General features: G+C 54.6%; 50 protein-coding genes and 2 pseudogenes (2 of these 52 cut by a window edge). 21 read left to right on the forward strand and 31 right to left on the reverse strand.

Going from position 1 to position 57,671, the window contains the following annotated elements; translation table 11 throughout:
• The 8 genes in view from ACIP66_RS02555 to arnB are tightly spaced (each overlapping or abutting the next) and all read right to left on the reverse strand, a layout consistent with a single transcriptional unit that may run on beyond the window.
• On the reverse strand, positions 1–417 hold the 5' end (the start) of the coding sequence (locus tag ACIP66_RS02555) for a UDP-glucose dehydrogenase family protein (RefSeq protein ID WP_400645024.1). The gene continues 963 nt to the left of window position 1, outside the view; the window shows 417 of its 1,380 coding nt (coding positions 1–417); its start codon is at positions 415–417; its stop codon lies off the left edge, out of view.
• Entirely contained in the window at positions 414–818 is a 405-nt protein-coding gene (gene arnF, locus ACIP66_RS02560) for a 4-amino-4-deoxy-L-arabinose-phosphoundecaprenol flippase subunit ArnF (protein WP_400645026.1), read from the reverse strand. Before arnF ends, ACIP66_RS02555 begins: the two co-directional genes overlap by 4 nt.
• Positions 815–1,156 (reverse strand): 4-amino-4-deoxy-L-arabinose-phosphoundecaprenol flippase subunit ArnE, encoded by a 342-nt coding sequence (arnE, locus tag ACIP66_RS02565; RefSeq protein WP_400645029.1) that lies wholly within the window; start codon positions 1,154–1,156, stop codon positions 815–817. Before arnE ends, arnF begins: the two co-directional genes overlap by 4 nt.
• Positions 1,153–2,808, reverse strand: coding sequence for a lipid IV(A) 4-amino-4-deoxy-L-arabinosyltransferase (gene arnT / locus ACIP66_RS02570; protein ID WP_400645032.1), 1,656 nt, complete (start codon positions 2,806–2,808; stop codon positions 1,153–1,155). Before arnT ends, arnE begins: the two co-directional genes overlap by 4 nt.
• Positions 2,805–3,689 carry a 4-deoxy-4-formamido-L-arabinose-phosphoundecaprenol deformylase gene (gene arnD, locus ACIP66_RS02575; RefSeq protein ID WP_400645034.1) on the reverse strand — a complete coding sequence of 295 codons (885 nt, stop codon included), beginning with the start codon at positions 3,687–3,689 and terminating at the stop codon, positions 2,805–2,807. Before arnD ends, arnT begins: the two co-directional genes overlap by 4 nt.
• Positions 3,689–5,680 (reverse strand): bifunctional UDP-4-amino-4-deoxy-L-arabinose formyltransferase/UDP-glucuronic acid oxidase ArnA, encoded by a 1,992-nt coding sequence (arnA, locus tag ACIP66_RS02580; RefSeq protein ID WP_400645037.1) that lies wholly within the window; start codon positions 5,678–5,680, stop codon positions 3,689–3,691. Before arnA ends, arnD begins: the two co-directional genes overlap by 1 nt.
• Complete coding sequence (gene arnC, locus ACIP66_RS02585; protein ID WP_400645039.1) at positions 5,677–6,699, reverse strand: undecaprenyl-phosphate 4-deoxy-4-formamido-L-arabinose transferase; 1,023 nt, start codon at positions 6,697–6,699, stop codon at positions 5,677–5,679. Before arnC ends, arnA begins: the two co-directional genes overlap by 4 nt.
• On the reverse strand, positions 6,696–7,844 hold the full coding sequence (gene arnB / locus ACIP66_RS02590; protein WP_400645042.1) for a UDP-4-amino-4-deoxy-L-arabinose aminotransferase: 1,149 nt from the start codon (positions 7,842–7,844) through the stop codon (positions 6,696–6,698). Before arnB ends, arnC begins: the two co-directional genes overlap by 4 nt.
• Positions 7,845–8,290: 446 nt before the next feature.
• On the opposite strand from arnB, the gene xerC reads away from it, so the two are divergent.
• Positions 8,291–9,136 (forward strand): tyrosine recombinase XerC, encoded by an 846-nt coding sequence (gene xerC, locus ACIP66_RS02595; RefSeq protein WP_400645162.1) that lies wholly within the window; start codon positions 8,291–8,293, stop codon positions 9,134–9,136.
• 16 nt (positions 9,137–9,152) lie between these two features.
• On the opposite strand, the gene ACIP66_RS02600 is transcribed toward xerC, so the two are convergent.
• From ACIP66_RS02600 to ACIP66_RS02620, 5 genes are all read right to left on the reverse strand, one after another.
• Positions 9,153–9,704 carry a membrane integrity-associated transporter subunit PqiC gene (locus ACIP66_RS02600; protein ID WP_400645045.1) on the reverse strand — a complete coding sequence of 184 codons (552 nt, stop codon included), beginning with the start codon at positions 9,702–9,704 and terminating at the stop codon, positions 9,153–9,155.
• 17 nt (positions 9,705–9,721) lie between these two features.
• On the reverse strand, positions 9,722–11,377 hold the full coding sequence (locus ACIP66_RS02605; RefSeq protein WP_159812246.1) for an intermembrane transport protein PqiB: 1,656 nt from the start codon (positions 11,375–11,377) through the stop codon (positions 9,722–9,724).
• Positions 11,378–11,579: 202 nt separating this feature from the next.
• Positions 11,580–12,881, reverse strand: coding sequence for an NAD(P)/FAD-dependent oxidoreductase (locus ACIP66_RS02610; RefSeq protein ID WP_400645047.1), 1,302 nt, complete (start codon positions 12,879–12,881; stop codon positions 11,580–11,582).
• Positions 12,878–13,966, reverse strand: coding sequence for a polyamine ABC transporter substrate-binding protein (locus ACIP66_RS02615; protein ID WP_282357739.1), 1,089 nt, complete (start codon positions 13,964–13,966; stop codon positions 12,878–12,880). Before ACIP66_RS02615 ends, ACIP66_RS02610 begins: the two co-directional genes overlap by 4 nt.
• Before the next feature lie 152 nt (positions 13,967–14,118).
• The gene (locus tag ACIP66_RS02620; protein ID WP_053120225.1) at positions 14,119–15,477 is read right to left on the reverse strand and encodes a glutamine synthetase family protein; all 1,359 of its coding nucleotides are present in this window, start codon (positions 15,475–15,477) and stop codon (positions 14,119–14,121) included.
• 162 nt (positions 15,478–15,639) lie between these two features.
• On the opposite strand from ACIP66_RS02620, the gene ACIP66_RS02625 reads away from it, so the two are divergent.
• The 4 genes from ACIP66_RS02625 (at position 15,640) to ACIP66_RS02640 (ending at position 20,559) form a co-directional block, all read left to right on the forward strand.
• Positions 15,640–16,536 (forward strand): helix-turn-helix domain-containing protein, encoded by an 897-nt coding sequence (locus ACIP66_RS02625; protein ID WP_400645051.1) that lies wholly within the window; start codon positions 15,640–15,642, stop codon positions 16,534–16,536.
• 96 nt (positions 16,537–16,632) lie between these two features.
• Positions 16,633–17,142: a sigma-70 family RNA polymerase sigma factor gene (locus ACIP66_RS02630; RefSeq protein ID WP_400645054.1), complete on the forward strand. Its 510-nt coding sequence runs from the start codon at positions 16,633–16,635 to the stop codon at positions 17,140–17,142.
• The gene (locus tag ACIP66_RS02635) at positions 17,142–18,089 is read left to right on the forward strand and encodes a FecR domain-containing protein (RefSeq protein ID WP_400645057.1); all 948 of its coding nucleotides are present in this window, start codon (positions 17,142–17,144) and stop codon (positions 18,087–18,089) included. The genes ACIP66_RS02630 and ACIP66_RS02635 overlap by 1 nt, the downstream gene beginning before the upstream one ends.
• A 67-nt stretch (positions 18,090–18,156) precedes the next feature.
• Positions 18,157–20,559, forward strand: a complete 2,403-nt coding sequence (locus ACIP66_RS02640) for a TonB-dependent siderophore receptor (RefSeq protein WP_400645060.1) — start codon at positions 18,157–18,159, stop codon at positions 20,557–20,559.
• A gap of 52 nt (positions 20,560–20,611) precedes the next feature.
• On the opposite strand, the gene ACIP66_RS02645 is transcribed toward ACIP66_RS02640, so the two are convergent.
• Positions 20,612–21,142, reverse strand: coding sequence for a YkgB family protein (locus ACIP66_RS02645; protein ID WP_400645062.1), 531 nt, complete (start codon positions 21,140–21,142; stop codon positions 20,612–20,614).
• Between the two features lie 329 nt (positions 21,143–21,471).
• Between ACIP66_RS02645 and ACIP66_RS02650 the strand changes: the two are divergent.
• The 4 genes and pseudogenes from ACIP66_RS02650 to ACIP66_RS02665 all read left to right on the forward strand — a co-directional run.
• Positions 21,472–21,741: pseudogene (locus ACIP66_RS02650) on the forward strand (cupin domain-containing protein); the annotation flags it as partial.
• Between the two features lie 1,111 nt (positions 21,742–22,852).
• Positions 22,853–24,682 carry a Mu transposase C-terminal domain-containing protein gene (locus ACIP66_RS02655; protein WP_400645065.1) on the forward strand — a complete coding sequence of 610 codons (1,830 nt, stop codon included), beginning with the start codon at positions 22,853–22,855 and terminating at the stop codon, positions 24,680–24,682.
• 2 nt (positions 24,683–24,684) lie between these two features.
• Positions 24,685–25,557 (forward strand): TniB family NTP-binding protein, encoded by an 873-nt coding sequence (locus ACIP66_RS02660; protein WP_400645067.1) that lies wholly within the window; start codon positions 24,685–24,687, stop codon positions 25,555–25,557.
• A complete protein-coding gene (locus ACIP66_RS02665; protein WP_400645070.1) occupies positions 25,554–26,285 on the forward strand; it encodes a hypothetical protein in 732 nt (243 codons plus the stop codon). Before ACIP66_RS02660 ends, ACIP66_RS02665 begins: the two co-directional genes overlap by 4 nt.
• Positions 26,286–27,364: 1,079 nt before the next feature.
• Here the strand turns inward: ACIP66_RS02665 and ACIP66_RS02670 are convergent.
• Positions 27,365–28,333, reverse strand: coding sequence for a site-specific integrase (locus tag ACIP66_RS02670; RefSeq protein WP_400645073.1), 969 nt, complete (start codon positions 28,331–28,333; stop codon positions 27,365–27,367).
• Positions 28,334–28,513: 180 nt separating this feature from the next.
• Here ACIP66_RS02670 and ACIP66_RS02675 point away from each other — a divergent pair, with 180 nt between their 5' ends.
• The gene (locus ACIP66_RS02675) at positions 28,514–29,548 is read left to right on the forward strand and encodes a DNA-binding protein (protein WP_400645076.1); all 1,035 of its coding nucleotides are present in this window, start codon (positions 28,514–28,516) and stop codon (positions 29,546–29,548) included.
• Between the two features lie 464 nt (positions 29,549–30,012).
• Here the strand turns inward: ACIP66_RS02675 and ACIP66_RS02680 are convergent, their stop codons facing one another.
• Positions 30,013–32,634: an AAA family ATPase gene (locus tag ACIP66_RS02680; protein ID WP_400645079.1), complete on the reverse strand. Its 2,622-nt coding sequence runs from the start codon at positions 32,632–32,634 to the stop codon at positions 30,013–30,015.
• A gap of 510 nt (positions 32,635–33,144) precedes the next feature.
• Positions 33,145–33,630, reverse strand: coding sequence for a helix-turn-helix domain-containing protein (locus ACIP66_RS02685; protein WP_400645082.1), 486 nt, complete (start codon positions 33,628–33,630; stop codon positions 33,145–33,147).
• A 199-nt stretch (positions 33,631–33,829) separates the two neighbouring features.
• On the opposite strand from ACIP66_RS02685, the gene ACIP66_RS02690 reads away from it, so the two are divergent.
• From ACIP66_RS02690 to ACIP66_RS02700, 3 genes are all read left to right on the forward strand, one after another.
• A complete protein-coding gene (locus ACIP66_RS02690; RefSeq protein ID WP_400645164.1) occupies positions 33,830–34,561 on the forward strand; it encodes a metallophosphoesterase in 732 nt (243 codons plus the stop codon).
• A 128-nt stretch (positions 34,562–34,689) separates the two neighbouring features.
• Positions 34,690–34,998 (forward strand): hypothetical protein, encoded by a 309-nt coding sequence (locus ACIP66_RS02695; protein WP_400645085.1) that lies wholly within the window; start codon positions 34,690–34,692, stop codon positions 34,996–34,998.
• A gap of 119 nt (positions 34,999–35,117) precedes the next feature.
• On the forward strand, positions 35,118–35,558 hold the full coding sequence (locus ACIP66_RS02700; RefSeq protein WP_400645088.1) for a DUF6957 family protein: 441 nt from the start codon (positions 35,118–35,120) through the stop codon (positions 35,556–35,558).
• Positions 35,559–36,090: 532 nt separating this feature from the next.
• Here ACIP66_RS02700 and ACIP66_RS02705 read toward each other — a convergent pair.
• Together ACIP66_RS02705 and ACIP66_RS02710 are read right to left on the reverse strand one after the other, a co-directional pair.
• The gene (locus ACIP66_RS02705; RefSeq protein ID WP_400645091.1) at positions 36,091–36,459 is read right to left on the reverse strand and encodes a helix-turn-helix domain-containing protein; all 369 of its coding nucleotides are present in this window, start codon (positions 36,457–36,459) and stop codon (positions 36,091–36,093) included.
• Between the two features lie 343 nt (positions 36,460–36,802).
• Complete coding sequence (locus ACIP66_RS02710; RefSeq protein WP_400645093.1) at positions 36,803–37,207, reverse strand: hypothetical protein; 405 nt, start codon at positions 37,205–37,207, stop codon at positions 36,803–36,805.
• Between the two features lie 555 nt (positions 37,208–37,762).
• Between ACIP66_RS02710 and ACIP66_RS02715 the strand changes: the two genes are divergently transcribed.
• The gene (locus ACIP66_RS02715; RefSeq protein ID WP_400645096.1) at positions 37,763–38,110 is read left to right on the forward strand and encodes a hypothetical protein; all 348 of its coding nucleotides are present in this window, start codon (positions 37,763–37,765) and stop codon (positions 38,108–38,110) included.
• Between the two features lie 410 nt (positions 38,111–38,520).
• Here ACIP66_RS02715 and ACIP66_RS02720 read toward each other — a convergent pair whose 3' ends face one another.
• The 5 genes and pseudogenes from ACIP66_RS02720 to ACIP66_RS02740 all read right to left on the reverse strand — a co-directional run bounded on the left by ACIP66_RS02720 (position 38,521) and on the right by ACIP66_RS02740 (position 43,089).
• The gene (locus ACIP66_RS02720) at positions 38,521–39,561 is read right to left on the reverse strand and encodes a DUF1214 domain-containing protein (protein WP_400645099.1); all 1,041 of its coding nucleotides are present in this window, start codon (positions 39,559–39,561) and stop codon (positions 38,521–38,523) included.
• Between the two features lie 132 nt (positions 39,562–39,693).
• Positions 39,694–40,020 (reverse strand): annotated as a pseudogene (locus tag ACIP66_RS02725) (transporter); the annotation flags it as partial.
• A 50-nt stretch (positions 40,021–40,070) separates the two neighbouring features.
• Entirely contained in the window at positions 40,071–41,477 is a 1,407-nt protein-coding gene (locus ACIP66_RS02730) for a DUF1254 domain-containing protein (protein ID WP_400645101.1), read from the reverse strand.
• Between the two features lie 97 nt (positions 41,478–41,574).
• Positions 41,575–42,366, reverse strand: coding sequence for a hypothetical protein (locus ACIP66_RS02735; RefSeq protein ID WP_400645104.1), 792 nt, complete (start codon positions 42,364–42,366; stop codon positions 41,575–41,577).
• 504 nt (positions 42,367–42,870) lie between these two features.
• The gene (locus ACIP66_RS02740) at positions 42,871–43,089 is read right to left on the reverse strand and encodes a hypothetical protein (protein ID WP_400645106.1); all 219 of its coding nucleotides are present in this window, start codon (positions 43,087–43,089) and stop codon (positions 42,871–42,873) included.
• Between the two features lie 1,751 nt (positions 43,090–44,840).
• On the opposite strand from ACIP66_RS02740, the gene ACIP66_RS02745 reads away from it, so the two are divergent.
• From ACIP66_RS02745 to ACIP66_RS02760, 4 genes are all read left to right on the forward strand, one after another.
• On the forward strand, positions 44,841–45,245 hold the full coding sequence (locus ACIP66_RS02745) for a DUF3597 domain-containing protein (protein WP_400645109.1): 405 nt from the start codon (positions 44,841–44,843) through the stop codon (positions 45,243–45,245).
• A 358-nt stretch (positions 45,246–45,603) separates the two neighbouring features.
• Entirely contained in the window at positions 45,604–45,903 is a 300-nt protein-coding gene (locus tag ACIP66_RS02750; protein WP_400645111.1) for a hypothetical protein, read from the forward strand.
• A 249-nt stretch (positions 45,904–46,152) separates the two neighbouring features.
• Complete coding sequence (locus ACIP66_RS02755; RefSeq protein ID WP_400645114.1) at positions 46,153–46,518, forward strand: histone-like nucleoid-structuring protein, MvaT/MvaU family; 366 nt, start codon at positions 46,153–46,155, stop codon at positions 46,516–46,518.
• Positions 46,519–46,795: 277 nt separating this feature from the next.
• The gene (locus ACIP66_RS02760) at positions 46,796–48,061 is read left to right on the forward strand and encodes an APC family permease (RefSeq protein WP_400645166.1); all 1,266 of its coding nucleotides are present in this window, start codon (positions 46,796–46,798) and stop codon (positions 48,059–48,061) included.
• 218 nt (positions 48,062–48,279) lie between these two features.
• Here the strand turns inward: ACIP66_RS02760 and ACIP66_RS02765 are convergent, their stop codons facing one another.
• Positions 48,280–48,954, reverse strand: coding sequence for an HAD family hydrolase (locus ACIP66_RS02765; RefSeq protein WP_400645117.1), 675 nt, complete (start codon positions 48,952–48,954; stop codon positions 48,280–48,282).
• 86 nt (positions 48,955–49,040) lie between these two features.
• Positions 49,041–49,223, reverse strand: a complete 183-nt coding sequence (locus ACIP66_RS02770; RefSeq protein ID WP_400645120.1) for a hypothetical protein — start codon at positions 49,221–49,223, stop codon at positions 49,041–49,043.
• A 976-nt stretch (positions 49,224–50,199) separates the two neighbouring features.
• Here ACIP66_RS02770 and ACIP66_RS02775 point away from each other — a divergent pair.
• The 3 genes from ACIP66_RS02775 to ACIP66_RS02785 all read left to right on the forward strand — a co-directional run bounded on the left by ACIP66_RS02775 (position 50,200) and on the right by ACIP66_RS02785 (position 54,009).
• Positions 50,200–50,577 carry a termination factor Rho gene (locus tag ACIP66_RS02775; RefSeq protein ID WP_400645122.1) on the forward strand — a complete coding sequence of 126 codons (378 nt, stop codon included), beginning with the start codon at positions 50,200–50,202 and terminating at the stop codon, positions 50,575–50,577.
• 87 nt (positions 50,578–50,664) lie between these two features.
• Complete coding sequence (locus ACIP66_RS02780) at positions 50,665–53,067, forward strand: membrane-bound PQQ-dependent dehydrogenase, glucose/quinate/shikimate family (RefSeq protein WP_400645125.1); 2,403 nt, start codon at positions 50,665–50,667, stop codon at positions 53,065–53,067.
• Positions 53,068–53,370: 303 nt separating this feature from the next.
• Positions 53,371–54,009, forward strand: coding sequence for a cyclodeaminase/cyclohydrolase family protein (locus ACIP66_RS02785; protein WP_400645127.1), 639 nt, complete (start codon positions 53,371–53,373; stop codon positions 54,007–54,009).
• A gap of 20 nt (positions 54,010–54,029) precedes the next feature.
• Here the strand turns inward: ACIP66_RS02785 and ACIP66_RS02790 are convergent, their stop codons facing one another.
• The 5 genes from ACIP66_RS02790 to ACIP66_RS02810 form a co-directional block, all read right to left on the reverse strand.
• On the reverse strand, positions 54,030–54,464 hold the full coding sequence (locus ACIP66_RS02790) for an NUDIX domain-containing protein (RefSeq protein WP_306109857.1): 435 nt from the start codon (positions 54,462–54,464) through the stop codon (positions 54,030–54,032).
• Between the two features lie 235 nt (positions 54,465–54,699).
• Positions 54,700–54,882, reverse strand: a complete 183-nt coding sequence (locus ACIP66_RS02795) for a hypothetical protein (protein ID WP_400645130.1) — start codon at positions 54,880–54,882, stop codon at positions 54,700–54,702.
• 840 nt (positions 54,883–55,722) lie between these two features.
• Positions 55,723–55,941 (reverse strand): hypothetical protein, encoded by a 219-nt coding sequence (locus ACIP66_RS02800; RefSeq protein WP_159811728.1) that lies wholly within the window; start codon positions 55,939–55,941, stop codon positions 55,723–55,725.
• 185 nt (positions 55,942–56,126) lie between these two features.
• Positions 56,127–56,867, reverse strand: coding sequence for an NAD-dependent epimerase/dehydratase family protein (locus tag ACIP66_RS02805; RefSeq protein WP_400645132.1), 741 nt, complete (start codon positions 56,865–56,867; stop codon positions 56,127–56,129).
• Positions 56,868–57,181: 314 nt separating this feature from the next.
• Positions 57,182–57,671, reverse strand: partial view of a zinc-dependent alcohol dehydrogenase gene (locus tag ACIP66_RS02810; RefSeq protein WP_400645135.1) — the final stretch only. Its footprint extends 734 nt past the window's final position; only the last 490 of its 1,224 coding nucleotides appear in the window; the start codon falls outside the window, past its right edge — the gene reads right to left on this strand; the stop codon is at positions 57,182–57,184.

Consider the following 57,671-nt stretch of genomic DNA (forward strand, 5'->3'; position numbering starts at 1 on the left):
GATCAGCGCTTTCTCGATGTGCGCGCGCAAGGTATCGCCGGTGCCCACCGGTACTGTGGATTTCTCCACCAGAATCAGCGGCTGCTCACGATGCCGGGCAATCGCATCGCCCACCGAGAGCACGTAACGCAGATCCGCCGAACCGTCCTCGCGTGACGGCGTTCCCACGGCAATAAACGCCACCCGACCGTGCTGCACCGCGAGTTTCTCATCGGTGGTGAACAGCAGGCGTTTGGAATCGAGGCCTTCGCGCACCAGGCTGGCCAGCCCCGGTTCAAAGATGCTCACGTGGCCCTGACGCAACAGGTCGACCTTCTTCTGGTCGACGTCCATGCACACGACATCATGGCCAACCTCGGCCAATACCGCCGCTTGCACCAGACCGACGTAACCGCTGCCAAATACTGTGATTTTCATGGAGCACTCCTGAGTGCAGGCGCACGAGCCGGACGCGTGTTGATGGTGATGACCCCGAGCATGACCAACGCCACGCCCAGCGATTTAGTGAAACTGAAGGATTCGTTGAACAGCGGCAGACTGGCCGCCAGCAGGTACACCAGCGCGTAGCTGATGCTCAGCAGCGAATAGGCGCGGCCCAGCGGCAAGTCGCGCAAGGCGAGCAGCCAGCACAACATTGATAAGGCGTAGGCAAAAATCGCTGCGACAACTACGGCCAAGGCACGCAGGTCGAGGCTGTCGAATGCCAGCCATTGTTCCGGTGTGGGCAGGCGCGTCATGCTCCAGCGCATTGCCAGTTGCGCGGCGCTGACCAGCAAAACGCTGCCGAGGGCGAAAGTGATGCCACGACGTTGATTCATGACTGTTGCCCCAGCAGAGCCACGCCGCCGATGACCAGCGCGACACCAAGCCAATGCTGGCGGTCGATCGGTTCACGGAAAACGAAGCGCGCAATCAAAGTGATCAGCACGAAGTTGAGGCTGAGCATCGGATAAGCGATGCCGACTTCAATGCGCTGCAACACCAGCAGCCAGACCAACAGGCCCGAGCCGAGGGCGAGCAGGGCCAGCCATAACCACGGCGAGCGCAGTTTGGCGGTCAACGAAGAATCGCCGCGCCAACTCTCCACGGCGTACTTTTGCGCGACCTGTCCCAGACAGGTCAGCAGGCAAGCGGCCAACAGCAGCAACAGGCTCATGACGCCTCCTTGGGCAGAATCATGATCACCAGGTTGCCCTGCTCGTAGCGGACGCCGTCCTTTGGCAATCTGTCGATTTCGTCCAGTTCGTCCTGCCCCTTGACGCGCATCACCACGCCGACCGAACCGCTGCGGCGCGCCTCGCGCATCCACTGTTGCACTTGATCGGGATCGACCCGCTGTTGAATGCCGTCAGGATAGGCAAGGCCATATTTCAATTCGCCTATCGTGTTGTACAACGCGACTTGCGGGGTTTTCAGACGCCAGGCCAGTGCAGCGGCGGCACCCAGATCATTGCTCAGCAGATGATCGGTCTGAGCCAGTTCAGCGACGTGATGTTTGATGAATTGATCGGGCATCTTGTTGGCGACCACCGATTTCGGCAGCGCCGCCGGCAGTACCGCGATCAGCAACAGGCTGCCGAACGCCGGTGCGGCCCAACATTGCAGCGGCAGAAAGGCTTGCAGCAGGTTGGCGATGATCCAGCCGATCAGCCCGATAAACACCAGCACCAGACTGTGCAGTTCGTGGTCGTACAGCGGCCGGTTCAGTTGCAGGTACACCAGCGCAATCAGCGTGACGATGCCCAACAGCAGATTGAGCAGGCCGTTCAAGCCCAGCGCTCGACCCTGTTCCAGCCGTAAACGGTCGGCCAACGCATTGCCCAACAACAGCGCCATCGGCAGCAGGCACGGCAGAATGTAGGTCGGCAACTTGCCGTTGCTCAGGCTGAAAAACAGCAGCGGCATCAGCAGCCACAGCAACAGAAACACCACGGGGGGCTGGGCGCGTGTCTGCCATGCCTGCTTGAACGTTGTCGGGATCAACCCGGCCCACGGCAGACTGAACGCCAGCAGCAGCGGCAGGTAAAACCACCACGGCGCATCGTGCTGGGCGTCGTCACTGGCAAAACGGCGGATGTGTTCATGCCAGAAGAAGAACCGCCAGAAGTCGGGCTCTTGCGCATGCACCGAGAGCACCCACGGCAAACTGATGAGGATCGCGATGGCAATCGCCACCGGGCCGTATGTCAGCAGTTCCCGCCAGCGCTTTTGCCAGAGCATCCACGGCAGGGCGATCAACACCGGCAACAACCACGCGAGAAAACCCTTGGTCATAAAACCCATGCCGCACGCCAGCCCCAGCACTGCCCAGGCCAGCATGCGTTTGCCATTGGTTTGACTGTCGACGGCAAACCACAGCGCCACCAGACTCAGGTTGACCCAAAAGGTGAACTGCGGATCGAGGTTGGCGTATCCCGCCTGGCCGGCAACGATGGTGAAACTCATGTAGAGCAGGGCGCAGGCAAAGCTCTTGCGTGGCTCATTCCACAAACGCCTGGCGATCAGATAACAGAGCAACATGCTCAACCCGGTGCTCAGCGCCGAAACGAAGCGCACGCCGAACAGGTTCTGTCCGAACACATTCTGCGCGAGCGCGATCATCCAGTAGCCGGCAATCGGCTTCTCGAAATAGCGCAGGCTCATAAAGTGCGGCGATACCCAGTTGCCGCTCAGCAGCATGTCCTGACTGATTTGCGCGTAGCGTGTCTCATCAGGAATCCACAAACCGTGCGAGCCCAATGGCAGCAGATACGCCAGCAAGCAGATTCCCAACAACAGCAGCAGCGGCAATGCCCAGCGTTTAGTCATGCGCCTTGCACTCCCAGCCAGCCTTCACGGCCATCGAGAGTGCCGCGCTGTACGCGACCCACGGGCAAGGTGTTGAAGAACTCGGGCAGCAAGTCGCCCAGCGGTTTGAAGTCGATACCTCGCTGGCGCGCATCGGCCAGCAAGTGACGAAAATCCTCAGCCATCAGAATCCCTTCTACTTCGGCATGAATGGTGTAGACGTTGAGCATTTCCGGGCGAAACCGCTCAAGGATGAACGCGTTGAAATCCTGCGCGGCGACAGCAGGGCCGACCACCTCATCGAAGGTCGGCAGATCCACCGGTATCTGCGGCGTGCCGGGCGTGCCGTCCGCCAACAACGGACGGAACAGCTGCGACCCCCGGCAATCGCTGTTGTAGCGAAAGCCGAAGGCTTGCTTGGCCTCGATCACACGCTCGTCGGCGCGCCAACCGGCGGCGGCGGAACAGGTGATTTTCTCGCCAAGGATGTCGCTCAAGGTGTCGACGCCCTGACTAATCTGCTCGATCAGTTGCGCGTCGCTCCAGCGCCCGGCATTCGCTTGCCAACCGTGGTGATCCCACGCGTGCAGACCAACTTCATGACCGGCGTCACGGGCCTGACGCATCAGGTGCCCGAGCTCGCGGCCAATCGGTTTGCCCGGCCACGCGGTGCCGGCCAGCAGAATGTCCCAGCCATACAGGCCGGCGGCATTGGAACGGAGCATCTTCCAGAGGAACTGCGGGCGGATCAGGCGCCACAGATGCCGGCCCATGTTGTCCGGGCCGACACTGAAGAAAAACGTCGCCTTGATCTGCGCCTCTTCGAGCATTTCCAGCAAGCGCGGCACTCCTTCACGGGTGCCGCGAAAGGTGTCGACGTCGATACGTAGACCGGCCTGCATCAATGCTTGTCCGCGATTTCGAGCATGGCTTCACGGAGGAAGAAATCCAGCGTATTACCAATGGTCTCGCGCATTTCCACGGTTGGCGTCCAGTCGAGCAGGCGCTTGGCGTTGGCGATGCTTGGCTTGCGGTGTTCCACGTCCTGATAACCGGCGCCGTAGAACGCCTTGCTCTCGACGTCGCGGAAGCCGGCGAACGGCGGGAAGTTACTGCGCAGCGGATGCGCTTCGAACTGAAGCAGGAGCTCTTCGCCCAACTGACGAATACTCGCTTCGTTGTCCGGATTGCCGATGTTGATGATCTGGCCGTTGCAGACGTCGTTGTCGTTATCGATGATCCGCGCCAGTGCTTCGACGCCGTCAGCGATGTCGGTGAAGCAGCGTTTCTGCTCGCCACCGTCGAACAGACGAATTGGCGTGCCTTCGACCAGGTTGAGGATCAGTTGGGTGATGGCGCGGGAACTGCCGATACGCGCCGAATCCAGACGATCAAGGCGCGGGCCCATCCAGTTGAAAGGACGGAACAGGGTGAAATTCAAACCCTTGGCGCCGTACGCCCAGATCACGCGGTCGAGCAGTTGCTTGGACACGGAGTAGATCCAGCGCTGCTTGTTGATCGGGCCGACCACCAGGTTCGAGGTGTCTTCGTCGAAATGCTTGTCCTGGCACATGCCATAGACTTCCGAGGTCGACGGGAAGATCACGCGCTTGTTGTACTTGACGCAGTAGCGCACCAGTTTCAGGTTTTCTTCGAAGTCGAGCTCGAACACGCGCAGCGGGTTGCGGGTGTATTCGATCGGCGTGGCGATGGCCACCAGCGGCAGAACCACGTCGCACTTCTTGATGTGGTATTCGATCCACTCGGAGTGAATGCTGATGTCGCCTTCGACGTAGTGGAAATGCGGGTGGCTGCGCAGACGGTCGATGGCGTCGGAACCGATGTCCAGACCATAGACTTCGTAGCGATCATCACGCAGCAGACGCTCGGACAAGTGATTGCCGATAAAGCCGTTGACGCCAAGGATCAGCACGCGCGTGCGACGTGGCGCACGACCGGATTCAGCGCCGCGCAGCAGCGAACCGTCGACCAGACCCAACTCACTGGCCAGTTGCGGGCCGCTGAGGAACAGGCCGTTGTCGTTGCGCTGGCCGGAGAGAATCACCAGCGAATCTTCACCGCAGGCAATGCGCAGCGGATCGACACTGATCACCCGGCCCGGCGCCTGACCGTCGTTGCCTTTGACGACTTCGGCACTCCACACGATCAGCTTGTGCTCGCCCACAGCGCAGAACGCGCCCGGATAAGGCTGGGTGACGGCGCGCACCAGATTGAACAGTTGCTCAGCAGGTTTGGCCCAGACCAGTTTGCCGTCCGCCGCCGTGCGACGACCGAATACCGTGGCTTGCGATTCGTCCTGCGCGGTTTCGCTGGTCTTGCCTTGCAACATCGCTGGCAGGGTGTCACGCAACAGATCGGTCGCGGCGATACGCAGTTTGCCGTGCAGGCTCAGCGCGGTGTCGCTGCGCTCGATGGCCACGCGTTGTTGCGCGACGATGGCGCCGGCATCGGCACGTTTGACCATGCGGTGCAGGGTCACACCGGTTTCGCTTTCGCCATTGACCAGCACCCAGTTCGCCGGAGCGCGGCCACGGTAGCTTGGCAGCAACGAACCGTGCAGGTTGAACGCACCTTTTTTCGCGGTGGTCAGCAGCTGTTCGCTTAGCAGGTTGCGGTAGTAGAAGGAGAAAATGTACTCAGGGTTGAGCTTGGCAATCCGCTCGATCCACAGTGGGTGGTTAACGTCTTCCGGCGCATGCACCGGGATGCCTTTGCTGGCGCACAATTGCGCGACTGAGGCGTAGAAAGCGTTCTCTTTCGGGTCGTCGGCGTGAGTGAACACGGCGGCAATGTCGTAGCCGCTGTCGAGCAAGGCTTGAATGCCGGCGCAGCCAATATCGTGGTAGGCGAAGACAACAGTTTTTGCGCTCATGAGAGAACCTGACCGGTAGTAGAAGTAGAAGAAAGACCATCAACCGTGATCGCAGGCGCCGGGTGGGAAGGGTGGCTGCGCAACACTTTTTCAATGAAGAAACGCGGGCGGGCGCGCACGTCGCTGTACATGCGCCCCAGGTATTCGCCGAGCAGGCCCATGCCGATGAACTGGCCACCGGTGAACACGAACAGCACCGCGAACAGTACGAACATGCCGTCACCGGCCCATCCGGCACCGAACACCAGACGCAACACAATCAACGCCGCAGCGAATAACACGCCGAGACCGGCCATGGCGAAACCGACAATGCTCAACAGGCGCAGCGGCGTGGTGGTCATGCAGGTGATCAAGTCGAACATCAGGTTGATCAAACGCATCGGGCTGTATTTCGAATCACCGTGTTCACGCTCGGCGTGGGCGACGACGATTTCGGTGGTGTGGCGGGCGAAGCTGTTGGCCAGAATCGGGATGAACGTGCTGCGTTCACGGCAGGCGAGCATTGCGTCGATGATCGTGCGGCGGTAAGCGCGAAGCATGCAGCCGTAGTCGCTCATGGCGACGCCGGTGGAGCGCTGCACGGCGAGGTTGATCAGCTTCGATGGGTAGCGGCGCAATGCCGAATCCTGACGATTGCCGCGCACGGTGCCGACCACGTCGTAACCTTTTTCCGCCTCGGCGACCAGACGCGGAATTTCTTCCGGCGGGTTCTGCAGGTCGGCGTCGAGGGTGATCACCACATCGCCTTTGCATTGTTCGAAGCCAGCCATGATTGCCGCGTGCTGGCCGTAGTTGCGGTTGAGAATGACCGCCACGAACGGGCTGTCTTCGCGGGTCGCGGCTTCCTCAAGAATGTTGGCGGATTCGTCTCGGCTGCCGTCGTCGACGAGGACAATTTCATAGTCGTGACGCAGCATCCGGCACGCCGCTTCGGTGCGGCGCAGCAGTTCCGGGAGGCTGTCCTGTTCGTTGTAGACCGGGATGACGATCGACACGCAGCGAATCGGATAGGGTTTCACAGGCGTTTATCCATGAGGGTGGCGATGGCCCCGACCACGCGATCAAGGTCTTGATCGCTCATGTCGGGGAACAGCGGAATCGAGCACAGCCGTGCCGAGTTCCATTCGGTGTTGGGCAGGTATAAATCCGGGTCACGCTGGCGATACCAGGTGTGCAGGTGGGTGGCGATGAAATGGATGCCGGTGCCGATGCCCTGATCCTGCAAGCCCTTCATAAAGGCTTCGCGATCCATGCCGCAGCGCTCGCTGTCGATGCGCAGGATGAACAGGTGCCAGGCGTGCTGTTGTGCGTAGGTGGGCAGGGCCAGTGGCTGCACCGGCAGGCCTTCGAGTTTTTGCCGGTAAGCCGCAGCGAGTTCGGTGCGGCGCGCATTGATCTCGTCCAGCCGTTGCAGCTGTACCAGCGCAATCGCGGCGTTGATGTCGGCGAGGTTGTATTTGAAACCCGGCTCCATCACTTGTGCCTGCGGCTTGCGGCCACCGGTCAGGCGATCGTAGGCGTCAACGCCCAGACCGTGGAACTTGAGCATGCGCACACGGCTGGCCAACGCTTCGTCGTCGGTGACGAACATCGCGCCTTCGGCACAGGTCATGTTCTTGATCGCGTGAAAGGAGAAAATCGCTGTGCCGTGCGAGCCGACATGACGACCTTTGTAGCGAGTGCCCGCTGCGTGGGCGGCGTCTTCGATGATCGCGATGCCATGCTTCTCGGCCAAGGCGTACAGCGGATCGAGGTCAAATGCCGCGCCGGCGTAATGCACCGGGATGATCGCTTTGGTGCGTGGGGTGATCGCCGCTTCGATACGTGCTGCGTCGGTCATCAGCGTGTCGCGGTCGACGTCGACAAATACCGGTTTGGCGCCAAGCAACGAGATCATGTTGGCGGTCGACACCCAGGTTTGCGAAGGCGTAATCACCTCATCACCGGGGCCGATGCCTAACGCGAGTAAAGCGATGTGCATACCACCTGTGGCCGAGGAAAGTGCAACGGCGTGACGGCAACCGATATAGTCTGCGAACTGTTCTTCCAAAGCCTGGTTTTTAGGCCCGGTGGTTATCCAGCCCGAACGTAATACTTGTTCGACGGCGGCTATTTCTTCTTCACCGATACTCGGACGCGAAAACGGCAGCAACGCTTGACTCATAAGAACCTCGAGGCGACAGCCATCCTTCAGCCAATTGACTGAAAAACACGGGATTTCAATGGTTTGGAAGACCGCCCGGGGAATGCCTGATTGACTTTTATGCCCACGGACGGCAGGTTGTAGGCCTTTCGGGGCAACCTGTTGTAATTAAGGTTATGCCGGTTTTTGTGAAAGGAACATCAAAAAGCGGTCGGCAAATCGTCTATCGTTGAGCCGTACAGCCGCCGTTCAGACTTCTTCCATTCATCGGCACTTTTAATAGAAAAGTCCTACGGAAGAGTCGTTCCTTATATAAGTTTCTTTGCACTTTTAAGTTGTTTTGTTGAACCGTTTTCTATTCAAGGCCGTTTCGTTTGATTGACTTGTCGAGTATTGAATCCACCCCGTCCAACATTAATCCGCTGACGTTGTATCTGGCACGGCTGGCGCCTTCCAGCCAGTTGACCATGCGTTATATTTTGCAAGATGCGGCTGACCGCCTCGGTTTCGAAGAAGTGAACATCGAGGAAATCCCTTGGCATGCACTGCAACCTGAGGATGTCATCGCGCTAGTCGCCGCATTGCGCGCCGACAACTACGCGCCGAATACGTCTTCGCTGTATGTAAACGCGGTGCGCGGTGTGATGAACGAAGCGTGGCGCATGAGCCTGATCACGCAGGATCATCTGTTGAAGATGCGTTCGGTCAAAGGCATCGCCGGCACGCGGTTGTCGCAGGGCCGCAATCTCAAACGCACGTTGATTCACGAGTTGATGGAAGTCTGCGCTGCGGATCCACGCCCGCAGGGTCTGCGTGATGCTGCCGTGATTGCCTTGTTGTACGGCACCGGCATGCGCAAGTCGGAGTCCGTGGATCTGGATTTAAACCAGGTCGACTTCCGCGAGCGCAGCCTGACCGTTACCGGCAAGGGCAATAAACAACTGATCAAGTACGCGCCGACCTGGGCGTTCGCCAAGCTCAATGCCTGGCTGGAATTCCGTCGCGAGCAGCTCAAGGAAGGCGAGAGCGATGATGCGTTTCTGTTCAATCGCATCCGCCGTGGCAGCCACATCACCCGCGAGCGCATCACCAAACACGCGATCTATTACATCGCCCGTCAGCGCGGCACGCAGGTCGGGGTGAAGATCATGCCTCACGACTTCAGACGTTCATTCATTACGCGGGTCATCGAGGAGCATGATCTGTCGATCGCGCAGAAACTGGCGCATCACAGCAACATTCAAACCACCGCCAATTACGACGTGCGCGACGACAATGAACGTCGCCGCGCCGTGGATCGCTTCGACCTCTGATCAGGGCGAGTGGGGGTCAGGAGGAGGGTGGGCAGCCGCGTGAGCTGACGGCAGCCTGGGTGATTTGCGCCGCGAGGCGTTTGACGTTGTTTTGCTGCGCGGCCACCAGTTCGTCGATGCTCGGCCCGGATGGCGTTTGCAGGACTGAACGGCACGTCAGCAAGGCGCTGTCGGTCGCCCCCAGCGGACGCAAGCGCCATTTCACGTCGATCAAGCCGTACTGGCCCGGAATCGAATCGAAACGTTGCACTTCAATCCGCACCGATGACCGCTGTTGCCCGGCCGCGCTGCTCAGTTGATCGACCAGCGCGCTGCGCAATTCATCGGCGAGGCTGGCGCCCCACCATTCGGTTTCCAGAATTGCCAGACCACTGTTGCCTTCGCGAATGACGATTTGCGCTCGATCGACTTGCGGCGGTACGGAAATGCCTTCGATGGCAATGTCTGCGCCACTGCGGCCGGCACCGGGTTGCACCGGCGTCAGGGTGTGGAAGCTGATCGGGTCGCTGCGACAGGCGCCGAGCAACAAGCACGCAGCGAGCACGGTGATCTTCAACGGTAATGCCATGGTTTCAGCTCCTGTGCTCAATTGCGTGGTGGACCTTTGAGATCCAGTGGTGCGGCGTTATCAGGGCGACCGCGAATCAGCGATTCCGGATGACGGCCCAGGTAATCCGACAACTCACGCAGCGAGCGTGACATGCGTCCAAGTTCTTCGAGGGTTTCGCCGAGTTTTTCGCGTTGTGGCGAATCTTCGGCCAGCGTCGAATTGGCCGACTCCAGCGTTTTGCTGACATCGCCGAGGGTTTTTTGCACGCCCGGCAAAGTCTTCGCATTGAACTGCGTCAGGCCTTTGCGCAACTCGATCAGGTTGCCATCGAGATTGCCGGCAATGCGCTCCACTGGCAGTGCATTGATCTTGTTGAGCATCGCTTCGAGTTTTTCCTGCAACTGTTCGAGGCTGCCCGGAATGGTCGGGATGCTGACCGGTCGTGCACTGACGTCGAACGGTACTTTCGGCGCTTTCGGGTAGAAATCCAGACCGATGTACAACTGCCCGGTGAGCAAGTTGCCGCTGCGTGCCTGCGCGCGCAAACCATTCTCGACGAAGGTGCCGATCAGGCGCACGCCGGCGGCTTCGTCGTCGGGGTTGTGGTTGAAGGCTTTCAGCACTTTGGCGTGAGCCTGGCCAAGACGCTGCGGGTAGATGACGATGCCGACATTGACCGGAAAGGTTTGTTTCTTCGCATCGAAGTCGAGATTGATCGCCACGACTTTCCCGATCTCAATGCCGGAAAACTCCACCGGCGCATCGACCTTGAGGCCGCGCATGGGCTGTTCGAAACGCAGACTCAGGTATTGCGCCTTGCCGTTGGGGGGGGCGAGGGCGGACTGTTGATCGTCGAACAGTTCGAAATTACGGTCATCAGCGGCGACCGTGTCGTTGGGACTGTATTCCGGGGCACGGAAGGCGATACCGCCGACCAACAGGGTCGACAGCGATTCGGTTTTCACCGCAAAACCGTTGGCGCCGACGTTGACGTCAATGCCGCTGGCGTTCCAGAAACGGGTGTTTTCGGTCACGTAAGCATCGTTGGGGGCATGGATGAACACTTCGATGTTCACGCCTTTGCCATCCTTGTCCAGCTCATAGGCAACCACTTGGCCTACCGGAATCTTGCGGTAGTAAACCGGCGAACCGATGTCCAGCGAACCGAGGTCTTGAGTGTGCAGGCTGAAGCGCTTGCCCGGCTCGCCGTAGGTGATTGGCGGCGGATTCTCCAGGCCTTTGAAATTCTTTGCACGGGTGTTCGACTGGCCGATGTCGGCACCGATGTAATCGCCCGACAACAGGGTGTCGATACCCGACACGCCGCCCGCGCCAATACGTGGCCGCACGACCCAGAATTGCGAGTCTTCGCGGGTGAAGGTCTCGGCCTGTTTGGCCAGTTTGATGGTGGCGTTGACGTTCTTCTGATCGTCACTCAATTCCACGTCCGAGACATGGCCGATGACCACATTGCGGTAGCGAACTTCAGTCTTGTTGGCGGTGAGACCGTCACCGGTCTTGAAGGTGACCGTAATGGTCGGACCTTCCTGCATGATGTTGTGCACGACCAGCGAAATACCCACCAATACAGCAACAATCGGCACAATCCAGACCAATGACACGCCAAAACGGCGGGTCTTGATCGGTGCCTGGCCTGGTGCTCGCGGCTCGTCGACGGCTGACGACTTCATCCATGTCCTCCTCGGTTTATTGGGCACTGAGCGTCAGTAACGCAAAAGCACCTCATTAATATAGAGGTGCTTCGCGATAGAGCAAATGTGAACAACCCATATGTCATTGAAAATGTAGGAGCTGCCCAAGGCTGCGATCTGTTGATTCTGTTTTTAAGATCAAAAGATCGCAGCCTTCGGCAGCTCCTACATGGGAGGGATGTTAGCCGATGAGTTCGCGCAGGCGATACCAGAACATGCCCAGAGCCAATAACGGCGAGCGCAGCGCCGGGCCGCCGGGGAAGGTCATGTGCGGCACACCGCTGAACACGTCCATGCCTTGGCTGTGGCCGGCGTGAATCGCTTCGCCGAGGAGTTTTGCGCACCAATGCGTGACGTTCAGACCATGGCCGGAATAGCCCTGCGCATAGAACACGTTTGGATGCTGCTTGAGGCGCCCGACCTGCGGGAAACGGTTGGCCGTGATGCCGATCTTGCCACCCCACTGGTAATCGATTTTCACATCGGCCAGTTGCGGGAAGACTTTGAGCATTTTCGGCCGCATATAAGCGGCGATGTCTGCCGGATCACGCCCGGAGTAGTGACAGGCACCGCCAAACAGCAAACGCCGATCCGCCGAGAGCCGGTAATAATCGAGGCCGACTTTCTGGTCGCACACCGCCAGATTCTGCGGAATCAATTGCGCGGCGCGTTCCTCGGACAACGGTTCGGTGGCGATGATGTAACTGCCGGCCGGCAGTACTTTGCCACTGAGCTGTTGTTCGAGTTCATCCAGATGCGCGTTGCAACCCAACACCAGACTGCCCGCACGCACGCTGCCGTTGGCGCAACGCACTTGAACGGTGGCGCCGTGGATGATCTCCAGCACCTGGCTTTGCTCGAAAATCCGCACGCCGAGCGAAGCCGCCAGCCGTGCTTCGCCTTGCACCAGATCCAACGGATGCAGGTGGCCTGAGCCCATGTCCACCAGTCCGCCGGCATAGATGTCGGAGTTAACCACTTGCTGGCGAATCTGCTCCGGGCCGATCAAGCGGGTTTCGTGGGCATAGCCCAGTTCGGCGAGGTCGAGCAGTTCGTCCTTGAAGGCATCGAACTGCGCGGTCGTGTTGGCCAGATCACAGAAACCCCAGCGCAGGTCGCACTCGATGCCGTTGTCGCCGATGCGATTGCGCACCAGCTCCACCGAATCGATGCCGGCGCGCTGCAAATAACGCACGCCTTCCTGACCGACGTATTTGGCGAACCCGTCGACGTCATGGCCGATGCCACGGATCAACTGGCCGCCATTGCGCCCGCTGGCGCCCCAGCCGATTCGCCGGCCCTCGATCAGAATCACCGAGAGCCCGCGCTGCGCCAGTTCAATGGCGGTGTTCACCCCGGTGAACCCGCCGCCGATCACACAGACATCGGCGCTCAGATCACCTTCCAGTTGCGGATAAGGTGCAGTCGCCCGAGCCGAAGCGGCGTAATAGGATCGGGCGTGTTCTTCGGTGTACTGATTCATTTGTTCGACTTCACTTTGCTCCAGGAGCGGGTCATCAGACGCATGATCGCCTGGGGCGGGGTGGTAGAAATGTAGAGCTTGTCGAGCACTTCCTGTGGCGGATACACCTCAGGATTGTTGACCAGCTCCGGATCCATGAACTGCTTGGCGGCCGGGTTGGGGTTGGCGTAACCGACCGAAGCGCTGACCTTGGCGATCACTTGCGGATCGAGCAGGTAATTGATGAAGGCGTGGGCTTCTTTGGTGTTGCTCGCATCGGCCGGAATCGCCAGCAGGTCGAACCAGAGGTTGGCGCCTTCTTTCGGGATGGCGTAAGCGATGTTTACACCGTTTTTCGCTTCCTTGGCGCGGTTGGCGGCCTGGAACACGTCGCCGGAATAACCGAAGGCTACGCAGATGTCGCCGTTGGCCAGATCCGACACGTACTTGGAGGAATGGAAATAGGTGATGTACGGACGGATGCTCAGCAGTTTGGCTTCAGCCTTTTTGTAGTCTTCCGGGTTTTCGCTGCGCGGGTCCATGCCCATGTAGTTGAGCACGGCTGGGAAGACTTCGTCGGCGGAGTCCATCATCGACACGCCGCACTGGGTGAGTTTTTTCAGGTTTTCAGGCTCGAACAGCACGGCCCAGGAATCGATGTGATCGATGCCCAGCACTTGCTTGACCTTGTCGACGTTGTAACCGATGCCGTTGGTGCCCCACAGGTACGGCACCGAGTGTTCGTTGCCCGGGTCGTTTTTCTGCAGCAGTTCAAGCAGTTTCGGGTCGAGGTTCTTGAAGTTCGGCAGTTGCTCGCGATCCAGTTTGAGGAACGCGCCGGCCTTTACCTGACGGGCTAGGAAATGGTTGGACGGCACGACCACGTCATAGCCGGTGCGGCCGGCGAGGAGTTTGCCTTCGAGGGTTTCGTTGGAGTCGAAAACGTCGTAGATCACCTTGATCCCGGTTTTGGCCTGGAAGTCGGCGAGGGTGGTTTCGCCGATGTAGTCGGTCCAGTTGTAGACGCTGACGGTGGGCTGGGCTTGCGCTGCGACGCTGCACATCAGGGCCAGCGCGGCGGGAACCATGGTTTTCAACAAACGCATATCGACACCTCTTAAATTTATTGGATTTTTCAGGTGGTTCTTTGGTGTTTGAGCTGCCGCCATCGCGAGCAGGCTCACTCCTACATTTTGGAATGCATTCCCCTGTAGGAGTGAGCCTGCTCGCGATAGCGGTGGTACAGACAATGAAGGGGTTAAACGCTCAGCAGCAGGAACTCGCGCTCCCACGAGCTGATCACGCGCTTGAAGTTTTCATGCTCGGCGCGTTTCACCGCGACGTAGCCACGCACGAATTTGTCGCCGAGGTATTGCGCAACGGTTTCGCACTCTTCCATTTGCGTCAGCGCTTCTTCGATGGTGATCGGCAGGCGCAGGTTGCGGCGTTCATAAGCCCGACCTTCCACGGCAGCGCTCGGCTGCACCTTGTCGACCATGCCGATATAACCGCAGAGCAAACTCGCGGCGATCGCCAGATACGGGTTGGCATCGGCGCCCGGCAAACGGTTTTCCACACGCATCGCTTCAGGGCTGGAGGTCGGCACGCGCAGGCCGACGGTGCGGTTTTCTTCGCCCCATTCGACGTTGACCGGTGCCGAGGTGTCCGGCAGGAAACGGCGGAACGAGTTGACGTTGGGCGCGAACATCGGCAGCACTTTCGGTATGTACTTCTGCAAACCGCCGATGTAATTGAGGAACAGCTCGCTCATCTGCCCGTCTTCATTGGCGAAGATCGGTTTGCCGGTGGCGATTTCAACCACGCTCTGGTGAATGTGCATGGCGCTGCCGGGCTCATCACCAATCGGCTTGGCCATGAACGTCGCGGCGACGTTGTGCTTGAGCGCAGCCTCACGCATGGTGCGTTTGAACACGGTGATCTGGTCAGCCAGATCCAGTGCGTCGCCGTGACGGAAGTTGATTTCCATCTGCGCCGGGCCGTCTTCGTGGATCAGCGTGTCGAGATCCAGACCTTGCAGTTCGCACCAGTCGTAGACGTCTTCGAACAGCGGATCGAACTCGTTGGCGGCATCGATGGAGAACGACTGCCGACCGCTTTCAGCACGGCCCGAACGGCCCAGCGGCGCCTTGAGCGGCAAGTCCGGGTCTTCGCAGCGTTGAGTCAGGTAGAACTCCATTTCCGGCGCAACGATCGGCTTCCAGCCTTTGTCGGTGTAGAGCTGCAAGACTTTCTTGAGGACGTTGCGCGGCGACAGTTCGATCGGATTGCCGAACTTGTCGAAGGTGTCGTGGATGACGATGGCGGTCGGTTCAATCGCCCATGGAATCACGTAGACCGCGTCAGCCACTGGCTTGCAGACCATGTCGATATCGGCAGGATCGAGCAGGTCGTAGTAGATGTCGTCGTCGACAAAATCCCCGGTTACCGTTTGCAGCAGCACACTTTCCGGCAGGCGCATGCCTCGCTCATGCAGGAACTTGTTGGTCGGTGCGATCTTGCCGCGGGCAATGCCGGTCAGGTCACTGACCACACATTCAACTTCGGTAATCTTGTGATCTTTCAGCCACGTGAACAGCTGATCGAAAGGGGCATTCATAAAGACCTCGTTATTGGTTTTATAGACGCCGGGGAGGGCGGGTTTCATCTTCCGCCCCTTCCCCTGTGGCGCGTTGACGACTATCTTGGGCGAGCCTTGCAGTTCCATCTATCCACTTTAAGCAGCACCAAAGCGCACCAAAAGAGTGCGCAAGGTCACCCCATGACAACGTGCAATCCGCTCCAGGTACAAGCGTTCAACACCGCCGATGTGGCCGAGCAAGTCCGCGCCACGCCGGGCTGGGTACAGCATTACCAACAGATGTCGCCGGGCCATTTCGCCGGGCAGATCCGCTATCTGGATCTGCAGGGTGTTGAGGTGTACGAAGAACAGATGAACACCCGCGTCGAGCAGAATTTCAGCGCACCGTCGGGTGCTTTGGCGTTTTGTTTTGATCGCAGTGATAACGCGCTGTACCTGCTCAACGAAGACAGCCGCAACATCTGGATCACCCCGGAGAACTACCAGGAAATTGCCGTGGTGTTCGGCCCGCAGTTCGTCCGTCAGCACGGTCTGGACGTGGCGAAACTCGAAGGTTTGTTCATGACCCAGCTCAACTGCGGACAGAACGCCCTGTTCAGTCGCTGGTTAAGCTCAACTCTCACGAAGTTGACGCAACCGCTTGATATAGATGAAAAAGATGCGCTAACTAAACAGCTGCTTGAGGACTGTATGTTCCTCCTCGACAACGCACGCGTGTGTCTCGACGGCGGCGGATTGCAGCGCCGCGCCGAAGAGCGAAGCATCATGAAACGGGTAGGGGAGTGGGCCGCAGATTCGCCGGAAGATACGCTCAATCTGCTCGAGCTTTCCAACGTTGCCGGCGTGTCGTTGCGTCAGTTGCAACAGGCGTTCAAGGCCTACACCGGGATGACGCCCAGCCACTGGTTGCGTTTGCGCCGGTTGAACAGTGCCCACCGCGAATTGCTCAAGCGCAGACCCACGGAAACCACGGTGGCCGAGGTCGCGATGCAGTGGTCGTTCTGGCATTTGGGGCGGTTTTCCAGCAGTTATCGGGCGTTGTTTAACGAGTTGCCGAGCGAGACGCTGAAGCGTTAACGAATGCTGTAGCGGCGAAAAAGACCTTTGTCTCCTGAGTGAAGTTAATTAGAATCAGTCTCATTTGAATTCTTACTTCGCGCAGGGCCTCTCGAGATGACTGAAGCAGCGACGCCATCGCAGCAGCACCTGCACGAGCTGTACCGCGACCATCGTGGTTTTCTCGAAACCTGGTTGCGGCGGCGCATGGGCAATGCCTGGGATGCGGCGGATCTCAGTCAGGACACCTTCATGCGCGTGCTGTGCAGCGCGCAACCCATCGTCGAAATGCGTGAGCCGCGGGCCTATTTGCTTACGGTCGGCAAACGTCTGCTGAGCAATTTCTACACTCGCCGCAGTCTCGAAAAAGCCTATCTCGAAGCCCTCGCGCAATTGCCCGAAGAGTGCGTGCCGTCGCCCGAGCAGCGTTGGCTGCTGCTGGAAACCCTGCAAGCGCTGGACGAATTACTCGATGGCTTGCCGCGAGCGGTGCGTAAGGCGTTTTTATGGAGTCAGCTCGAAGGCCTGGGTTATCGCGAGATTGCCGAACGCTTGCAAGTCTCTGAGCGAACCATAAAACGTTATATGGCAACGGCTTACGAGCATTGTTTGATGCTAGATCTATGATGAGAATAGCGCCCGGTAATGAAGCGCGGGAAGTGGCGCGGGCTGCCGCGCAATGGCTGGCGTTGCTCGAGTCCGGTGAAGCCAATGAAGCCGATCACTCACGGCTTAAGACCTGGCGCGAGAGCGACAGCCGCCACGAAAACGCCTGGCAGAAGATTCAGTTATTACGTCAGCGATTTTCCAGTCTGCCCACGAAGTTGGCCATGGCCACCCTCGATCGACCGGATCTGGCGCGGCGTGCGGCCCTGAAACGGGCGCTGGCTCTGGCCGCACTTGTGCCGACGGCGTGGCTGATAAGTCGCCAATTACCGTTGGACGTCTGGCGCGCCGATTTGCACACCAGCACCGGCGAACACAAACAGACGCTGCTGGCCGATGGCAGCACCTTGCAGCTGAACACGGCGAGTGCGGTGAATGTCGATCTCACCAGCCGTGAACTGATCTTGGTACGTGGTGAAATGGCGCTCAACGTCCGTGGCGGCGCGGCGCTGACGATCAATGCGCCTTACGGCCGGATCATCGTCAGCCGCAGCGAAGTCTGCGTGCGTCTTAACGAGCGTGATTGCAACGTATCGGTGCTCAGCGGTTCCGTACAATTGCAGCCGTTACACGGGCCTTTGCTGCAACTGAATGCCGGGCAACAGATTAACCTGCAAGCCTCAGGCGCCGGTTTGGTCACGCCTTACGACACAAAAATGCCCGGTTGGCGCGACGGTGTGTTGATGGCGCAAAACCAGCCATTAGGCGACTTCCTGCGTGAGTTGAGCCGCTATCGCCCGGGTTTGCTGCGCTGGGATCCGGCACTGGAAAACCTGCGCATTACCGGCAGTTTCCGCCTCGACAACACCGATAAAGTCCTCGCACTGTTAGCAGCGAGCCTGCCGCTGGAGGTGCATTCGCGCACGCGTTTCTGGGTCACATTGATGCCGCGAAAAAATATCGTCTGAAGCCTGTCCCTTTTATTCGCCTCACCGGTCATTGCAGGTAAGTGAACAAAATCGAGAGCTTCTTCCAATGCCCGCAGTATTCCCAAGTCGTTTGCGTCCGTTGTTGCAGTTGAGCCTCCTGCTGAGCCTGAGTGCCAGCCCTGTGTTGATTCAATCCAGTTGGGCCGATGACGCGGCTCGCCGCAGTTATTCGGTACCGGCCGGCAGTTTGAGTGCTGCGCTGACTCGCTTTGCCGGGTTGGCCGGGGTCAATCTGTCGGTGGATCCGGCGCTGGTCAGTGGCCGCAACAGCAACGGTTTGTCCGGCGAATTTGGCGTGGAGGAGGGCTTCACCCGCTTGTTGCTGGGCTCCGGTCTGCAACTGCAACCGGTGGGCGATCACGCTTATACGCTGATTCCTGCGGCCGATGGCAGCAGCCTGCAACTGGCGCCGACCTCGATTCTCGGTGCCACTGGATCGAGCGATGCCGATGTGTTTGCTGGCGGCCAGGTTGCTCGGCGTGGCTCGCAGGGCTTGCTGGGGTCGAAAGACTTTATGGAAACGCCGTTCAGCATGACCACCTATACCAGCGAGGCGGTGAAGAATCAGCAGGCGCGCACCTTGGGCGATCTGATTTCCAGCGACCCCTCGGTGCGCGCGACCAACCCGGCGGGTGGTCGCTATGAGCAATTCACCATCCGTGGTTTCAGCCTGTTCAACAGCGACGTGTCGTATAACGGCCTCTACGGTGTGTTGCCGACGTACACCATCGACATGGAAATGGCCGATCGCGTCGACATCCTCAAAGGCCCGAGCCAATTGATCAACGGGATCTCGCCACGGGGCAGTGTCGGCGGCGGGATCAACATCGTGCCCAAGCATGCCACCGACCAACCGGTCACTTCGCTGACCGCCAATTACGCCTCGAACAATCAGCTTGGCGGCGCGGTGGATGTCGGCCGGCGTTTCGGTGAGGACAATAAGTTTGGTCTGCGCTTCAACGGTGTCAAACAGTCCGGCGACACTGAATGGGATCACCAGAGTGTTGACCGTGACATGGCCGTGCTGGGGCTGGACTTTCGCGGTGAGCGCTTGCGGCTTTCCACCGATGTCGGCCACACCGAACGCGACACCGATGCGCCGCAGGAACGCGTGCAGGTCGCGGCCAATGCAAAGGTGCCGAGCGCCAACGACGTGCATCGCAACTACGCGCAACCGTGGAGCCAGGCGAAAACCGAGGACACCTTCGGTACGGTCAACGCCGAATTTGATGTGAGTGATTCTGTGATGCTGTACGGCGGCGTCGGCGCGCGCAAAAGCAATCATGACTTCCTGCGTCATGCGGTTTCCGTGACCAACGATGCCGGTAATTTCAGCGTTCTGCCGCGCGACTTCACCCGCGACGAAAACGTTCGAACGGCGACGACGGGCGTGCGCAACTGGTTTCACACCGGGCCGGTGAGCCACGAGGTCAACCTCGCCGCCAGCTACTTCTACATGGATTTCGAGAACGGCGGTGCGCGTTATGCGGCTGGGCGCAGCAATCTGTATGACCCGGTGGAAACGGCGAAACCCGGCACGCCGACGCGCTACGACGCCAAGGTTTATACCGAAAACCGTTTCAGCGGCGTGGCGCTCTCGGACACCTTGGGTTTCTTCGATGATCGTTTACTGCTGACCCTAGGTGCGCGCTGGCAGCGGGTCAAAGTCGATGACTGGAGCGATGACGTCAAAGGCGACACGGCTTATGACGAAGAAAAAGTTTCGCCATCCGGCGGCATTCTGTTCAAGGCGACCGACAAACTGTCGCTGTACGCCAACTACATGGAAGGCCTGAGCCAGGGCAAGATCGCGCCGTCTACATCGGTGAACGAGGATGAGATTTTCCCGCCGTTCATTAGCCGTCAGGTCGAAGTCGGCGCCAAGTACGATGCCGGCGCCTACGCGCTGACCGCTGCGGTTTTCCGCATCAAGCAACCAGCGTATGAAACCAACGCCACCACGCGCGTGTTCGGGCCCAATGGCAAACGCGAGAACAATGGTGTTGAGCTCAGCGTGTTTGGCGAACCGCTGAAAGGCTTCCGCTTGCTCGGCGGTGTGATGTACATCGACAGCGAGTTGACTGAAACCACCAACGGCACGTTTGACGGCAATCGTGCGCCGGCGACGCCGAAGTACAACGTCAATCTGGGGGCAGAGTGGGACGTGCCAACTGTGCAGGGGCTGACGCTGACTGGACGCGGGATCTATTCGAGCTCGCAGTATCTGGATCAGTCAAACCAGAAGGAGATCGACTCCTGGGAGCGCTTCGATGTCGGCACGCGATACACGTTCAAGCTGGATGAAAAGACCATCACCTTGCGCGGCAATATCGAGAACGTGCTGGATAAGCGTTATTGGAGTTCGGCAGGGGCGTCAGATGACAGTGAACCGGGGTTGACGCTGTCGACGCCACGGACTTATTTGCTCTCGGCCACTGTGGATTTCTGATATGAAAACGCCCGGTATAACCGGGCGCATGGTTGTTCTGATCAGAATAGATTCAAAGTCCGCTGTGCTCTTCAACCGGGGCCAGCGGGTTCTGGCAGGCGAAGTTGCCTTTTGAGTTTCTCAACACCGTCAGCAGGCTGTGCTTGAGCAACACCACCGAGCCGGCCAGCAACACCGCATCCTTGATCAGAAAACTGGTCGCACCGCCCATCGCCGGAAAGCCGCCAGCCGACGCTTCCCAGGCGCCCGGGGTGGTGAAAATCAGGGTGAGGGTGGTCAGGTAAGTGACGACCGAGCCTGCGGACGCCAGCACCGAAATGCGTGGGAACCAGATACCCAGAATCAGACCCAGGCCGATGATCCATTCCGCCACACCCAAGGCGTAGCTGGCACCTTGTATCCCGAACGCACTGTGCATCCAGCCGAGGATTGCGCTGTTACTGAGCAAAGGCACCAAACCCTCAGCTTCATAGGGAAACCATTTGGCATAGCCAAAAATGGCGAAGATCAGTATCAGCGCCCAGCGCATTAATTTGATTTCAAAGTCGTTGGAGAGCAGGCGAAGGAGGGCGGGAGAGTTCATGGTAAATCCTTGTCTTTAAGGTAGATGACAACCCATAGAGAAGGATCAACGCCGAAAATTACACATCACCTCAGTGAGGGTGCAGGGTTGAGAAATACAAACAGTTACGGAAATGGCCTACAGATTCGGGCACTGCGTACGCTTAGCGTGTGCAGCCAGTCTATTGGACGTTGACTTGTGGCTCTTCTCATTCTTCGCCTCCCGTTTGGGAGGTTTTTTTGCCTGAATTTAGTTGGAGAGAGCGTCTGGGGATGGCGATACTTAACTACACTAAATGACCGTTTAGTCGAGCTATCCAGAAGTTCGGCGCGTATTCGAAGGAGAAGGCCGTGATTCAGCGCAGAAGCGGATCTGAAGGCGTGATCAGGGCACTGAATCTGGAGCCTCACGTCGAAGGTGGTTATTTTCGAAGAACCTATCAGGCAGACCATCGAGACATGCTCGAAACGGCCAATGGTTCACGATACCAGATGACGTCGATTTATTATCTGCTGGATGAATAATCGCCCGTGGGCCAGTTTCATTTCAATCAGTCGGACATCCTGCATTACTTTCATCTGGGCGACGCCATCGAGTACAGCCTGATTCACGCCGATGGTGTGGCCCTCCTTTAAAAGTGGTCAAACGCTCAAGCCCTTACAGTCCGTGGCTTCCAGCGACTCTGACTTTTAGAAATGGTTGAAAGCCCGGGCGTATTAGCGGATTTGGCCATTTCTAAAGGAGAGCAATCTTAGCCCGTAAACATAGGGCGTGGCTGAGGTTCCCTTTGCATCCTGGTATTGATGGTCTTGCCAACATGCTGATTTGTAGTGACTTTTTTTAAAAGTTGAAGCCCGCAAGGCCTAGAAGATTCGGCCAGTTTTAAAAGCCAGAAAGATCGCTTCCTGATCCCCCTATCAGGTCGTTGCTCGAAAGGGTGTTTGCTAGCATGGAGGATCGGGAGGAGGTCTCGAAATCAGGTAGGGACTATTCACTATTCTCAGCCACAACCTCGCAAGGCTGGATACCACCCTGTGAACGCTACTCAGCGCGTGGAGAACCCCCGCAATCCTTCAGTGAGCCTCACAGTCATTGACATTCAACCCTGGCTGGCTATGAGCGCTGGGAGGGGGCAACTGTCCTCCTTGCTATGCCATTGGATGTCGAATGCGGCTCACGAAGCGGAGATTACAGGTGCCTGATAGGCTCATCTCTTTCACCGTCAATATATAAGTAAAAGTAGCGTTTGCTCCCAAGCAATAGCCTTTCAAGGGGACAGAGGCGGGGCCTGAGACAGCGGATGATGAAGCTGTGTCATTTTTTTGGCAGTCATTTCCAATCGGCGAATCAAGGAAATCCGATCAAGGCAGTAAATGCGGTGGGCTGGCGAAAAACTTCGTCCGCCAACTTGAGCGGAGTTCAAATTCCCGAATCAGAACATGAGCTATTTTGAATTTAATTGTATTTGACCGATAATTGATTTTTTACATGCAGTGATCGAAAAATAATATTAAAAAATATTCAAGGCCTCATGAATACAGCGTTTAGAGGTCATGGCTCGTTTGTTGCTTCAACTAAAATAATCAATTAGTGTGATATTCGTTAAAGCTGATCTAAATTAATTCAATATTAGTTTAAATATAGCGCCAATTATATGACCGTTGACAAGCTTAGTGGTCGTGGGGCTATGCTTTCGCAATTAGCTTTTAAATCACTAGGTGCTGAGTCCTTATGCTGCAACCCATAATTGAAGGAAGCTTAGTTAGCTTTGAGGATAAGACATATCGAGTAATAGCTTGTGGAGCTGATGGTATTATCACCCTGAAAAGCCAAGAAAGTGAGCACTCCTTTGATGTGCTCTTCACTCAGGTGACTCTGGCTGAAGTAGATGAAGAAAAGTATCAGCTACACAACGATCGCCGATTGATTTGGATGGAACAAACGGAAGCTAATCCAAAAGAGTTGGCTATTGCTTCGGAGCGAGCCAAAAATATTCATGACTACTTAGCAGGTAAAATATCCAGGGCGGATCTTCTTAAAAAGCTTGACTCCTCGGAAACAACGGCTCGACGCCTATTGAAAAGATATGATCCGGAGCTTGGAGCAGTTTCTCTTGTTAGAAGTATCAGAGGGCGAAAGAAAAACTCTCGATTGCTTTCTGATATTCAAGAGAAGATTATGGAGAAAGCAATTTCAAAACGCCTTAAGGATAAGACGAAAAAGTTAGAGGCGTTTTCTTCTCTCTGGGAATATGTCGACTCTCTTAGCCATACCATGGGGGTTAAAACCCCGAGTCTGAATGCCCTGAAGCGAAGGCTTGAGTCATTCGGGCAGAAAGCCATTTACTCCCTTCAGAACGGCAGGGAGGCGATGCTTCAAAAGTTTGATCTGAAGCCTGGGATGATCGATGTAGATACCATACTTACCATGGTGCAAATCGACCATACGCGGGTAGATGTCATTATCTGCGATGAACATGGTCGCCCCCTTATGCGACCTTGGCTGACGGTAGTTATCGATCTCAAAAGTCGCGTCATTCTTGGTTACTACCTTGCGCTGCATCCGCCTAGTTCAGTCAGCGTTGCCATGGCGATGCTTTCAGCTTGTTTTCCAAAGCAAGACTTTCCGATCGCTCTTGGTGGCGGTCAGAATACTCGCCACAGGTTCTGGGGCGTACCTGGCACAGTGGGTATGGATAACGCCGCCGAATTCACTAGCCCGGAGCTTGAAGCCACCCTACAGTATTACAAAATCATCCCCATGCTACGGCCTATTGGTAAAAAGCATTATGGAGGGCACGTTGAGCGGATCATCGGCACGCTGATGGGGAAGGTGCATCTTCTGCCAGGTACTACTTATTCAAATGTGCTGAAAAAAGCGGACTACGACTCCGCCAAACATTCAGCCATGACTTTTTCAGCATTTTGTGAGTGGTTCGCGAATGAAGTAGCCATTTATCATGGGCGTGCTCATGAGGGGCTGAACAGGCTGGCGCCTTTCGAGGTTTGGGATGCAGAGATGGCCAAGAAGGGCCCGAATTATGTTCAACCTATGCCGGGGAACTACAAAACCTTTGCTCTTGACTTTTTCCCAAGCGTGATTCGAACAATTCAACCAAAGGGTGTCGAATTTAGTCGTTCTTTCTACTCTTCGGCAATACTGAGAAGGTTTGTTGGTCAAAGATTGTCGTTTAAATACAATCCATTGAACCTATCAAAGATATGGTTGCGCCAAGATGGACGGTATCATGAAGTTCCCTATTCCGATCTTACGAAAACACCTATCTCCTACAGCGAGTATTGGGCGTTTGCGCGACCGCGCGAGCGTCGCCCAGGCACACTGGTGGACGAAGAGTTACACCAGATTCGTTTGGAGAATTATGAACTAGTGGAAAGTTCCAAGGCTGCAACGAAGCGGCTCCGGCAGAATGTCGCCAAAAAAGTTACGGCCGCTGAAACCATGTCTTTCCTTTCCTACGGCGGGGAAGGGAATTTGCTTCAGGGGACGACCAAAGAACCTAGTACTGATCAAACACGCAAAAAACTGAAGTGGGGAGAGTGATGATGGATGGGGAACATTTGCATGAGAGTCGGCGTTATGCATTGGCCTTGTCTGATGAGGAGCGTTGCCAGATTATCCGGCAAGACATCAAGATCGATACGGAGCATCTCCTCACCGTTTCGAACATTGTTCATAACATGCTTAGCATCAGGCGTGGTAGTACGGAGGCTCCGTGTCTACTAGTGTCCGCCGGTTCTAATCACGGGAAAACAACCATCTGCAATGCGGTTAGGGGTATGGATGAATCCTGGCGCCATAAAATCAGGTATGTGACCTTCGTCAAAGACACTCAGAAGACAAAGCCTATGGTGAAGCTCTTGACGGCTTTGGGTATGGAACCTGGGAAAGCGGGTATTCCCATTAGTATGGTAGCCGAATACTGTATTGCCAACGATATTCGCGGTTTGTTTATGGATGAGTTCCATGATTCTATTAAGGGTCTTCCCAAGGGAGAGCAGGATGCTTTTCTCTCCTTGCTGCGAGGTTTGTGCGGAGCACCTGCTTACCTGAGCTTTTTCGTTTTTGGTATTGATGAGGCCTATAACGCTCTCGCGATCGATGCCCAGTATGTGCGTCGGTTCGAACTTTACGAACTTGCACCTTGGGCTAGGGCGGATGCGGAGTATCTTAATTTTTTGGATACTTGGGAGGAAATCGTACCTCTTGCCAAGAGATCTCATCTTTCCTCCAAGTCAATTGCGGACTATATCTATAATCAAACGTCCGGTGTAATTGGCAATATCTGCTCACTACTTCGAGCCGCTGGATGTTTGGCGGTCACATGGGGAGACGAAAAAATTACTCTTGAGAGCCTGCAGGCCGCTACTCAGTCAAAATGGAATACCCGTGTACGGCGGTCAGGTGTTGTCGAGTGAAGTATTTATTGTGTCCAAAACAGTATCAAGCTGAACGGAGCGTTGTGGATAGTTTTTCTGATAACGCATTTACGATTCTGGGTGGGGATGCTCAAACGGGAAAAACCACAGTTGCCAAGAGACTACTTAAAAATGCTGATCGGGCACACGTGTACACTACTTATGTGCCTGGAAGTTTTACTAAAGCATATGGCAACGTCGGCCTGGCATTCGCGTCAGCCTTGGGGCTACCCGTGACCAGTGATTTCATGTCCTTTCGAAATGTCGAACGCCCGCTTGAGGATATGATTGGTGGTCGAGAGTTTCGGCTGATTTTTGACGATGCAAGCGTTCACTTTGGAGGCGGTGCGGAGCAGCGGAATGCTGCTATTGATTTAGTGCGAGCCCTGATCCGACGATTTCCAAACTTAAAAATACTGCTTGTGTCCAAGCCCAATATTTTAGATGGAGCACTGAAAGAGGTCGTTGCTAAGAAGGCACGCTACGTCGATATCGGTGTGTGGCAGTATGACCAGCAGTATCGCACCTTCATCACCCAGGTTGGAGAGGCATGTGGCTTCAAGCGTTCTCAATTGACTAATGATGATTTCATGAAAGGTCTTCTGGAAAGATCTCATGGTGCCAGTGGAGCCATCATTAAATCTCTCCAGGCACTAGCGCGAAATTCGAGCTACAGGGATTGTCCTTCTTTGCCTGTTGAGTGCCTGCGTAACCTGTGGAAATTCTAATTTGTTTGACGAGTTCTCATCAGGGGCACCGCCTCGTTTCGTTCTGGGAGAAACACTACTTTCCTGGGTCATGCGAGGGCTCGCCCACAATAAGCTCCAAAACCCTCATCTATTTCGGGCGGCAATTGACCGAGGCCTTTCTGCCCCCAAACGCACGGTTCCCGGCGTCGTGGAGTCGTGGCCTTTTCCCGCATTCGAGGACATTGAATTTGATTGTGATTCTGAGCTTTTTAAAGTGATGTGTGCCACCTATGGTACCGACAGGGTTTTGCTACAGAAGCAATTTGCCTCCCGTCAGTCTAGGTTGCTTCACATCCATTTCAGGCACTCATACTGCTCTTCCTGTCTATTCGAAAGTATGGTGAGAACTGGATTTCCCATCTGGCGTCAATCTTGGTGCTACACGACCAGCGCATTTTGCGTTGATCACCGACGCGCGCTGATGAGGCCTAGAGAGACGTTTACCCCTGGTAGACGGATCTGGAATTCCTACCTCCATTCAACGGGTGAGCGGTCAGTGAAGGACTCCTTGCTTGACCGCCGGATTGCGGGAATCACAATACGCGTGCAGCAATGGTTTGAATCTTTGGTACCAGGGCAGGGACTCACAGAAGGAGTGGAAACTCTGTATGGACTGCTGCTTGCGAAGCGGACGGCATTTGCACCCGGTGGGATAGCCTCGGCAGGGTTTTCTCGCACTCAACAGTTTCTGTGCAGAGTCAACTTGGATCTGCATGAGCGCATTGAGTTCGGATTGAATGACAGTGATCCATACCAGCGCATGGGGGCTTTGCTTTTGATCGGATGGTTGAGCGGTATGGTGTCACCGGCTGAAATAGCCTACTTGGGGCGCCATGACCATTGCGTCCGCAGAACTTTACCTCCCTCACCACAGCAATTGGCACGCATGGTTACTCTGGGTCTAAGCGCAGGGGAAGTGCTGTTCCTTCAAGAGAAGCTGGCCAAGCTGGAGGCGGTATCATCCACCACGATGTCGAGTTTTTTGGAAGGGTTCGATGGAGCTATATTGCGCTCCCCTCGTCCAAATCGACCAAAGCGTTAAATCTCATGCAACTCTCTCATTTAACACACTGGTGTTCGATCCAGGTTCGCGTGTCAGATCCCCGCGCTCCCACCGCTAACCCAGCAAAGGATGCACTCGCGTCCATGTACCCCAGCGCCGACTTCATGTCCTTCCACCCGACGTAGGTCATTAGCGCTTTGATGTCCCAACCATTCGCTGAAGCCCAGGTCGCAAAGCCTCGACGCATCGAGTGGCTGCTATAGAGATCAGCCGAGAGACCTGCTTGCTTGAAGATGCGGCGAAGCAGGGGAATCAGGCTACCGGAGTTGATGCCGTCCTCAGCAAGGTTTCCCCAGCGATCGACTTTCCTAAACACCGGCCCGCGCGCAATACCAGCTACGGTGATCCAGTTGATATAAGCCTGCACAGGGCAAAGCTTCTTGAGGGCAGGGGTGTGGAATGAAGTACCCAGATGCTGGCGATCGCCTTTCGTGTGCGGCAGATAGAAGGTGATGCCTATCCCTGATTCCGCCTGTGTGTGTTCTACCTGCAGGCGTGCGAGTTCATCCCCCCGAAAGCCGCGCCAGAAACCAATCAGCACCAGGGCGATGTCGCGTCGATGCCTCATCACGTTTCTATAGTCACCACGCTCCGCCGCGAGATCTGCTTCGCGCTCAAGCCAGCTCACTGCTTGCTCCAGGTGAAGTAGAAGGAGAGGGGCCGCCTGTTTTTCTTGGGCAGGATGCAATGTCCGAATGCCCTTGATCATCTGCTTAACCGTGGGTGTCTTCGTGGGATCAGGGAAACCCTGCGTGATGTGCCACTGAGCCAGTGCAGCCAGGCGTTGCTTCAGTGTGTTGATGGTGTGCTTGTCCGCGTATTCGGCGAGGTAACGCACGATGCCGTCGCCAGTCGCCGGCAGAAAACCGCCCCAGGTCACTTCGAAGTGTTCTATCGCTGCGCGGTAGCTGCGCCGGGTGTTTTCCCGGGTGCCGGCCTGCAGGTAGCGATCTGCCTTGTTCATCTCGACCCTTCTACGCAAAACGTACTTTTTCCAGCGACGGAAATGGCAAAAAACGGCGTTATGATGTGATAAGCCTCCATTATTTGATCATAGAAATGGAAATTTTGTGACCGTTTTCTTTGCTTTCTGTAATATGTAATTACATTAAACGTTTTACACTACGATATCGTAGGAGACGGCATGGCACGCGGCGGTATTAACAAGGCAGTCGTCCAGATAGCGCGAGACGCGCTGATCGCGCGGGGTGTAAATCCCAGCATCAACGCTGTGCGCGTCGAGCTTGGAAATACTGGCTCGATGACAACTATCGCCCGGTATCTAGGTGAGCTCGGAAAAGGGAAGTCGCGCCCAAAGGAGCGCCGCGAACGCTTGAGCGACGAGCTCACCGGGCTAGTCGGCCAATTGGTGGATCGATTGCTGGAAGAAGGTGCCGAAGAGGTGGCCGAGGCGCGAGCTGAGCTCGATAAACACCGAGCATCAGTCGATGAACAGCTGGCGCAGGCACAAGCTGCCATGGCGGATTTGCAGCGCCGGCACGATAGCCTTCAGGCCGCCCTCGGCGTCCAAGCAAGTGAATTGAGCACGAGCCAAAGCAGCTTGCAGTCTGAGCTCACGCGCAACGCTCGTCTGAGCCAGAGTTGTGCTGATCTCGAAATACGGGTACATGAGAAGGATGAGCAGATTCGCTCGCTGGAAGAAAAGCACCTGCATGCCCGTGACGCACTTGAGCACTACCGCACAGCCGTGAAGGATCAGCGCGAACAAGAACAGCGCCGGCATGAAGGCCAGCTCCAGCAAATCCAGGTTGAGCATCGTCAGTTGCAACAGACTCTGTCGGTGAAACAGGACGACCTCAGCCGTCTGAATCGTGACAACGAGCGCCTGCTTAGCGACTCCCGCCAACAGGCCAAGGTAATGGCCACCCAAGACAACACCATCGCGCGACTGACCAGTGATCTCAATGCCTTGGCCATCGCGTCAGCTAGAGAAGAGGGGGCCAAAGAGCAGCTTATCGATCAGCTTGCCCAATCCCGCGAAGAATCCGCCTCCCTTCGCGAATCCGCCAGCCAGGCCGATGCACGAGCTAAGAATACGCAGGTGCTGCTGGAAACGACTCAGAGCGAGATCGAACAGTTGCGACATGAGCTGAAGCAACTTCAACATGAAACCAATCCATCACGGAGCGAACGAGCAGATGATCAACGCCCAGAGTGATATGCGTAGGGATGAATCACGCGTTGCTGGATTTCGGGATGCGCTTCAGCGGCTCAGGGAATATGCGATTGCTGGACATCTGCAGCTACGGGGAAAGCGGTGCTCTGGTGAATACTTTTCGAAGGACGGAGCTGTGGCGAGTTTGCGCGAGAGATAAATCGACAATCATCGTGTCTGTTATGCCAGCCCCGATGCCAGTTAATACCCTCGGAATCACTTGGTAAGCCCTGCTCCCCAGGTAGGCGCAATCACAACTTCCATGTCGTGCTCGTTCATAACTGCTCGATCTCGGGTTGTATGAATTGCTTGAAAATAGGGTGGGGCTCGCAATCTACGTCCAAAGCAATTGCAAAGTCATCCGCTGGCTGAAAATCCAGGCGGTTACTTCATTGCACAGCATTACCATTCTATGCCCTCAGCGAGCATCTCTCTGATGTCCGGCACCAGACGCGCCAAGTTGAGATTCACGGGCAAGAGGGGGCACCCGATTTCCTGGCGCGATTCGTCGCAGTACTGCGAGTTTCGATTTGGGTGCGCCATGTGTCCAAGGCCTGAATATCAGACAACAGTTCATCTGGATCCGGTACCGCTACGCCACCAACCATTGCCTTGTCATGAGCATAGTTGGAACACTTGCTCATCCCGGCAGATACCTGCACATAATCATTGTCATCCACGGTGACTTCAGACAGACGCTGGGTTTCTATGCCTTTGCGGAATCGTAGAACAACGCGTCGTAAAAGCACTTCCTCGACGGCACGCTCCCATGCCATTCGAAGGAGCACGTATGCCTCGACGGTATGCTTGCGGTGCTCTTCCTCTTCACCCTGTCTGAACAGCTTCGCTATGTGTTGGTGGCGAGCCTTGAGCGATCCGATGCGCCCAGTCGTATTTTTGCCCTCAAAGGGCAATTCCGGTGTTGCGACACCATAACCTTCTGCACGCTGAGCGATGCTTTGCGTCAGCGCGGTTACGCCGGCCGAATCTGCTTGTTCCGCCAGAATGCAAAGAAAGTAGATGTCGTGCGTGAAAACCACTACCTGTCTGTGCGCTGCTTCTCTTACTAACCTAGCAGCAACACGCTCTCGACGCTGGTGATCCAGAGAGGAAACTGGATCATCCAAGATGATGCCTCCTGTGCTTTCACTCAGACCTACCTCAGCTAAAAACGACGCTAACGCAATGGCTCGCTGTTCACCTTCACTGAGTAAGTCTTTTGGATTTCGGCTCTGAGGCAGTTCCAGCTTGAGCTTATGCAGCATTTTTCCACGCCCTGATCGACTCTGGAGGGCAACCTGGAGACCTCCCACACCTAGCGCTTTGAACTCGGCATTAAGAGCGTCCTGGAGTGACGTGGATATTACGGTCTCACCAATCTGAGTGGCTTTGGTTGAGATGGAATTTGTCCGAAGCGCGGTGATGCATTTGGCCAAAATGGCCGTGTGGGTCATCCGGGAAATGGCGTTTATGACTGCGTCTTTTACCTTGCTCAGCAGCACGCGTGCTTCCAGTTCCGCGTACGTCTGCTGAAGTTGAATTCTTGCCACCTCGTCGGACGCCTGCTCAAGGTTGAGAGCTTGTTGATTGAGTTGGTTCACCAGTGCCTGTAATCCAGATGAGGGATTTGACGGGGGAGGCGCGATACCTGTCCAGTTGTTGGACTTCACAGCGTCAACCAATTGGTCACGACGCTCCCCTAATGCACGCTCATATTCCCGACAGTCCGCCGCGACCTTTGGAGCCAGTACCTGGATTTCCGCATGCGTGGCCTCATCGAGTCCAATCGTCACATCCAGTATCGTAAGCGGTGTGTATTTCTCAACCATTGCTTTACGGCGGGCGCGCGACGTTTTTTCAGCTTCTTGTTGGATGAACTCCTCAAAGCGGGCCAGTCGCGCGGCGCCATCATTGAGGGTTTGTTGGCAGAGTGGACATGGGCTGTTCGGATCGAGCGATACGAAGTCCTGCCCTGGGTGGGATTCGAGAGCGAATTTACGAGCTGCGTCGAAAAGCTCCCGCCACGCATCACCACCAGTGCCTGGTAGTAGGTTTTGCTGTTCTTTGAATTTTTTGGCGGCGAGTTCGGCCGCCGATTTTGCTAGGAGATAGCTCTCAACCGATTGCTTGAGGTCTTTTTCAAAATCCTGGTCAACCTGTAGCGATTTGTTCAAGGCAGTGCCGGCAACCCCAGATATACGTTGCGCCAGTCGCCTGATCTGGTTGGCTTTTTCTTTGGGATTATTTTCCTGAAGACTTTTTCCAATGGTTGTGTGCTGGGTGAGCTCGTCATCTGAAACGGTGCCGAGCGTTTGAACAGCGCTTGGATTGGTCTTCGCAGAAAGGGCAGCGATCATCCTTCCGACTTCCGTCTGGCCTTGCATCGGTGAGTAAGCGGAGAGGTCAACGGAGTACTGTTTTTGCTCCTGCTCAATAGCAGTTTTCAACTGTTGCTGCAGCGCGGCGAGTCGTTCGAAAACATCCAGGCCGTGAGGGACATAGGAGTAGTCAGCTTCGTTAACCAGGTATGCGTTTGCACAGCGAGAGTCAAAAATTGAAAGACTGGATAGTTCTGGCGGAGCAGGGTGGTTATCAATCCACATCACATCGCTACTGACACCATTTATGCTAATGCTAAAGGTGGCACGAGCATTAGCATCCGCTGGAAGTGGTTTATTTGCGTTCGGGTAGATGGTTTCTGTCTGATCCCGTGCTCGACATGCTCGTTTCAGTACGCGGGAGTACCCTGACTTACCTGAGCCATTCCCCCCGTAGATCACTGTCAGTCCCTGAGGCGCGAATGTCAGGCTGTGTTCTGATGCGATTGCGTTGACGTTCACCAGGTTTTTTACGGCATGCAGTTCGATGTGAGTAGTGGGCTTTATCTCCGCAGGAATCTGATCCTCACTCAGGGGCGAGGCTATACGTCCCTCCGGATCAGTGATTCCATAAGCCGACTTGAGAAGGGCGAGTACATCCTCAAAATCCTGTTGCGTTACAGTCTCCTGTCCCAGCAAGCGTCGCACACAATCCCCTTGCCAGGTAGGCAAGCCTTTTGACCACATCAATACTTCCTGAAGAACAGTCATGGAGCCTCCTTCTCGTGCCAGTGCATCCAGTTAGAAGGCGCCACCTATTTTTCGATGTGCGCGACTAGCGGGGTGCGGGAAGAGGGCTTCGCCACGCGCGTTCACAGCCTGCTCCGCATGGTTTTGGAGTGTAGCTGGCCAAAATGATGTCGCGTTGCGATTTCAGAGTTACGCAGGAGCGAATAAAAACTGAAAGATGAAGGGCATGAAAATGCTTATTTATGCATTCTCTTCACGCCCTCGAATCCAGTCATGGTAAGGAACAAACATTGAGCCGGATTATCGAACTTCGTTTCGAGCGCAATGCAAAAGGGGATCATGGCCAATCGCGGCAGCGCCACTCAGGTGGTCGACTTGAAGTGGCGCACAGCCATTCCCAGACTGAACGGAATACGAGTCCACCTGATTCTTGGGGGGGGGAGTGAGTTACAACATGGAGCTGAAAGGTCGAGTCCCTTGCGTATGCTCAGGAACAGGGCTCGTATCAAGAAGCTCCTAAGCGTGTTCACTTCAAATTTTAGACTTCCCGTCCTGATCCGTCATTTTCCAAAGGTCATGAACCGTGGATTTTGGAAGCCCCAGCTTCTCCATCGTCGCTTTTTGCGTGAGACCTGCTCGCTTGCACTCCTGGACGGCAGCCAACTTGCGTAGCTGTTCACTGGCGCGGGATTTGAGTACGCCGCTTTCCATGCTCTCGGCCAATTTCTTTGTACCGCCCATACTCTCGAATTCAGCGAGTTCTTTCTGAACCCGCTGAAGGACATCGGATGGCGAGACGTTATCGCGTGTTGCTACACACAGGGCAAGCAACGTAACGGGATCAAATTGAAGCGCCTTTGAAAGCTTTTCGAACTTGTTGAGCGTTGGAGATGATCTTGCATTTTCGATTTGCCAGAAGTGTTTGCGATCACTGACATCTCCCAGATCCTGCTGAGATAAGCCTCGTAACGCCCGAGCAGTCCGTAGTACGGCCGCAAACCCTTTGCTTAAGGACATCAGAGTCTCTCGAAAAACGAGGATGTAGCCATGTTGCTCAGTCCGGCGCGACGGTATATAGTCCTCCTGCCGGATTTTTCGGTAGGTCTGCCAGGCTGAAGAAACAAGGCAACAGCATCTGCGTCTGCTTCGCTGGCACGCATGTCCATACGCTCATACTGACTTATCAATTTAGCTGTAAATCGAGATCAGGCCATTGATCAAGCTTCACGTGCTGTCAGATCTGCATAACGAATTTTCGTCCTATCAGCCCGTATCCCGTGGTTATGACCTGGTGATATTGGCCGGTGACATCGACTTGAAAGGACGCGGAGTGGAGTGGGCGAATGAGACGTTTGATTGCCCCGTGATTTACGTGTGTGGAAATCATGAGTTTTACAAAGGACACATCGATCACACCCTGCACAAGATGAAGGAAGCCGCCTTACCGCACGTTCACGTATTAGAAAATGAGGCATTTATTTGGAATCAAACGCGGTTTCTTTGCGCCACCGGCTGGACTGATTTTTCGTCTACCGGAAACGCAGCAGTGGCGACCCAAATAGCATGGGATTGGATGAATGATTTTTGTGTCATTCGTACTGGAGAAAACCATCGCCCGCTGCGCCCGCCCGATCTCATCAGTCGGAATCACGCATCGTTTGCTTGGTTCGCCGAGGAGCTCGATAAGCCATTCGATGGCCAGACGGTCATTGTGACGCATCACGCACCCATGCCCGCAGTAATGGGTGACAAGCATGAAGGACATTTGGGTGCTGCCTATTCAAACCGCTGGCACTCGCTTGTGGATAAAGCGGATCTATGGATTTTTGGGCATACACACCGCGCGGTTGATATCACGATGGGTAGATGTCGGGTGGTTTCGAATCCTCGAGGTTATCCAGGTGAGCGGACGGGTTTTAACCAAGGCTTTGTAATTGATCTTCCGTGAGAAGCCCACTCCACTGAAGAGTTATGGGGTCTTGCGCAGCTCTGTGTTGATAGTTGAAGAGGGCTGGGAGATGTATGGAGCAGACAACGAAACACGATCGCCAGCCGCCAGTTCAAGCGAGCTACTAGATGACTGAGCGACAGCACGCATCGTCTCCTCCGGCAGAGGTCGCTGTGGCGATGGAAAAAGATTTTGGTGTGAGCGTCACGGCGTTCCTATTCGCCGCCGTCGACAGTCCCCCCGTCATCATGGGAACGATTTATGGCGATACCACGGGCCGTTTCCGAGAGGGTGCGAGTATGCGAACTTCTCGCATAACGGGCGTCACCTTCATTGACGGTTATGCATTATTCCAAACCGTGGCGGGTAGCAGATACGTGATCGTCAGTTGGACGTTTGGCGGCGGCAATCTCTACATGAATCGGATCTATCACTGAGCGAACTTCGGGTACGGATACGCGCATCGAAAAGACTCTCGGGCTCTCCAGATGGCAACGGGTATAGGGAAAAAAATCCCTGTCTGGTACTCATCGGAAGAGCAGGGTAAAGCGAAATTATGAATACAAGCGTTACGGATATAGAGCTGTTAGGCGATTTACTTTTTGGGCCAGCGCAATCCCTCGGTGGATCAAATCTGAGCAACGATGAGTTGATCGAACTAGCCGCTGAGAGCTTCACAGAAAAGCCATTTTGCATCGTCAGACGATGGATGGTTTTGGATGTGATGCTCCCAGAGTTTCAGGAGCGAGAAATCAAAGCTCAGGGGCTTGAGGCAACGCGTTTGTACGCCCAATCATCTGAGTTCGACAGCGAGAACACGTACCAGCCTGGCGACAGCATTCTCAGTGATTTCCAGCGCGAATTTGATGGCTGCATTTTTGAAAGCAAAACCACGATTTTTATCTTGGCCGGCCGAGGGGCGCGCAAGCATGTGAGTTTGCCCACTGTAGAGGCATTGGCCGCTGACATAATGCGAGTAGAGAAAACCTATGGTTGAAAATCTATTGCCGATCCTACGCGATCGCTATCCAGAGTTTTTCTCCGACGCACCCCTGCGCGAAATCGGATGTCTGCCAGGCTGGCTGGATTTGCTGGATGAACTGTGTGGCGCGCTGAAAACTTACCTGATAGCTCACCCCGAGGTGCCTCAAGTGCGGGCGCGTCAAGTGAAGGAAAAATTCGGAGGGTTGCGGTTTTATTACTCGGGTGGCGATGCGACGTGCCGTGAGTTGATCGCTCGCGCAGAAGAAAGGTCTTTGTCGCTTTGCGAGGTCTGTGGGCGGGCCGGGATGTTAGGAGGGGAGGACTGGCTCCGCGTACGATGCCTCGATCATGTGTACGGCAGCCCTCAGTTGACCGCTCGATAAGCTGAAACATGGAATTCCCACGCGAAAGGTTTCCCTTCTGCAAGGGAGCGAACACGGGATTGAAAAGGGTAGGCGAGCGGTTCGGATTGGCCTAACGCTGCTTTTGCAGCGTTACCCATGATGGCCTTGAGGCTTTACCACGCGCGCAGGGGGCTAGCGCGCCTAAGTCGGCTTGCTTGCAGGGAAGGGAGGCCGCGCAGTAGCTGTGGGCGCGCTAAAATCAACTTTGCTTTTCTTGGCCGCCGCTTCGTTGAGATCTATCGGACTTAGGTGAGCCAAGCTTATCTGAAGGCCGAATTTATTGAACACAGCTTCTAGGGTTGAGAGAGTCGGATTCCCGCTATCGACCTCCAGCTGCGACAGTGCCCGCTTTGAGATTTTGCTGGCCAGCGCGAACCGCTCTTGGCTCACACCCAACAGATTTTCGCGAAGACGCTTAACTGCGCCGCCAAGCGTCAGTTTCCCTTTGGCGACTTCATCGGCCACTGCTTGAATGTAGGCCCTGCGCTCTCCTAGGGTCATCTCATTCATATCTACCCTCACTTCTTCAATTGAATATCCCGACTGTTGATAAGACTGCCCTTTGTGCTGCGGACTCTAAACATCTTGCTAGGGGCCCATCAGCCCATTGGTCGGTGGTTTCTAAGCCATAACCAACAATGGCTAGCGCATTATAATGCACTAATACATGAGTAATGAAGAGTGGCGGCGCATTAAAATGTGCTGAGTGCCTGCGCATCGCCTTCTCGTTGGTTTGTTACATACAACGATAACCCCAGGCACTTCTGGCTAGGGCTATTCACATCTCAGCCAAAGGACTTGTGCCAAGCTGGGGTTTAGTAAGCATTGTTGCAGTCGCGAACCAAGAGGCAGGTCATGAGAGGCGGTGAGCCGCTAGATGCTCCATGTCTCTTAGCCAGCCTCTCAGAAATCGACGCCAGTCATGGGCATAGCTACCTTCCGGAAAACGCTCAGCAAGTGCGGTGGCTGCTTCGAATCTTGTCCGCCAAACTTCCGGGATATGCTGATCCAGAACGATCACGAAACAGTGCCCATCGCTGCTTTTGTACGGCGTTTCCGGCACAGAGTCTCTCAACTCCTCAATCGTCATAAGCGAAGCGTGCCCATGAGGTTGTTCGAGGTCTTGTCGATCAATTTCATCGAGAATGCTTAGGTGAGGCTTTGCGCGATCATCACCCGGTCGCAAGTCTTCCAGCCCCCACAAAGCCGCCCGCCGTGCGCGCTCTCGCTGCCACAGACTTTTCAAATCGATCGCCATCAAGGTTCCTTAATACATCCACGTTCTGCGCAACGTCATCGGCAGGTGTGACTACAACTGCAGCCAAAATCCTTCGTGGACGACCTGGGACGCTTCAACAGGGAACGTCATTGTACGCTGTTAGATGTGTTGATCCGATTTCACGCACTGCCCAATCTCCAAACAAATCGAGTGTCGAGGCCGTGCTGACTGCGAGAGGGGCGAGTCAAGAAAAATATATTTTCAGAAGACCCCTTGAAAAATTTTTTGAGCGACGGATCTTTATATTTGAGGACAACAGAAAAGCAGCGATCTCCGCGCCCCATCTTCCACCGATCCTACTGTGGAAAACAGTGTTGTTTTTTGCTTTTGCACTGCTTCTACTTCTGGCCTTTTCTTACGATTTATCCTGCTGACGCTGATGTGTGACTGCCCTATGGGCATAGCAAAATCGGCACTTAGCGGCGTAAGCCGCTGCTATCCAGTTTGATTGCAAAGAACGAGTCATTTTTTGAAAAAATACCCGTGCCGGACAACTTCGTGCGAGTCAGTCCGCAGATCAACTGGAGAGAGCAGATGGAAGACGAGATTGAGTTTAAGGTTTGGCGCTCGGCGCAGCAGGCAGGTAGCAAGGTGTCGTTTGCACGACTGCTTGAAGAGGCAGTCTCCTGTTTCAAGAGAAACCCGGGGCTTGATCCTATCGTGCGGCTTCACGCGTCAGGGATCGGCGCTGAGAGCGTCAGGGTACTACGTGAAGCTCTGAAACGGCATGATATCGATGCGGGCCCATCTGCGGCTTATGTCGAGCTTAGGTCTCGTCTTAGAATGCATTTGCGCGACCATCTGCAATTTCACGTGATGAAGATCGGTTTTGCCTCTGACGATATGAAAGCGGATCAGTTGGAACGAGATATGGGGCTGTAGGGCGGGGAGGCGGATCCCATCAGCGGAGCCTTATTCAGCTTCCGATAACTGGGCTTCCGAAAATGTGGTAAACGGCAAAGGGCTGTTATTGGCTAATTCTGATTGTCGGCAAAAAAAGGGCAGTCAATCGATACATGGAGCGCTTAAAAATATCGCCGGTGCAGCTCATGGTTGGGTGAATTAGCGTGGGGACGAGTTGCCGGTAGCTGCGCGTAGAGATAGCCTCAACTGGCTGCTTCCGGCCAATAGGGGACGTTCAGATGCCGTAAGCAGGGACGATGAAGCAAGCATGTCGTGGCCAAAAGAGCGCTTAGTTTAGATGAAAGGTTCCGTCAAGCTCAGCGCCAATCGACAGCAGTCCGTTGATTGCTGCTGTCGATGAAACGCACGTTTACCGTTGCCAGTATTAGTCAGCGAACTGGCTGGGGTTCAGGGAACTTCCAACCCCCGGTGAGGATTTCCGAACGAGGTTGGTATAGGCGCACTGTGTAGTTCCATCCCTTCACGGTAGGCAGGCAGTTAGGAGCACTTGCGCCGCAGTCTCCGAACTGGATTACGATAGAGCCGTCAACACTTTTTTTCGCCGTCAAGTTGTTTAAGGTGTATGCATTGGCGGCGTTTTTCTGGAAATAGCCCTCTGCGTTGTACAGGCTGACAGACCAGAATCCATCGACAGGAACATCTTTCACGGTCAGCTTATAGGTAGTTGTACCTTCGTTTTCGCTAGGTGTGACGTTCAGGTACGTCGCATCCTTATCGGGGTTTCCGCCCCATGCAGAAGCTGAGCCTAGAAGATGGCGAACCGGGTCGACTTCACCCTTAGTGCCAAAGGCTTTCTTGAAGTCTGGAATGGTTGATGACAGAACTAACAGCGCATCGCGTACTTTCTTCTGGCTGCTGGCTTCCCAAGCTGGCAGTTCGAGTTTGCCTAGGCTTTTCTGGCTGACAGTGACTTTATCTTGCAGAGCGTGAACAAGTTTCAGGTCATTAGCGTTGTTTGGATCAACCAGGGTGCGTATAGCCGTGAGGACATACCGGCTACCAACGTTTTCCCGTGTAAGAATATGGGTGCCCGCACCATAAAAAACATCAGGGGTGTAATGATCTTCGTTGATGACCTGCATCGCCATAAAGCGTTTACCCGGATCGGGCAAGGTAATGGCTACCGGCCCAGCGTCCAGGTCAAAAACGCCGGAGGAGTACAGGGTATCGCGGTTGAGACGGATCACAGTCTGATGGTCGATTGAAGCGGGCTCGCGGCGATGTAGAAGCTTACCCAGTCCGCCTTGTTTAACCAGCCCAGTGAAGTACAGGTCGCTTTCCGCACGGGCGAAGTTATCGACGGTGACGGGCACCGAAGGTTTGGACGAGGCGGCGTCTTCAGAATGGGTAATGCCGGTGGCCGTCAATGCGACTGCCATGATCGCGACGGAGATAACGATTCTTTTCATAAGATTCCTTTCAAATTTAAATAGTGACGTCACGAACGCTTCTCGGAGTCGACTTTCAGCTTCGCTCCGCTAGAAAATAGCCAGTGTGAGGTTGACGGTAAAGCCGTTACTTCAGCTCGGTTTTTTGTATCGAATACCGGTCGCGGACGCATAGTTCCAGCGACCTCGGCCGGTGGCTATACGGCAGTGAAGCTGGCCTTGGCGTAGGAGACTTTCATATCCAGGCCTGAACTTAGCTTGCCAACGATTGGCACTGACCCGCCGCCCTTGAATCAGCCGTCCTACCATATGTTTGTCAGCGACATAATCCAGCCGGGCTCGGGTGGGACAATACCTGCGTTGGAAAACACTTGTCCGCGTAATCGGCCGGCCTACGCCTCCCTCAGTTGCCAATACCACAGGGCTGCAAATCGCGACAAGCAGAGCCAGAATCGGTCGTAGTTCGAACTGTCCGGACATGAAGGTGCTCTACTTAGGGAACTGAACAGAACAGGTTTTTGCATTAATCATCACTGATCTACAGGCGTCAGCTGCGGCATTTTCCATTCGCCATTAGCTACTTCTGGTTTTGGAAGGTAGATCCGGAGTACGCCATAGAACGGGCCGCTTGGCGCCGGCAACCAATTACTCTGCTTATCTTTGTCCGGGCTGGCATGCTGCACGTATAGCGTCAAGCCGCCGTCGGCATCAAGTTTCAGATCGGGAAGCATCCGGGAGTTGATGAGGTAACGGCTGACGGGATTGGCCACAAGCAATTTGCTTTTGCCATCATACATGGTCAACGACCAGAAAGCGTTGGCCGGAGGCAGTGCACCCTTGTCGAAATGCAGCATGTAATTCTGTTTTGAAGCGTCCACCGGTTTGCCTGCGTTGTCGACGAAGTAACCGATGTAGTTTGCTTCCTCCGAAGAGTTACCGAAGATGCCGATATTTGCCCCGACGTAGCGGTATAGGTAATTACCTTTCAAGTGCTCGCGAGTACCGAAGAAGTCGCCACTGGTGACCTTATGGGTGTCTATTTTGGTTTTTTTGAATTCGGCGAATTCAGCCTTGCCATCAGCGATGCCGGCTTCCAACGCTTGACGTTGTTCTACCGTCAGCTCGCTGACATTAAACGGCTCTCCTGCGGAAATGCCGATTTTTGCAAAGCGCGCCAATACCTCTTTTTCTACAGGTTGCACCGGCGCGAAGGTGAGCATGAAGTTCAGATAACGAAATAGCTCTGGGCTGTCACTCATGCTGGCCACAGGTTTCGGCCAACTCACTCGAGTGGCTGAGTTCGGTGCAGGTTGCTCGGAATACTTGCTGAGCGGCTCAACCTTATACCCCTGCTGGATCTGTTGAACCTTGGCCAGATCGTTTTCTTCGAACAGTTGGGTGCGGTAGAGGGCATAGGCGATGTTGCTTTCGCTATGGATTACCCGATCGACATTGGTGGGCTTTTGCCCTTTCCAGTCCGGGCCGGCAATCATGAAGTGACCGCCTTTATTGCCCGTGCTGCGAGTTCCCAGGTAGGCGAAGTTATGGGTATAGAGATCAATTAGCTGCACTGAATAGTAGCGGCTATCTTCGATCGCCGGCATGGTCAGCACCATAGGCTCAGCCCTCAGATCCAACCATACAAAGGAGTACGGAGTATCTGAGTTGGGCGTGACGAAGGCACTGTCTTCAGGTGTAAACACCTTCGCGGTATTGCCGATCTGGTTAAACGGAGCTTTGAAATTTGAACTCCTTTGGTCGACGGCCTGGGTGTAGAGAGTCTTATACATCTCCACGACAGGGAAACCGTACAAGTAGGCTTCCTTAGCGATTGCCCTCGCTTCGGAGGGCGTAGCTGTGAAATCGGCCAAGGCGTTAGCGCTTAGTAACAGCGAGAGACTGGCAATCAGCACGTGCGTGGGCTTTACAGTGATCATCGTTGTTCCTTGTCATTCTGTTCAAACCCGGTTTGTACGGGTATGGAGTTTTAAAGCAGGAAAAGCAGAACGGTATTGTGCTCGTGGTTGGCAGAACCTATTTGCCGAAAGTGACGTTAATGCCGGCGAATAAGGTGAACTGCGGAAGGCCTTCGCCTTTGCGCTCTACTGTCCACTGAGGTTCTACGTAGGCGTTCAGGATATTGGTGCCAGCTTTCCAGGCTTTCCCGACACCCAAACCGAGAGGTATGTAATGGGTGTCATTCTTGAGGTCGAATGTCCAAGTGGCAGTGGAGCGTAGATACCAGCCCTTCGGAAGGTTGTGAATGACCAAGGGTTGAAAGGTCGCGCTTTCGACATGGGCACGATTGTGATCACCGGCGAAGGAACTCTGGTATTGGATCAGAGCGCCGAGCAGACCACGGGGGGAGGAATCGATGGCCACGGCGGCGAGGCCTGCCTGCCATTTTCTAGTGCCTAGCTCATCTTGCTCGGCAGTCGGAGCGGTAATTTGAGGGCCTATGCCCAACTGAACACCGTCCGTTTTCAGCAAAAAGATATCGAACAGGTTCAGATCACCGATGCCGGTGCTGTAACCATTGTGCGGATCAGGGCGGGTGCTGATAGGCAATGTTGCCCGTAACAATTGCGGGACGCCGATGAAGTCGTTTGGAGCTATCGGCAGCGTGCCGCGGAGCAATGCGTCATTGGTATGGACATTGGTATCGTAGATTTTAGGCGTGTAGTAATCCTGAAGATTCATGCCTGGAGCGAGGTTAAGCGGGTTATTACTTTTGTTGGCCGTGTCGGCATTATCGGCCATCGCGGAAAACGAAGAAGATAGAGTTGTGGCCAGCAAAAGTAATGGGGCACACCGAAATTTGGACATGTTCCTTTCCTTGGTAATGCTAGGGATGCGTCATCAGATAGGACTTCAGGAGGCTATCTATTACTTTCAGACAAGTCTCCACCCATCGCACTCTTTGCGTCGAAAATTGGGCACGGAATCGAGCCGGTCACCCCCGGCTGCACTCGAGCGAGTAACCGGCACGTTAGATGCCGCACTGGATTGTTTCTAGTTTCGTTGACGCTGACTGACAGCTTCTGGCCGTAAGCGGTCGGGCTATATGCCGCTTGTTAGACTGCGGTCAGTTTATGCCTGCCTGCTGCCGAGCCTTCACCGTCCTGAGATGATCAATCTTTGTCGTATCGCTTTGGCTTATAAAATCCCTCCGTCTCGCCCAACTAGGTGCCGCCTACACGCTTGATAATCGGAGAAATTCCTTTCCCTAGCGACCCTTGACTCCATCAAACACGATGCCTTTGTCTCCCTGCGCCGCACCTGCGCGCCTTGAGGTTTTTTCTTCATAAGGTGAAGAGTGCCCGTTCACTGTTACCTATCCAGCGCGTGATCCATTTCCTGGCATAACTGGTCGAACATTTCGTGGCTGATCATGCGTTCGATCAGTAGGGCAGTGAAGTAACCTGTCATGGTCATCGAAGCAACGTAGTCGTTGTTAAGTGCATCGATGCGCCGCACCGTCCTAACCATCTGTCCCCGTGCGCGTTCGATTACTTCGGGGCGGTCGCTCACTATTTCCGTCATTGGCATATCGGAGCTCCTTTCGGTTATCGACGTTCTTCTTGCCCCACCGCAACACCGAATTCGGGCGTAAGATGCCGCTGTATATCGTTTGCCTATTACTGGTACAGCTCAGCCAGCCTAGGGCTTAAGCTCCCGCACAACGAAACCTTCGTTGCATCGCCCATCACATCGATCGTTCCATCGCAGTTTTAAGCGAATTCGCCTATTGCAGACACGATGAGGTCGTAAGCAGCACTTACAACTAAAGCGTCAAGCGTCATTTCAGTTTTTTTCACGTGGCAGTACTGCGCCACTTTAGCGCTTCCCACGGCTAGAAAATGCTGTGGTTAAATTCGTCTATGTTCTTTTACCATTCATTGGAGAAGGGCAAACCTATGCAGACTGATTAAGTTTGAACGTTCTACCCTGGGTGCACTGCTCGATCGCTTTTCCGGATCCGGCTGGAAGTTACGATTAACCATGGCGGCTCACCTTTGAATCATGTGTGCGTATTAGGCTTTGCTGTCCCGCTGGCCGTCATTATCGCTATGTCTCTATGCGTGTGGAGCACGCTCGGACATGGAATACGCCTAGGGGCGCAGAAAACGGATAAGACATTTCACACGAATGGATGGATGTGCGACACCGAACTGCACCTTTTCGTCGATGACCGAAACTAAAACGTTCAGCCTTCGTAGAGCATACCGTTGGACGTTAAGGGAAGTTCGAACATAGTGATTCCATCGGATAGGGAAAGCCTGCTGTTGGTTCAATGTCGTATCGGTTTCTGCACGCCTCCCAGCACAGCGCCCATTAACTGTACGGCGTCTCCTGCGTCCTGCATTGCTCTCAAAGCTGTCGCCCTAGCTGAAGCGTAACTCAAATCACCCAACTGATCGGATTTCTCCAAAAAGGCTAATGCGACCTCCAGCCGCGCAAGCAGGCTGGCTAACTCACGCGTAGCGTCATTGACTGAATGAGTACTCATTTCTCAACCTTGTTGGTTTGGGGGAAAGGAAATGCGATCGCACGTAACATTTTGGCTGGAACTCAGGGAGCTATCTGTCTCTGGAAGGTCTGATAGTCCCGATCTGTACATACATTGACCATAGCTTGCAAAGGCAGATTTCCTCTGCACGCACTACATTCGGATCAATCAGATAGTAAGACGATAGGATAGACGGGCTGTCCATTTCTGCCTGACGATTTCATTCATTCAATGCCTTGGTTGGCAGTGGAATGCGTTGATCGGCGATACGAACCAGCACAGGAGGCGCGATTGCGACAGGTACGTAAAGCATCATCGGCGGTAGCGAAAAATTTCCAGTTGGCCGTCGGCATTTCTAGCGCTCAACCTTTTGATAGACAGCCCGCCTTGTAGGAAACGACAAGATGCCGGCAGTGTGAACATCTTCTTGCGCAAAAATGTAAGAGGTGTATCTCGGGTCTCAGCGATGGAAGGAGTGAAGGTGAAGCAGGGAGCTGGAAGGCGTATGCCGCCGACTTTGAGGCCTCCCATTGCTGTCCGGCAGGGCACAGGATCGCAGCTTTTTCTAAAGACTGATTAAAATTACCGATTGAACATTACGGTGGAGAAAGTCAGAAAGCTTGCCCCGGGCAGCGGCCTAGGCGGCCTGTGCTACGCCCATTGCTGCCCCTGTGTAGCTGCAGTTAGCAACCACGAAGAGAGTCGGATAAAACTTTAGCGTAATTGGGAGGGTCATCCATAGGCAGCCACCTCATCAGAGTGTTGGTCATCACATACCTGGAGAATTCAAATGAGCTTGTTCAGCACGATATTGGAAAAACTCGGAATAGGTAAGCACGCTACCTCGTCAGCCCAAGCAGCTCCCGCAGCGCCAACCACTGGCACCACCGGCGAGATAACACAGAACCCGCCTTCAACGCCGACCGCTGCGATCAGTGAAGTGGATGTGGCCTCTAAGCTGGAGGCCTTGGCAAGCCAGCAAACCGAGCAGCTCAACTGGCGTACTTCGATTGTTGATTTACTCAAATTATTGAGCATCGATAGTAGCCTTGCCGCCCGCAAGGAACTCGCTGCAGAACTGCATTACACAGGTTCAACAGACGATTCGGCAACCATGAACACCTGGCTGCATTCCGCAGTTATGAAAAAACTGGCAGAAAATGGTGGGAAGGTTCCGGCAGATCTGCTGGATTAAATACGCCTTATTCATTCATGACGTGCATCGGACGCCTACCGTGTTCCTAGGTCGCCATCTAGGAACGACGGTACGCACGGATTACCGCACAACGTTTGAATCTATCTCGTCACGCCATCGCGTCATATAAACATTCGGAGGCTTGTGGAGGAGAGGTCGTTGGCGCATGGCGATCTGCTTGCGGGGATGAGAATGGTGGCCGCTAAATAGCAGGACACCATTGCCCTAAGCGTTGACAGTCAGTACGGCATTTTTTCCGAACGCTTATCGTGAAAAGCAGGTGTGACTTGCCGAGCCTTGGAACGACCCTTGGGCCCGCAAGTCTATCTGTATCTACTCATTGGTAAGGTACGGCGCTATGGATAAGACAATCACAGTCGATCAACTGGCTACCACCGACCTTCGATCAATCAACGAAATATGGCTCGGCGAAACGCATACCCAGCTTTGCCTATGGCGAGGTGAACAAGTCTTCACCCACGAGATGATGAGCGAGGGTACCCACGATCAGAATGTCCGACGCCTGTGCTTGCAGTTGGTTAACCCTGACGATCAAGCTGCAGTCGCCAGCGTTGAGATGATCGTGCGCGAACAGCTAAAAAGGTTGGGCAAGAAAGGCGAGTTTTATCCGGCTGAGGAGGCGGACACTCATCAATAGGAATTGGAGCATCGGTCAGCCACAGGAAATCAATTCAAGACGTATTGTCGCTTGGAAGCAGATTTCAAATGAGGATCTTGGAGCGCTTAGGATTACTCACTCTGTTCAGTAGAAAAATGGGGCAGACCACTATATGGATATTGAGTTGCGCTGGGCCGGGGGGATTAAAAACTCAGGCACAACTAGTTGTAAGTGCGAGGCGTGATTTATAGTGTAGTCTTCAGGTATTAACCACATCGAGAATTTTTTATGTCAAAACTTGCCGAATTCCGTCAACTCGAAAAACACCTTGCAGAACAGCTCCAGGCGCTTGAGGCCTTGAAAGGTGATGCAGGTCTTAAGAAAGAAATTGAGTTCGAAACGAAACTGCGCGATTTGCTCGCAAAATACGGCTACAGCCTGAACCACGTGATCAACCTGCTTGATCCGCAGGTAGGTCGCCGCGCTCCAGCCGCCGATTCCAAAACCCGTAGTCGCAAACCTCGTCAGTTGAAGGTTTATAAAAATCCTCACACTGGTGAAGTCGTTGAAACTAAAGGTGGCAATCACAAAACATTAAAAGACTGGAAAGCTGAGCATGGCTCCGACACGGTCGAGTCTTGGCTAAAAAAGTGATTGGATTTGAATACAAAAGGGCCTAAAGAGGCCCTTTTTTTATCGATTTTTTCTACATGTCGCAGATTCCATTGCTTAAATCCACTTGTAGGGGCGGCGCCTTCTGCCCGTCACGCTGATAAGTTGTGTGAACTTTCGTCATACGCGAATTTCCATTGCTTGAGATTAATGCACCTAGTGATCAGCCGGGAATCGGCTGTTGCAATCCCAAGCCAGGAAGTTGAACGTGAAGACCTTGACCCCCAAGACCTCGCTGCGTCGCGCCGTTACCGGCCCGATGCTTTTTCTCTTCATTCTCGGTGATGTTCTCGGAGCGGGCGTTTATGCACTCGCCGGGACAATTGCGGGGGAGGTAGGTGGAGCAATATGGGTGCCTCTGCTCATCGCTCTATTTTTCGCGATGCTTACTGCAGGTTCCTACGCAGAGTTGGTGACAAAATATCCTCACGCGGGCGCCGCTTCGGTTTTCGCAGAGAAGGCGTTCCGGTCTCCGCTCATTTCTTTTCTCGTTGGCTTTTGCATGCTATCTGCAGCTGTCACGAGCGCGGCGGGTTTATCCCTGGCGTTTGCGGGTGATTACTTGGCGGCGTTCATCCATGTACCACCTCACATTGCGGCGCTGCTGTTCCTTGTCGTTATCGCGCTCCTGAATGCCAGGGGGATTAAAGAGTCCTTGGGAGCCAATCTGGTGATGACAGTCATTGAGCTCACAGGTCTTCTTTTGGTCGTTGTTGCCGCTGCTTGGTATTTCCGTACTGGCGATGCGGATTTGGGTCGCAGTCTGGAGTTCAAGCCGGGGATCAGCCCGATGTTAGCCGTTTTGAGCGCGGCATTAATCGCCTTCTATTCTTTTGTGGGATTCGAAACATCCGCCAATCTTGCGGAAGAAATCCGAGACGTTCGAAAAGTTTACCCGCGCGCATTATTTGCCGCATTGCTAACCGCCGGAGTCCTCTACATGGCTGTCGGCATCGCGGCATCTTCGGTACTGCCCATGGAAAAACTTGTGGCAACGTCGGCTCCTCTTCTGGAAGTGGTTCGGGCGTCAGGTTTAAACATTCCGCCTCGTATCTTCGCCTTCATTGCACTGATCGCGGTAGCCAACGGCGCACTGTTAACCATGATAATGGCGAGTCGCTTGACCTATGGCATGGCCTGCGTTGGACTTTTGCCAGACGCCTTGAGCAAGGTGCTGCCTCGGCGACGTACCCCCTGGTTGGCGGTCATCGCTACCACCCTTGTAGCAATCGCACTCACGCTGACGGGAACGCTAGCTACATTGGCCGAAACCGTAGTCCTGCTCCTGCTGTTTGTGTTTCTCAGCACTAATTTGTCCGTGTTAATCCTGCGCCGTGACGAGGTTGCGGAAAATCACTTTCGCGTGCCGACGTGGGTTCCGGTACTTGCTATCGTCTCGTGCCTGGTACTGCTCAGTCAGCAAAGTCTGGAAACATGGATGCGGGGAGGGGGGTTGATCCTGATAGGCATGCTGCTTTTTGTGTGTTCAAGAGTGGCACTGCCGGCGCGAGTGGAGCCTAGCTGATCCTGTAAGCGCGTCGCCTGTCTATCGCAGCGTAAAACGGGTCGAAGTCATAGGAGTGCGGGGTGGGCGCAGTTGTATCGGGTGCGTCCAATGCCTCGAATCGTCGATTCTGAGGAACACTGGAACACCACCCTATCAATGCGTCTGGCATGAATGCATGCGTGAACGTCGCCGCTAGCGGGGAGCACACCAACTCAATCCGCGTCCTTACAGATTACTCAGGGACGAGAAGCAACCTCGTCCAGGTGCTGCAGCAGTGCCAGAGGATCCTCGTAGACGCGGAGTGCACCTGCACGTTCAAGCTCTCCTGTGTCGTAACCACCTGAAAGCAGCCCTATACCGGTAGCCTTACAGCAGCGTGCAGCAAGCATGTCCCAGATGGCGTCGCCGATCACCAAGCATTCTTCGATGGGTACATTGAGCTTGCTTGCAGCGGCGAGGAAAAGGTCTGGATCGGGTTTGCCATTTTTGACGTCATCACGGGTGATGAGATTGACATCCGCGCTATCCAAGCCTAATGCTTTCAGATTTATTGCTGCAGTATCCATCCCACCGCTGGTAGCAATGCACCACTTTATCTGATCGCGATTTAAAGTATCTAGAAGCTCGACAGCGCCAGGCAGAGCGCTTATCTGGCCCTGTAGATCCTTGTAGGCTTTGTCATGTTTATCGCTCAGCCTTTTTGCCTGGTCAGGTTTGATCTCCTGGCCTGTCTCACGGGCTAACATCTTAAGCAGCAGGCCACCGCTCATAGCTATCTTTCTGTGAATTCGCCACATGGCCAACGGTATGTCCTCTGAATCGAGCGCGGTTTTCCACGCGAAGACATTCTGGTAAACGCTGTCAGTCAATGTGCCATCTAGATCAAATATGAATGAGGTTTGCTGGCGCATGCATGTCACCTCCATGAGCAGTGTTCAAGTAGTAGATATCGCGTATTCGAAATATTGGTTTCATCGAATACCAGGCGATACCGGCTTCAATTCTTAAGTCTTTCCAAATCGGCTGGGCCGGGTTCTACACGTTGTACGTCGCCAAGGAACTCATCTTCCCTAACGACCCGTTCGTCGTCTGTTAAACCCGTTTCTGCCACGTCTGGGACGACAGCAGAATCTTTCAGTTTTTTGCTTTTTTTTAATGAAGCTGAGCTTTTTTCAGTCATGAGAGTTCTCCTCGCTTCTCGAGATTAGAAGCGCTCAATTTTTCGAAAGCATAGGCTCTGAGTCGTTCCGTCTTTCGCAAATCTCGCAATGCTGGAGCCGCAGAGCATGAATGGCGCTGCTTTTTTTGCTTCGCCTAACTTCCGCTTTCTGGCGAGGGTTTTCGGCGCTAAAAGATTTTGTTTTAGGTACAAAAATGGTTCTCAAAGGTTTTTTTTTATTAGCCGGCAGTGTTTATTGGAAAAACTTCGTAAAGCGCATCCTCGTCCCTGACTGCGAGTATAAGTCGCGCGCCTGCACGCAAAAGCCTCGGCGGTAGCTCTGCCTATACCACTCAATACCCCAGCAATGACAACAAGCTTTCCGCGCAACGGCCCGGTGTGTAACTTCTTTGGCTCATTTGAAGCTACGAATAGTTTCAGCGGAGCTGGTGAATCCATTTAAGCAGCGGCAGGCTGTAGAGTTCCCCAGATACCAAGATGAGGTCGTAGATCGTGCCGGCGAAACAGCCTGGAAATAGGGGATTCCTGTCGAGTCCAGGCTCAGACGATTTTTTGGCCTTCAAACCAGCCGACCGCGCTCAATCGCTCAGGGCCGAGAAAAATACTTTCCGTCGAGAAAAAATCTAGTACTGGGATGCGTGTCGCCTATTTGCTCTATCGAGGAGCGCTCTCCCATCTTCATGCTTGTAGTAGGGTTGATCACAAAGGCTTCCTCCTCTGGATGGTTTGCCGTAAAGGGCGGTTTAGCCATTATCGTTCCGTCGAGTTGCTGAGCGGAAAACGGTGTTAAGCGTGCGTATCCAAGACGGCCTACGCCCCGTCGTTTCATAAATGAAAGCTCTCCGGCCCGGCGCAGTAGTGACGTGATGCGCCCGCATACTCCAAGAAATTTGGGTGAACTTCTTTAATAAAATCGCTTCCTTATTGAAATAGGGTCGAAGGCAGACTCTCGCCTACTTACACAGAGGTACTCGCCATGGCACGTGGAAGCAAAGACAAGTACACCGACGAGCAAAAGCGAAAAGCCGAGCACATTGAAGAGAGCTACGAGCGCAAGGGTACGCCGAAAGACGAAGCGGAGGCGCGCGCTTGGGCAACCGTAAACAAACAGTCAGGAGGGGGTGAAAAGGCTGGTGGTTCGGGTAGAAAAACATCGCACTCTAAGAAGGAACAGGCCAAATCTAACTCGGGCAAGAGAGCGGCGCAAACACGCAGCGGCCATGGGCGTGACTCTAAAACTTCACTTGAAACGCAGAGCAAGGAAAGCCTGATGAGTGAGGCCCGTAATCGGGATATTTCTGGCCGTTCGAAGATGACTAAAGCTGAGTTGATCGAAGCGCTCAAAAAGAAGTGACTGCAAACCAACCTGACTCTGGAGCGGAGTAATGCATACAGACTCCCTTGGTCATGATCTGGGTTTCAAAAAGCCCGTGGAGGTCAGATGAATCTATTCCAGCGCAGCACCCCTGTGTTTACCGGCGCGCTGGTGGCGCTCGTTGGATTAATCCTGTTTGGCGGCGGTATCTGGCTGATGTTGCTGCACGGGTCGCCCTATTACTTGCTGGCAGGGTTAGCTTTACTGATAACTGGTCTCGGTTTGATCAGGGGACGTCGGTGGTCGCTCTGGGTTTACGGTCTGGCCTGGTTGGGGACGGTTGCCTGGGCCTTATGGGAAAGCGGCCTGGATGCTTGGGCCCTAGAGCCAAGGCTTCTCGTTCCGACCTTGCTGGGTCTCTACTTGCTGCTTCCTCGCATTCGTCGGCGGCTGCATCCAGGTAAGAGCATCTCATCTGCAGGCAACGTGATTTTCCCTCTGGTTGGAGTGCTGCTCGTTGGTCTGCTTTTTTTGGCGCATCCCTATCCAAAAAATTTGCCAGATCAGGCTCAAACCGCAGTGACGCAGCCTTCATCGTCACGCGAAGATGCCGACACTGACTGGCGTTACTACGGCCGCACGCCTCGCGGTGAGCGTTGGTCTCCGCTCACGCAGATCGATCGGCAGAACGTCGACCAACTTCAACCTGCCTGGGAATACCGAACGGGTGATGTTGCGCGACCCGGAGAAAACAAAGATGGTTACGAATTCAATTTCGAGGTCACACCCATCAAGGTGGGCGATACACTTTACATCTGCACGCCGCACAGCCAGGTTATCGCGCTGGATGCCGTATCGGGTGCTGAACGCTGGCGTTTCGATCCCAAACCAGAAACAGGGAACAACGCTTATCTAGCCTGTCGTGGTGTGGCCTATTACGAGGCCCCGGCAGGTACTGAATGCTCGCAACGAATCATTTCTCCCGTGGCCGATGCCCGCTTGGTCGCGCTGGATGCAAACACGGGCAAGCCCTGTGCGAACTTTGGAGAACAGGGCTTCGTTTCTTTGAGGCAGCATTTGGGTGATGTGCCCAAAGGCTTTCATTTCGTAACGTCGCCGCCATTGGTCGTCCGTGACCGAGTGATCCTTGGCGGGTGGATATATGACGGCCAGAAAACCAACGAGCCCTCGGGCGCGGTGCGTGCCTTTAATCCGATTACAGGTCAAATCGCCTGGGCATGGGATGTGGGGCGTTCCGAAAGTGTTGTCAGCCACCCCGCGCCCGATGAGAATTTCACTCCTGGCACCCCAAATGCCTGGGGTGTATACACCGCCGACGTTGAACGCGGCTTGGTTTATCTGCCGACTGGCAACGCAGTGCCGGACTACTATGGTGCTAAACGCCGGCCATTCGATGAGAAATATTCGAGTTCCGTGGTTGCGCTCGATATCGAAACAGGTGCACCCCGGTGGTCTTTCCAAACCTTGCACCATGACCTTTGGGACATGGATGTGCCCATTGGCCCGACCCTGGTAGATCTGCAAGATACCAACGGCAAAAAAGTTCCCGCTCTGGTGCAAACCACTAAACGCGGCGAATTGTTTGTCCTTAATCGCGAAACTGGGGAGCCTGTTGCCCAGGTTTCAGAGAAGCCCGCCCCTCAAGACGGCTTGCCTGGTGAACCTGTGTCCGCAACGCAACCTTACTCAGTGGGCATGCCTTCCTTTGCACCACCTCAAATAGAGGAGAAGGATACTTGGGGGGTAACTCCCATCGACCAGATGCTATGCCGAATAGAGTTTCGCAGCCTAGATTACAAAGGCGCGTTTACGCCGTTCGTCTTAGATAAGAAAACGTTGGTGTATCCAGCATTCGATGGCGTCATTGACTGGCATGGAGCATCAGTCGATCCTGAGCGCAAGCGCTTATATGCGAACCTGAGCTACATCCCTTTTGTTGCACAGACTCTGGAACGGTCTGATGCGGAGAAAAAAGGTCTGGTCGAGCCATGGGATGGCAAAGGACAGCCTCCAAGGCCCAAAAAATTCGCCATCAATCCTCAATACGGCACGCCTTATGTGGTCAAGGTCGATCCGTGGCTTGGGTTATTGGGCGCACCTTGCAAAGCTCCACCGTGGGGGCAACTCGCAGCAATCGATCTGCGCACTCGTTCCATCGTCTGGAAACACGATGTAGGCACAACCCGTGACATGGGGCCCATGGGGCTGCACGTCAACCTGCCTTTTCCAACAGGGATCTTCAATATCGGCGGCACAGTCACTACTAGATCCGGGCTCATATTTATGGGAGCAACTGCGGACGACTATCTGCGCGCATTTGATGCGCGGAATGGCAAAGAACTCTGGAAGACTAGGCTGCCAGCGGGAGGGCAGGCAACGCCAATGACATACCTTGGTAAGGACGGCAGACAATACGTCGTAATTGCCGCTGGGGGTCACGGTGGTTTGCAGACTAGGTCAGGCGATTACGTGGAGGCGTTTGCGTTACCAAAAAGAGAGGCACCATGAGCAAAAACATCCGCCGTCGACTTGAACGTTCATTTGGGTAAAGACGATGAGCAGTATCCCTGTAGCGCTTCGCCTAACTCCGCGAGTGAATAATGATGAAGCGCTCTCACCATAACAATCTAACCTGGTTTTTGGCTGGCTTCGCAAGCCTGTGTGCACCGGCCGGCTATCGCACGACCGAGGTTCAGTTGGCCGACCCGGCGGTACAAGACCAGGATCCGAACCAATGTTGCAGCGACTCAAACCTCAATACTCCTGAGAACACTCGTCTAGCTGCACAGTATAATCGCTGAGGATTACTAAATGAGCCTATGGTCATGCACTCTTGATTCGTTTTGCGAACAAGTCGCCTCAGTGACTGCTGTACCAAGCTGCGGTGCCACCGCATGCGTCACAGCGAGTTTGGCGCTAGCGCTTCTGCAAATGGCGATTCGCAAATCCTGCGATCAGGAAGTGGGAAATACTGCGCTAGGTATTGCCGCCGAAGTAGAGCAGTTGCTTGATGTGATGAAAGCGCATGCCGACAATGACATGCGAACTTTCGGTGCCTTTACTGAGATCGCTGCGGCAGGATCTTCTCGTCCCAGTCGGCAGCATGCGCTTGACATAACCTTAGGTTCATTAGCCGCTGCCCGGTCGTGCTATGAGGGTATCGCGCTTGCGCAAAGCGCTATATCAAAAGTAAAGAGAACACTGCAGTGCGACGTGGTCTCCTCTGCTTTAATGATGCACGCAAGCCTTTCTGCGCTTCTCATAAACGTTGAAACTGATGCCGCCAACTTTACTCCTTCTACCCACACAGAGGAGCTGACGCGAACCCGTGCCGAATTACAGTCACAGGCCGATGAATTACTGGCATGTCTACGGAGCATATCGACTATGGCCGCTGTGTCCGACTCCGTCGAGCTTGGCTCTCTGGGGCATGACGCCCATGGAGAATGAAGGAGATTACTCCAGCTTCCTTATGAAAATAGCCCGTGTAATTTCAGTAGCTCAACGTTGTGGGGCTTCACCGATACAGATTTCAACTCAGCGTGAGTGAACCACCGGCACTCGACGATTTCTGCGCCTGGACGCGGTTGGTCAGCATCTCGGACAGTTAGTCGATAAAGGTGATGTTCTTCTCGATCAAAAACATGATGCCCCAGAAATTCGGCGTCCTTGAGCTCTAAGCCCGTCTCCTCCTTCAGTTCTCGACGAGCGCCTTCGACAGGTAGTTCGTTCGCTTCAACCTTTCCACCGGGAAGTGACCATTCAGGGTTCTCCTTACGGACGAACAGGATTTTCTCTGCGAATTGGCAGATGACGGTGCCATGTAATTCTTTTGAGCCGCTCATGATCTCCACACCTCCTTTGAGAGTGGTGATTGCAGTAGCGACAAAGTTCAATGGTTCCACTCAACTGTCCAGACCATCAGATATGCCGCTGTATTTGGGTCAATTCCACGACGAGCTGCATGCGTTCGACTACGAAGTTGTGCCGCACGTCCTCATTATGCGGAGGATTCGAAGGTCGCAATTGGGTTCCTTTGAATGCATAACATCGACCTTCAGGGGTTGTTGGATGCCTCTTCGTCACAATTCGCGTCACATTCCAAAATGTCATTGCGCGGGCCCGCTAAGAGGTACCGTTTTAGGCGGTGCGAAACAGCAGTGCATGCTGCTTGGGTAAGCGCTTATAACGCGCTTGAGCGACAGCATTGCACTGAGCAAGAGGATGGTGCCGGCGGGCGATGCGCAGCACTCCCCACAACATGGAAATTGCTATCGCCGTCCAAGCGGCAATCATGCTGACGATGGTCATTGCAAGGCTCATAAATCTCTCCCATTGCTTTGTCGTCTGTAATCTCTATTTAGGTGACCTTGAGATGCGGTGGCGATTCAAATTATTTGGGGATATCGAATGGAATTAGCTGGTTAACGATACAGCGGAAATTTACCCAACGAGGGAGCAGGAGGGCGCTTTACGAAAATGAATACAGGCGAGAAAGCTGCGCGGCGCCAGGCTTGCGCGGGTAGAGAGCATGCGTATTAGCCGGTGGAGGACGCCCCGTAGGATCTTGCGTGACAAGCTCCGAGAGCCCGACTTGCGAAGGTAGGTTTCTGGATAAAAAACCTTGCTCACTGGAAGATCGCGCTGCGCACGCGATGCAGAGGCTTCTTTACATCGATCCATTTTTTGAGGGCAAAAAAAGACCCGCGATGGGGTGCGGGTCGGTAAACACTAAAGGAGTGACACAACCGTACACCCGAAAATGTGAAATTATCGTGAAGGGTGCAGCAGCGCTTTCTCTGAGGGAATTTCAGACAGTGTTACCGATGACGTCTTCTGCGCTCGACCCCCAAGCTGATCTTCAAGCTTTGGTAGAGAAGTATCTGTGTTAGGCCAATCGGTCAGGAGACTGAGCTCATGGCTAGGGGGGGAGAGCTTCTGGTGCAAATACGCGATCTGTTGTCCTACAAACTGAGCAGAGTAAGCGGCGGTTGAGATCATTACCGCAAATCCGAGACTGGCGATCACCCTGAAGACTGACATGGCGCTTCCTTATCGACCTACATCGGTTAAATCATAATGCGTCCATTGAGCGCATCGAGCAAGTTCCCAGAAGACCATAGGTAGGCGGGTCATAAGCGACGGACGAACTGAAGACGATGCCTATGAGCGACGTAACTGCATGATGGCATCCGTAATGCCTTGGGCGTTTTTGTCTAGAGTTTCCATGGCTGCAATTGCGTTGGCAACGGCATCCCTCGCTCCGCTATCAGAAATCCATTTAGTCATCTCTTCGATGGCTGCACATATCGCGTGTTGATTGTGCAGCAGCAACGTTAGAGCATCGGCCGTAGCGATTTTTGCTTCAAAGCATTCAGGCATGGGTATCGTCCTTGAGTGTGAGATAGGAGACCGACTCATCCCGGCTGCCGAGTCCGCTTCTTAGGAGGAGACTTCTGACGAGTCGGGATAAGAGAGCTCTTCGGTTGAATTGAGAAGAATCAGCCAGTGACTCGCAGGCTGTGAGCCCGGCCAGCGGTACAAAGTGAGCTTGAAGATGCTCGAATTCAATCGGTTTCTGCGTGTCCTTCCAAAATCCCAAATCCATCGTCACGCGGGGCATATCCAACGACCCGCTTGGTTTTTTCGATAGCAAGTCGCTTGTATCTGTTGTCCGAGACACCATGAACAACGTTGAACCCGCTCATCTCGGCTTCAACGCAGTTGCGCAGTAACGCGACAACATCCCTCACACTGATAAAAGCAGCGACGTCCCTGGGGCTGTGAACTTCACCTGGATGAAATTCTGCTACGTTGGCAATACGCACAGCGACGGTCGTCATCTCGCCATCGTTTGCGTACAACGACGACAGTGCTTCCCCAAACGCTTTGCCGACGCCGTACATATTTCCGGGCTTCGGCGCCATGCATTCGTGAACTTGCACATCCTTGGGATAGCCTTCGACGGCCTGAGCGCTGCTGGCAAATATGAAGCGCTTGCAGCCTTGCGTCTTCGCGGCGAGCAACATGTTGTAGGTGCCGACGATATTCACGGGCAGCACAGAGGTCATGAAGTCAGCATTCGGATTCGGATCAGCCGCTAGATGAATCACGGTGTCGATACCTTCACAGGCTTCAAGGCAGCGGGACAGATCGGTGATGTCGAGAGAGAAGTTTTTTTGCGAGTCGGGGAACTGCGTCACGCTGACATCGGCTAAACGCAAATCGAGTTCATCGCCATACGCCGAATAAAAAGCGTTGCCGATTTTGCCCGCAACCCCCGTCACTAGAATCTTTCCTGCGCTCATTTCCGTATGTCCTCAGGGGTGAGATTCCATTCAGGCATCTCGTATCCGATGAGTATCACCCTTACCCGCTGAGCATCAAGGCGTTTTACACAGCCGCACGTAAAACCTGCTTTCAATCGAGTCAATGCCAAACTCAGCGTCATTGAGTAGGTGGATACAACCGCATTTAGGCTTGCCGAGATTGCTGGTTATCGGAATTTACCATTCCCTCGGTCTGACCCTTCACGCTGTGATCCATAGTTACCAACCGATGAATAAGGAGGAGAGTCTGCGGTGAGCACCGAGCCTCTCGCCCTTTGCGCTTATTGACGGATTTATGTAGTCAACACTGCTGCGCTGGTATCGCTCTCCGGCATTGCGATGTGACTATCGCCAGGTGTGAGAATAACCTTTCGACAGTCCTCTTCTTTTTTATCAAAAATCTTGTAACCCTCGGCAGCCTGCTCCAGCGACATGCGGTGGCTGATGATCACTTCCGGAGAGAGGCGACCCGTCTCGATGTGATCGAGCAGCTCAGGAAGGAAACGATGCACATGGGTCTGCCCCATTTTGAAGGTCAGGCCTTTGTCGAACGCGTCGCCGAAAAGGAAGCCATGAATAAATCCAGAATAAACTCCAGGTACGCTAACAATACCTCCGCGTCGAACAGCCGCGATGCATTGACGTAGAGCTTTGCCGCTGCTGCCTTCGAGCTTGAGGGTGGCGAGAACCGTCTCTGTCGTACTGCCTTTGGCTTCAAAACCAACCGCGTCCACCACGCCGTCCACGCCCCGCATCCCTTTAGTTTGCCGAATAATCGTGTCC

The sequence above is a fragment of the Pseudomonas sp. NPDC088429 genome, assembly GCF_044753305.1.
GTDB classification, from domain to species: domain Bacteria; phylum Pseudomonadota; class Gammaproteobacteria; order Pseudomonadales; family Pseudomonadaceae; genus Aquipseudomonas; species Aquipseudomonas rustica.

Excerpts from the sequence above, each read along its gene's own strand:
- arnF (WP_400645026.1), bottom strand. The coding sequence starts at position 818 with ATGAATCAACGTCGTGGCATCACTTTCGCCCTCGGCAGCGTTTTGCTG.
- arnE (WP_400645029.1), bottom strand. The coding sequence starts at position 1,156 with ATGAGCCTGTTGCTGCTGTTGGCCGCTTGCCTGCTGACCTGTCTGGGA.
- arnT (WP_400645032.1), bottom strand. The coding sequence starts at position 2,808 with ATGACTAAACGCTGGGCATTGCCGCTGCTGCTGTTGTTGGGAATCTGC.
- arnD (WP_400645034.1), bottom strand. The coding sequence starts at position 3,689 with ATGCAGGCCGGTCTACGTATCGACGTCGACACCTTTCGCGGCACCCGT.
- arnA (WP_400645037.1), bottom strand. The coding sequence starts at position 5,680 with ATGAGCGCAAAAACTGTTGTCTTCGCCTACCACGATATTGGCTGCGCC.
- arnB (WP_400645042.1), bottom strand. The coding sequence starts at position 7,844 with ATGAGTCAAGCGTTGCTGCCGTTTTCGCGTCCGAGTATCGGTGAAGAA.
- xerC (WP_400645162.1), top strand. The coding sequence starts at position 8,291 with ATGCGTTATATTTTGCAAGATGCGGCTGACCGCCTCGGTTTCGAAGAA.
- ACIP66_RS02600 (WP_400645045.1), bottom strand. The coding sequence starts at position 9,704 with ATGGCATTACCGTTGAAGATCACCGTGCTCGCTGCGTGCTTGTTGCTC.
- ACIP66_RS02605 (WP_159812246.1), bottom strand. The coding sequence starts at position 11,377 with ATGAAGTCGTCAGCCGTCGACGAGCCGCGAGCACCAGGCCAGGCACCG.
- ACIP66_RS02610 (WP_400645047.1), bottom strand. The coding sequence starts at position 12,881 with ATGAATCAGTACACCGAAGAACACGCCCGATCCTATTACGCCGCTTCG.
- ACIP66_RS02615 (WP_282357739.1), bottom strand. The coding sequence starts at position 13,966 with ATGCGTTTGTTGAAAACCATGGTTCCCGCCGCGCTGGCCCTGATGTGC.
- ACIP66_RS02620 (WP_053120225.1), bottom strand. The coding sequence starts at position 15,477 with ATGAATGCCCCTTTCGATCAGCTGTTCACGTGGCTGAAAGATCACAAG.
- ACIP66_RS02625 (WP_400645051.1), top strand. The coding sequence starts at position 15,640 with ATGACAACGTGCAATCCGCTCCAGGTACAAGCGTTCAACACCGCCGAT.
- ACIP66_RS02630 (WP_400645054.1), top strand. The coding sequence starts at position 16,633 with ATGACTGAAGCAGCGACGCCATCGCAGCAGCACCTGCACGAGCTGTAC.
- ACIP66_RS02635 (WP_400645057.1), top strand. The coding sequence starts at position 17,142 with ATGAGAATAGCGCCCGGTAATGAAGCGCGGGAAGTGGCGCGGGCTGCC.
- ACIP66_RS02640 (WP_400645060.1), top strand. The coding sequence starts at position 18,157 with ATGCCCGCAGTATTCCCAAGTCGTTTGCGTCCGTTGTTGCAGTTGAGC.
- ACIP66_RS02645 (WP_400645062.1), bottom strand. The coding sequence starts at position 21,142 with ATGAACTCTCCCGCCCTCCTTCGCCTGCTCTCCAACGACTTTGAAATC.
- ACIP66_RS02655 (WP_400645065.1), top strand. The coding sequence starts at position 22,853 with ATGCTGCAACCCATAATTGAAGGAAGCTTAGTTAGCTTTGAGGATAAG.
- ACIP66_RS02660 (WP_400645067.1), top strand. The coding sequence starts at position 24,685 with ATGGATGGGGAACATTTGCATGAGAGTCGGCGTTATGCATTGGCCTTG.
- ACIP66_RS02670 (WP_400645073.1), bottom strand. The coding sequence starts at position 28,333 with ATGAACAAGGCAGATCGCTACCTGCAGGCCGGCACCCGGGAAAACACC.
- ACIP66_RS02675 (WP_400645076.1), top strand. The coding sequence starts at position 28,514 with ATGGCACGCGGCGGTATTAACAAGGCAGTCGTCCAGATAGCGCGAGAC.
- ACIP66_RS02680 (WP_400645079.1), bottom strand. The coding sequence starts at position 32,634 with ATGACTGTTCTTCAGGAAGTATTGATGTGGTCAAAAGGCTTGCCTACC.
- ACIP66_RS02685 (WP_400645082.1), bottom strand. The coding sequence starts at position 33,630 with ATGTCCTTAAGCAAAGGGTTTGCGGCCGTACTACGGACTGCTCGGGCG.
- ACIP66_RS02695 (WP_400645085.1), top strand. The coding sequence starts at position 34,690 with ATGACTGAGCGACAGCACGCATCGTCTCCTCCGGCAGAGGTCGCTGTG.
- ACIP66_RS02700 (WP_400645088.1), top strand. The coding sequence starts at position 35,118 with ATGAATACAAGCGTTACGGATATAGAGCTGTTAGGCGATTTACTTTTT.
- ACIP66_RS02705 (WP_400645091.1), bottom strand. The coding sequence starts at position 36,459 with ATGAATGAGATGACCCTAGGAGAGCGCAGGGCCTACATTCAAGCAGTG.
- ACIP66_RS02710 (WP_400645093.1), bottom strand. The coding sequence starts at position 37,207 with ATGGCGATCGATTTGAAAAGTCTGTGGCAGCGAGAGCGCGCACGGCGG.
- ACIP66_RS02715 (WP_400645096.1), top strand. The coding sequence starts at position 37,763 with ATGGAAGACGAGATTGAGTTTAAGGTTTGGCGCTCGGCGCAGCAGGCA.
- ACIP66_RS02720 (WP_400645099.1), bottom strand. The coding sequence starts at position 39,561 with ATGAAAAGAATCGTTATCTCCGTCGCGATCATGGCAGTCGCATTGACG.
- ACIP66_RS02730 (WP_400645101.1), bottom strand. The coding sequence starts at position 41,477 with ATGATCACTGTAAAGCCCACGCACGTGCTGATTGCCAGTCTCTCGCTG.
- ACIP66_RS02735 (WP_400645104.1), bottom strand. The coding sequence starts at position 42,366 with ATGTCCAAATTTCGGTGTGCCCCATTACTTTTGCTGGCCACAACTCTA.
- ACIP66_RS02740 (WP_400645106.1), bottom strand. The coding sequence starts at position 43,089 with ATGCCAATGACGGAAATAGTGAGCGACCGCCCCGAAGTAATCGAACGC.
- ACIP66_RS02745 (WP_400645109.1), top strand. The coding sequence starts at position 44,841 with ATGAGCTTGTTCAGCACGATATTGGAAAAACTCGGAATAGGTAAGCAC.
- ACIP66_RS02750 (WP_400645111.1), top strand. The coding sequence starts at position 45,604 with ATGGATAAGACAATCACAGTCGATCAACTGGCTACCACCGACCTTCGA.
- ACIP66_RS02755 (WP_400645114.1), top strand. The coding sequence starts at position 46,153 with ATGTCAAAACTTGCCGAATTCCGTCAACTCGAAAAACACCTTGCAGAA.
- ACIP66_RS02760 (WP_400645166.1), top strand. The coding sequence starts at position 46,796 with ATGCTTTTTCTCTTCATTCTCGGTGATGTTCTCGGAGCGGGCGTTTAT.
- ACIP66_RS02765 (WP_400645117.1), bottom strand. The coding sequence starts at position 48,954 with ATGCGCCAGCAAACCTCATTCATATTTGATCTAGATGGCACATTGACT.
- ACIP66_RS02770 (WP_400645120.1), bottom strand. The coding sequence starts at position 49,223 with ATGACTGAAAAAAGCTCAGCTTCATTAAAAAAAAGCAAAAAACTGAAA.
- ACIP66_RS02775 (WP_400645122.1), top strand. The coding sequence starts at position 50,200 with ATGGCACGTGGAAGCAAAGACAAGTACACCGACGAGCAAAAGCGAAAA.
- ACIP66_RS02780 (WP_400645125.1), top strand. The coding sequence starts at position 50,665 with ATGAATCTATTCCAGCGCAGCACCCCTGTGTTTACCGGCGCGCTGGTG.
- ACIP66_RS02785 (WP_400645127.1), top strand. The coding sequence starts at position 53,371 with ATGAGCCTATGGTCATGCACTCTTGATTCGTTTTGCGAACAAGTCGCC.
- ACIP66_RS02795 (WP_400645130.1), bottom strand. The coding sequence starts at position 54,882 with ATGAGCCTTGCAATGACCATCGTCAGCATGATTGCCGCTTGGACGGCG.
- ACIP66_RS02800 (WP_159811728.1), bottom strand. The coding sequence starts at position 55,941 with ATGCCTGAATGCTTTGAAGCAAAAATCGCTACGGCCGATGCTCTAACG.
- ACIP66_RS02805 (WP_400645132.1), bottom strand. The coding sequence starts at position 56,867 with ATGAGCGCAGGAAAGATTCTAGTGACGGGGGTTGCGGGCAAAATCGGC.